We start from the raw sequence: 47026 nt of genomic DNA, 5'->3' as shown, positions 1-47026 counted from the left end.
TCGGTCTGCTGCGGCCGCCCGCTGATGCGCCGGTCGCCCGGGGCGGGGCCGCCATCCGCTTCCTCATGCCACCAGCCGGAACCGTCCGTCGTATCGTCGTCCCGGACACCGTTGGCACGACGGCGGACATTCACCTCAAGGTCGCCGTCGGCGATCACGTCCGCCAGGGTCAGACCACGGACGACCGCGCTGGATACGTCATGGTCGACGGCATGGACGCTGCCGACGCCGCAGCCGTCTGCGAGGATCTGGCCGCTCGGGTGCTGATCGAAACGGACGTGTGACAATGATGCTCTCCACCAAGCGGGTACTGCTTCTCAACTCGGATCGCCCAGAGGTCCTCCGAGTTCTGCGCGCTCGCGCCGATGTGGACCTACGTGTGATGACGCGCCGGGCGAACGCCGATGTGTACCATGGCCACCCGCTGGCGGTGGTCGACAACTTCTCGGACCTGACGCAGGTTCAAGCAGCAGCCTATGAGCTGGCCGCACACGGACCCGTCGACTGCGTGATCGCCGCCACGGAGAAGAGCGTGGTCGCCGCGGGCTTGGTCCGTTCCCTCCTCGGCGTCCCGGGGCCGGGATTCGAGCAGTCCCTCTGGAGCGCGCACAAGCGGGCGATGAAGGACATACTGCATTCCGCGGGTCTGCCCGTCACCAGCCATGCCCAGGTCGCCACCCTCGACGAGGTGCCTCACGGCGCCCTGCGGACCGGATGGCCCGTCGTCATCAAGCCCGTCCTCGGCACCGGCTCTAACTACACCTATCGCATCGACACACCCGACGAATTCACCGAGCGTCACCGCGGCGGCGCCTTCACCGATCTCGCGGACCTGCGGCTGCCGGTCCAGGTGGAGCGAGCAGTGCAGTTCACCCACGAGTACCACTGCGACGGTGTCGTGCAGGACGGTGAGGTGACGCGAGCGGCCGTGTCCCGCTACTTCACCCCACCACTGCAGTGCTCGCCCTACTTCGATGCCGGATACCTCGTGGACCAGTCCGAACCGTTCTCGATCGAGGTCCTCGACCTGCACCGGCGTGTGGTCGCGGCGCTCGGACTCGAGGCGGGGGTGACGCACCTGGAGGTGTTCCGCACCCAGTCGGGACCGGTGATCGGAGAGGTGGCCATCAGGCCCGGCGGCATGGGCATCGCCCGGATGGTTTGGCACGCCCTAGGGGTGGACCTGTGGGAGGAGTTGGTCCGGGTCTCGTTGAGGGAGCCTCCGGCACAGTCGGTCCGGGAGCCACTTGCGCAGACGATCGGACGCACCCGGCTACCGGCGCGCGACGGTCTGCTGGAGCGCGTGTCGGGTGTCCCCGGCATCATCGAGGTCCTGGATCCCGAGCAGTGCGCCAGCGCCGGATGCCTCGAGGCGTACTTCACAGTCGCCGATGAAGCGACCGCGGAGGCGCTCATCACCAGGCTCCACCTGTTGGCGGAGTCGTTTGGCGACGACGAACCCGGCACCTTGGTCGATCCAGCTCGCGCCGACGGCGCGCACCAGCCCGTCCCGTCCCGTAGGAGTTCACGGTGATCGCTGACTCGGACATCTCGGGTTTCGCCGAGACCCACCGGAACGAGGGTGAGACTCGCATCCCGGCGACAACCACCCAGACCAAACGACTGGCGGTCCTGCGCGGCCCGGACCGCTGGTGGAAGCACCCGATGGTCTACGCCTTCGCCTACCCCGGCCGCCTTGACGTGCCTCGGCTCGCGCAGGCCCTCCGCCTTGTCGCTCGCCGGCACAGCAGCCTTCGGACGTACTTCCTCGCCGACGGACCGATCGACACTGTCGGTTGCCTGCTCCCCGACGAGGCGGTCTGGCCGTTGCGTGAGATGACCGCCGGAGCCGACCCCGACAGTGCTGCCGCCGAGGCGTACGCGTGGCTGCAGCAGCCGTTCTCGCCGGACGAGCGGCCGCTCATCCGGGCGGTCGTCCTTCATCGTGCCGAAGCGGACATGTTCGGGTTGTCGATCGAGCACAGCATCATCGATCCCACAGGCGTGAGGGTTCTGTTCGGCGACCTGGCCATGGTGTACGAGGGATTGATCGAGCAGCCGCCCTCGGTATTCGACGAGCTGGTCAGCGATGCAACCGGGTTCGCCCGGGCTGAGCGCGCGTGGATCGCCTCTGCGGCAGGCGAGCGTGCGCTGTCATGGTGGGACGAGCAGAACGCCGGTCTCGGCGCCTATCCAGGCTTGGACCTGCATGAGTTGGGGCAGTGCGATTCTCTGGCTCCCTACATCAGTCACCAGGTCGACCTGTCGGTCGACGACGTCGACCGCTTGAGGAAGAACGCGGCAGCACTGCGTCTAACGCCTTCCATGCTGGCCTCCGCGGCCACGGCCGTGACACTGCGATCCCATGGACACTCCGCCGACGTCCGCTTCCACTTCGCGACCTCGCGACGCCTGTGGCCGCAGACGCAGGAGCTGGTCGCGTACTGCTCGAATCGGATGATGTTGCGCGTCCAGGTGGATGCGCACGATACCGTTTCGTCGCTGGCGCCGAAGGTTCGTGCCGGAATGCTGGACGCGGTCGAGCACAGCATGTTCAGCCACGAGGAGTACGTCCGCGCCCGATTCCCCGACGCCTACGTCAGGAAGCCGACCACCTACGGATACCTCAACGTCAACACCGAAGGCCCCGGGATCCAGCTTGACGGTGTGCCACTCACCAGGGAGTCGCTCCCCGTCGTCGCAGGGGACTACCACCAGCCCGGTCTGGCGATGCTGCTGTTCCTCTACAAGGACGGCACCGGCGTGCTCGACTGCTCGTGCGCGCAGGGAATGTACGAGATTGCCTTCGTCGACCAGTTCGCCAAGGACCTGGCACGGTGCTGTGTCGGTGGCTCCTGACGGGGGGCCGCCGCGGTCCGGCGATCCCCCCGTCTCGGCGGTCGTCTCAGGAAGCCTTGTCGGAACCCTGCCACGACTTCCACAGCTCGGCGGACTCGCGCCCCGCCTCGAGGAGCTCCTGATGTGAGCCCAGTTCGACGATCAGGCCGTCGCGGACAACCGCGATGCGGTCTGCGTCACGGCTCACCTGCAGGCGGTGCGCGACCGACACCACGGTCCTGCCGTCGAGCAGGGCCTTGAGCGACCTCTCCAGGTTTCTGACCGAGGTCGGGTCGAGCATCGACGTCGCCTCGTCGAGAACCAGGGTGTGCGGATCGGCCACTATCAGACGAGCGAGCGCGACCTGCTGCGCCTGCGCGGCGGTTATCCGGTGCTGCCCCGAGCCGACCATGGTGTCCAGGCCGGCAGGCAGCTGCTCGACCCATCTCCACGCGTCGACCGCCATAAGCGCGTCGCGCACCCGGGCATCGGTGGCGGCCGGATCGGCGAGTACGACGTTCTCCCGCAGCGTTCCCATGAAGACGTGGTGTTCCTGAGTCAGCAGCGCCACGTGGCCACGCAGGTCCCCGAGCGGCAGCTCGACCAGCGGCACGCCGCCCACGGTCACCGACCCGCCGCTCGGTGGGTGGATTCCGGCCAGGAGGCGGGCGAGGGTCGACTTGCCCGCACCGCTCGGCCCGACGATCGCCAGGCTCTGCCCCGGATGGAGTTCCAGATCGATCCCGCGGAGCACCTCGACGGATGAGTCGTAGGAGTAGCGCAGGGACGTGGCCACCACGCGCTCGTCCTGCACAGTGGCAGGGCGGGCCTCGCGATCCGGTCTCACCTGCGCCACTCCCAGCAGCCTGGCCAGGGAACCGGCCGCGACCTGCAACTCATCGACGTAGCTCAGGAGCTGGCCGAGTTGGTGGGACAGCATCTGTGCATATACCGTCGCGGCCACCAGGGATCCGATCGTGGCCCAACCGTGAAGGACGAACAGCCCACCGAGACCCAGCGTGGCGCCGAGCAGGATCACGAAGCTTCCGTCGACCTGGGGGAAGAAGAAGGTGCGCAGGCGCAACGTGGCCTTCTCGGCCCGCCACGCACGGCGCAGATCGTCGTCGGTCTGGTGCACTCGCTGTCGTGCCAGGTCGAACATCTCGACGGTGCGAGCGCCGTCGGCGCTCTGTGAGATGCCTTCGGCCAACTCGCCCCAGGACGCGTTCTCGGCTAGGTAGGCGTCGCCTGCCCGGCGTAGGTACCAGCGCCCTGCCCAGAGCAGGGTCGGGATGACGATCAGGATCGGCAGGGCGAGCAGCGGCCCGTTCACCACCGTGGCGACCACCAGCATTCCCGCAGTCACCATCGCGATGAGCACCTCGGGGACGGCCGATCTGATCGACTTCACCATGGCGTCGACGTCACGCGTGGTTCGTGTCGTGAGGTCGCCGTTGCCTGCCCGCTCGACGGTCGAGAGAGGCAAAAGCAGAACACTCCGCACGAAGTTCTCGCGGAGCTCGGCCAGCACCAGTTCGCCGAGGACCGCCGAAGCTCGTGCTGCGAAGGCCAGGAGCAGCGCCTGCGCCATGGCGAGGCCGGCGATCGCGAGCGCGAACCATGTCACCTGCTCCGGCGTGGCGCGATGGTCCGTCAGATCCTGCGCGATGGCACCGAGCAGCCGCGGTGGGATCAGCGCCGTGGCTACCGCGGATGCCTGCAGGCCCAGGACCCCGAGAAACCTCCACGGGAATCGCTTGGCGAGCATGCGCAGATAGTCGCGGATGTCGCTGCTTGTCGCGACGGGCAGGATCGGCCGATTCGTCTCGACGTTCACTGGCCGTCCCTCGCTACCGTGCGCGCGTACTCGGGATGTGTCTTCAGCAGCTCGGCGTGAGTGCCTTCAGCGACCACGCGCCCGGCGGAGACCATGACCACATGGTCGGCCCGGGAGAGCACGATCGGGCTCGACGTCACCACCATCGTGGTCTTGCCTGCCCGCGCGGGACCGAGGCGCGAAGCGATCTCGGCCTCCGTGTGCGCGTCCACCGCCGTGGTCGGCTCGACGAGCACCAACACCGGCACCTCGGTGATCAGCGCCCGTGCCAGCAGCAGCCGCTGGAGCTGCCCCCCGGACAACTCCTGGCCCGCCGCGTGAAGGTAGGAGTCGAGGCCTGCCGGAAGCTCGTTGACGACATTGGATGCCGACGCCACGTCGATGGCGTCCATGATCGCCGCGTCCCGGGACCTGCTCGCGGTCTCGCGCACGCCGGCGTGCGGATCGAGTTGTTCGCGGAGCGTGCCGGAGAACAAGCGGTCCTCGGGCGTGGTGACTATGATCGTCTTGCGAAGGACGCCGAGTGGCAGATCGGTGATTTTCTGCTCGCCGTAGAGGACCCTGCCGTCATCACTGAGCCGACCGATCCGATGGGCGATGGCGGCGGCGTCAGCAGGCTCTGTCGCCGTCACTGCCGTGAACCGTCCGGGCGCGAGAGTCAGGCCCGACTCGACATCGACGATCCGCTGAGGTGACGGCCCCCAAACGTGGACCGGGCCGGCTCCCGACATATCGGTGATCTCGGGCTCGATGTTCAGCAGTCGCACCAGTCGTTCGGCGGCGACGTGAGCCTTGGCCCACTTGCCGGCCATGGCGGTCAGCGTGCCGAACGGCGAGATGAGGTAAGCGGTGTAGCCGTAGGCGGCCACCAGCTCTCCCGGAGTGATCGCGCCGCTGATCGCCTGCCGGGCACCGACCCAGACGACGAGAGCCACGAGGAGTCCCGGCAGCAGAGCCTTGTAGCCGACGAGCAGCGCGTCGACCACGGCGACCCTGATTCCCGCCCTCATCGTCGCTTGTGACTGCGCGCGGTACCGGTCGAGGAAGACGTCCTCGCCCCCGATGCCGCGTAACGCCCGCAGGCCGGCGACGATGTCGGAGGCTCGGGTCGCGAGATCGGCCTGCGCCGCCCTCTGGTCCTGCTGCCTGCTGTGCAGCGGTCGCAGGAGCCGACCGATCCCGAAGGCGGCGAGTGGCACCGCTGCCACCGCGGCCCAACCTGCCTCGGGCACCGTCGAGATCAACATGCCGCCCGCCACGATCAGGCCGACCAGCGCACCGACGCCCCTCCCGGTGATCACCATGGCGTCTCCGATCCGGTCGGCATCGGACACTCCGATGCTCAAGACCTCGCCTGATGCCAGACGCTTGGGGAGGGTGTTCCCGAGCTGGACGATCTTCCGCACGGTCAGGATCACCGTCGCGAACGCTCCCACGAGGTAGTTGCGGGCGACTACTCGGTGACGCAACATCGCCGTCGCGGTATGGACGGCGCCGAGGGCGAGCACCACCCCGGTCCACGCCATCAGCGCACCGGGGTCGCGGGCATCCAATCCGGCGTCGATCGCCTGGCCGATGGCGGCCGGCACCAGAGCGGTCGCCACCATGGTGGTGACGCCGAAGACCGTGGCAGCCACGAGTCCACGAACCTGACCGCGCGCCAACCACAGCAGGAAGCGGGTGGCTGATCTGGAGTCGGGGTCACCGACTGGCTCTGGCAGATCCCGCATCCCAAGACACCCCCGAACGGATCCGGTGCTCGAAAGCTTTGTGGCGCGTCGATCCGCGGGCGCCGGCCGGTCCGAACGGATGCTATCGCGACCCGAGGTATCCCACGGTGCGCTGCGGGGGCACCGTTGTCGTCTTCGAACCCGGCCAGTGGAACCGTTGCACGTCAACGTCGACGTCCGGATGCGCGGCGATGACGGGGAGTGCGACGCGGCGGCCCATCGTCCGGCGAGGATGACAACCGGGATCCGCGAGCCGAGTGAGCCGGGAAGACTCGGAACCGATCACGGCTGGGCAGACAGCGGGTTCATTCGGACTTCGAGCCGGTCGACCCCGTTCAGGAAGGAGGAGGCACTTCGGGCGGCCTCACCGCACAGTTCGAGGCGCTCGATCCTGGCAAGCATCACCTGCAGAAGCACACGAATCTCGAGGCGTCCCACGGCCGCCCCGATGCAGTAGTGGGGACCCGCGCCGAGACTGAGGTGCGGGTTCGGTCGTCGCTCGATCCTGAACGAGTCCGGTTCGGTGAAAACCGCCTCGTCGCGGTTGCATGAGGGCAGCCAGACCACGACCCGGTCCCCGTTTGCGATCTTCTTACCCGCCAGCTCGACATCCGTCGTCGCCGTGCGCATCACGTGCATCGGTGGACAGGCCCACCGCAGGACCTCTTCGACAGCGCCGCTCAGGAGAGAGGGGTTCTCGCGAAGTTTCGCCCACTGGTCCGGGTGACGCGCGAACGCCTCGACGGTTCCCGACACCGCGTGCCGGGAAGTGCCCAGCCCTCCATTGACCAGCCCGTCGCAGTTGAGCAACAGCTCTTGACTCGTCAGGTGTGTGCCGTCGGCCAGAGGTCTCATGAGACGACTGACGACATCATCGCCTGGACTCGCCCGCCGCGCGCGCACCAACTTGTGAAAGTACGCAAACACCCGGGCGCTGGCGGCGGCGTGCTCGGCTGGATCCTGAGTGTCCGCAGGCCCAGACGACTCGTCGAAGCTGGTGCGCACCTGCCTGCTCAGCTCGTGCGTTTCGTCCAAATCGGTGCCGAGCATCTCGGCCATCACATAGGTGGGCACGGCGTCCGCCAACACGTCGACGATGTCGACCGGCTCCCCCGTGGTCAGAGGTCGCAGCAGGGCGTGCAGGTGGCCGGACAGGGCTTCGCCGACCAGCTTGACGTTCTTGCTGGTGAACCAGGGCGCGTGCGCGCCACGGATGCGCGCGTGAGCTTGTCCGTCGGCCACGACCAGCATGCGATCCGCAGCGGCGGCCACGCCCGCGGGGCGAGCGCCCAACCTCATGCCACGAGTCGATGTGAAGGTGCTCGGATCCTCCAGGATCCGCGTGGCCAGGGCATGCGTGGTGACGGACCAGAACGGCCCCTGTGTGTCCGACTCGACCCATTGCAGCGGATGCTCGCGGCGAGCGCGTTGCCACAGCTCGAGATGGGCGGTCTGGGTGAAGAACCGCGGATCGGCGAGATCGGGTGAGGGGAAGAGCTGCATGCCGAGCGGTTTCCTCTCCTGGTCCCTGCGCTGCTCGTCGCAGCGCGTACGCACTCTACTCGACAGAGCGCACCTATTCAGCCCGAGAACAGCGCGTATCCACCGACCGGAGATCCACTGTCGGAGTCTGCGCGGGCTGTCCGCCTCTCACGTCTGTTAACGTCGGTCATCTGATGAACTCTCACCCTCCGGCGGCTGGGGCGAGCCGCAACCCCGTTCCCGCCGTGGACCTGGTCCGTGGCATGCGTGACCTGAGTTTCGTGAGCAGAGTCGGAAGCCGGTCCTACTGGGTGGAGACCGATCGGGACTCCAGGACTGCGGGTCGTCTCATGTGCTCCGACGGCACAGGCGAAACGCGTCCCGCGCTGCCGGATGACATCCGGGTGAGGTCCAGCGTCTACGGCTACGGGTCTCGCCCCTACGTCGTCTCGGGGCGCACCATCTTCTTCGTCGGCGCCCGCGATCAGCTGTTGTACCGCTGGTCGCCGGGAGGTGAAGTCACCGTGCTCTCACCGCCGACCGACGAGGTGACCCACTACGCCGCCCCAGCGCCCAGCCCTGATGGCAGCCTTCTCTACGCGGTCCGCGAACGGGAGCTCGCGACGGGCGTGAGTCATGACATCGTCTCGGTCACGACGGACGGGCGTGGGCGGATAGAGGTGGTCGCATCGGGCCACGACTTCTACGGCGCGCCCGCGGTCAGCCCCGACGGCAGCAGGATCGCCTACGTGGCTTGGGACCATCCTTACATGCCCTGGGACCAGTCGGTGCTTCGTGAGGTCGGACCGGCGGGCGACGTCGTCATCGACGGGCGACCCGGGGTCTCCTTCACCCAACCCCGCTACAGCCCCGCCGGCGTCCTGCACGTGATTCACGACGAGAGCGGCTGGTGGAATCTGTACGCGGCCGACGGGGTCGACGGCGGCCTGCGCGCCTTGGCACCGATGCCGGCGGAGTTCGGCCGACCCGACTGGTCCTGCGGACTGGCCACCTACGCGTTCCTGGACGACGACAGCATCGTAGCCGCCGCTCGGAACGCTAGCGGGGACGTGGTCTGCCGGATCACTCGACGCGGGCCGCTCGAGATCCTGCCCGGCCCGGCGTGGGTGGTCGAGGGTGTGGCGGGCTCGGGCACCGACGTCACCATCCTCGGCGGATCCTCCGTCCAGCCGATCGAAGTGTCCGAGCTATCCGATGGGGACCTGCGGCTGCTGCGCGGCGCCTCGGCCAGACGTCCCGATGGCATCAGCATGCCCGAACGCCTGAGGTTCCCGACCCACGACGACTCGTTCGCCTACGCGATCTACTACGAGCCGCCAACGGGCGGCAGCCTGCCGCCGCTCATCGTCTCGTGCCACGGTGGACCGACGGTGAGCTTTACCGGGGTGCTCAACGGTTGGGTGCAGTTCTGGACCAGCAGAGGCTACGCGGTGGTGGAGGTCAACTATCGCGGAAGTGCGGGGCACGGTCGCGCTTATCGGCAGGCCATCCAGCACCAGTGGGGTCATCTCGACGTCGCCGATTCGGTCAGCGCCGCCCGCCACCTCGTCGCGCAGGGCAGGGTCGACCCTCGTCGGATCGCGATCCGCGGCCTCAGTTCCGGTGGCCTCACAGCTCTGCGGGCGGCGCAGAGCGTGCCCGACTTCGCGGCCGTGACCAGTGTGTGCGGCGTGGTCGATCCCAGTGCGCTGCCGGAGAACACCCATAAGATGGAGTCACGCTATCTGGACGGGCTGATCGCTCCCTGGCCCGCCGGTCGAGCGGAGTACGAGCGTCGCTCCGTACTGACCTACGTCGGCGACTTGCGTACCCCCACGCTTCTCATTCACGGACGCGACGACGCAATCGTTCCGCACTCCCAATCGGGCAGGCTGGCGGACGAGCTCCGACGCGTCGGCACTCCCGTCCAGCTCGTGACGTACGAGGGAGAAGGTCACGGGCTCAGCAACCCCGACAACGTGGTCGACGCCCTGCTCCGGGAACATGAGTTCGTCGAAAGACACCTCGGGCCGGGGCCACATCCCTGACGAGGATACAGAGGGCGAACGGCCGGCGACACGAGCAGCGGAGATCGACGTGCATGCCGCGAATACGGTCTGTACCTTCGGTGGGGCAGAGGCTAGAGTTCCCTTCGCGACCTCACACTGGCCAGCAACGTGAGCACTCGCGCAACTCGGGGGGTTCAAAAGGTGGTCTCGAGGAGTCTCCCTGCGCTCTCGTCAGCGCAGGGGCGAATGTGGTTTGCCTACAAGGTTGATTCCTCCAGCGCCGAGTTCACAGTGGTGTGGGCGGCCCGCTTGATCGGTGCCGTCGACACCGGGAAACTCGCCGCAGCCTGGCGGAGCGTGTTGGGCAACCATGATGAGTTGCGACTTCGCTTGTTGGACTCGTCAGCCGAGCCGAGTCGCGACTACTGGCCTGTCGACGACATGGACATGTCCATTCGCGTGGTCGCTCCCGAGCAACTCCAGCTGGAGTTGGAATCAGTTGTCGGTCGGGTGTTCATGCTGGACAAGGAGCCCTTGGCCGACCTGGCGCTCCTGCGGCTCGGGTCCCAGGAACACGTCCTGGTCCTCAGCGCCCACCACGCGGTGCTGGATGGCCGGTCGCTTGACATCGTCATCGACAACCTGTTCGCCGCCTACGACGGCCGGTCCGGCTCGCCGGCGGGTCCGTCCTATCGCGACTACATCGAGGAAGAGGCGGCCGGGTCTCCTGATCCTTCCCGCGTTGACCGCTGGGTCGAGGAGCTTCGTCTCGACGAGGAGGAGGACGAATCCACGCCTCTGGGGCTGCCATTGCAGAGCCTGTCGCAGGACAAGAATGCCGGCACCGTAAGGGAGAGGCTGTCCCCTGAGACGTGGTCGGCGATCCGCGATCTCGCGCGAAGTCGTCGCACCACTCCGCACGTGGTGGGACTGGCGGCATTCGCGCTGACACTGAGCCGATACCGCGACACGGGAAGCCTCCTGATCGGCGCGTCGATGGACACGCGCTCCGCTCGTTTCGCGGACACGACCGGCACGTTCGTCAACCCTGTGCCGGTGCGCCTGCGCGATCTCGCAGGTGCCTCTGTCGCCGATCTCGTGCGGGGAGCCCACGCCAGTCTGCTCAGGTCGTACGCCAATCGGGCGATCCCCTTCGACCAGCTGGTGCGCCGCGTTCATCGGGGCGCCGACGCCGGCACGACTCCGGTGTTCCAGGTGCTGTTCAACTTCGAGCCCACCCGGGCGATCCCGGACATCGCCGGCGTGACGGTGCAGCCCCTTGACCTGCCGGTACGGATCGCGCAGTACGAGCTCACGTTGACGCTGCGCGAAGGCGGCAACGCGGCCGAGCTCGTCGCGGTCTTCCGGCGGGAGCGTCACGCCGAGGAGGACATCCGCCGCCTGCTGAACAGCGTGCGATCGGTCCTGCAACGGTTCGCCGAGTCGGATGATGCTCGGAACGAGCTCGTCGTCTCGGCGGAGGAGCGCCGCCACCTCTTGGCACTGGGGCGGGGAGCCGGCGTGGTGGGCGACCTCCGACCCATCCACGAGCAGGTGGTCGACGTGGCCGGCCGGTGGCCGGACAGGACGGCCGTGGTGGCCGGAGCGAACTCGCTTACGTACTCCGAGCTGGCACGGCGCTCTCTGGCCCTGGCCCACGTCCTGCACGGACATGGTGTCGGTCGTCAGACCCGGGTCGGCGTGCACTTATCCCCGTCGGTGGATGCGGTGGTGGCGGTACTCGCCGTGCTGCGTGCGGGAGGTACGTATGTGCCCCTCCACCCGAACGATCCGCAGGCGCGCATCCGGGCGGTCCTTGACGACGCCGGGGTCGACCTGCTGGTCACCGAGTCGACGGACATCCCGGGTGTCACCGCCGTTCAGCCGCGGCACGACGCCGGCCACGACGCGTCTCACGTGACTCTGCCCGAGGCCCGGCCCGAGGACGCCGTGTATGTGATCTACACGTCGGGGACGACCGGGGAGCCCAAGGGCGTGGTGGTGGAGCATGCCTCACTGGCGAACTCGACGGCGGCGCGCCACATGACCTACCCCGGAACGCACACGTTCCTCCTGCTCTCACCGCTGTCGTTCGACTCCTCGATGGCTGGACTGTGGGGCACGCTGTCGGCTGGCGGATGCCTCGTCGTCGCCGAGGCCGACGAGATCAGGGATCCACGCCGGATCCTCGAGATCATTCGCCGTCACTCGGTGACGACCATGCTCAGTGTCCCGGCGCTCTACGCCTCCGTGCTGGACGCGGCCGAACGGGACGCCATCGATCCCGCGAAGTCGCTGTCCACCGTCATCCTCGCCGGCGAGTCGCTTCCCGGCGCAACATCGGCCCAGCACTTCGCCTGGCATCCCGACGCCGATCTGGTCAACGAGTACGGCCCGACGGAAACGACTGTCTGGAGCACGTTCCGCCGTCTGCGGCCCGGCGATCGCGTCGACATCGGCGGGCCCGCACCCGGCTCGCACCTCTACGTCCTCGATCGGCACGGCAACCTGATGCCGAGAGGCGCCGTGGGTGAGTTGTACGTCGGCGGTGAGCGCGTCGCTCGAGGCTATCTGGGCAAGCCGGAACTCACCGACCGGGTGTTCGTCCGCGATCCCTTCGCGCAGGAGCAGTCCCGAATGTATCGGACCGGGGACTGGGTCCGCTGGAATGACGACGGCGCGCTGAGCATCCTGGGGCGCCGCGACCAGATCGTCAAGCTGCGTGGACATCGCGTCGACCTCGGGGCGGTCGAGTCGTCGACGCGCTCGCTGCAGGGCGTGGTGGACACCGCGGTGCTCGTGGCACCGAACGGCGCCACGTTGGAGGCGTTCCTGGTCCTCGACGGCGAACGCGACGTCGAGTCGCTTCGTGCGCGGCTCGGGGAGCTGCTGCCACCGGCCATGGTGCCCAGCGTTCTTCACCGTGTCGACCGGCTGCCGCGGACGTCGCGCGGCAAGGTGGATCGAGATGCCCTCATGGCGCTCCGGAGCAGCTCGGCAGGCGATGCCGACCGCACCGCCGTGGCGTCGGAGGCACACGGCGACGCACTGGCCGCGATCCACGCCGCGTGGTGCGAGGTGCTGGAAGTCCCGACCGTCGCCCACGACGTGAACTTCTTCGACGCGGGAGGGCATTCACTGCTGGTTCCCCTCCTCCAAGCGGAAATCGAGGATCGTCTCGACATCACCATCGACATCGTCGAGCTCTTCTCGGCCACCACGGTGGCGGCGCAGAGCGCGGCGTTCGGTCGCCTCACCGGCACGGCCGAGGTCAGCCCCGTGGTCGATCCGCGACAGGCCAGACTCGCGGCTGCCGGTCGTGCCCGACGAGGGCGTGGCGAGGGCGCCCAGTGAGGGATCGGTCGCTCGACATCGCCGTGACGGGCGTCTCCGCGAGGCTTCCCGGGCCGGCGGACCTCGATGCCTGGTGGGCCGCCGTGTGCAGAGGGGAGGCACTCACCACTCGGCTCGACCCCGCGCAGCTGCTCGCGGCCGGCGTCGCACCGAGCGTTTCCGAGGCCCCGGACTATGTCCCCGTGCGCGGGTTGATCGCCGACATCGACCGCTTCGACGCCGAGCGTTTCGGCATGAGCGCTCGCGAGGCGCAGCTGACCGATCCCCAGCACCGACTCATGCTGGAGGCGACCTGGTCGGCGTTGGAGGACGCCGGACGCAATCCGCTGGAGGACCAGCTCCGCACCGCGGTCTTTGCCTCGTCGAGTCCCAGCCGCTACGCGGCACAGATGCTGCGCAGGCCGGATCTCGCTCCCGATGTCGTCGAACGGATCGACATCGGCACCGGGCGCGACTTCATGGCCACTCGGATCGCGTACCGGCTCGGCCTCCACGGGCCTGCGATGGCGGTCTCGACCGCCTGCTCCTCATCGCTGGTGGCGGTGCATCTCGCGATACAGGCGCTGACCAACGGCGACTGCGATCAAGCGGTGGTGGTGGCCGCTTCCCTGGGGTGGCCGGCGGCGGGCCACCGGTACAGCAGCGGCGGGATCATGTCGAAGGACGGGGAGTGCCGCCCGTTCGACGTGGACGCGACCGGCGTGGTCGGTGGTTCGGGTGTCCTGGCCGTCGTGCTGCGCCGCTTCGCCGACGTCGGCGACGAGATCGCGTTGCACGGCGTGCTCCTCGGCTCGGCCGTGAACAACGACGGAGCCGCCAAAGCGGGGTTCAGCGCGCCCGCCGCACGGGGACAGGCGGACGCGATCCGGTCGGCGCTCGTTTCCGCGGATGTGCGGGCGACCAGCCTCGGATACCTGGAAACCCACGGCACAGGGACGCGGGTGGGCGACTCGATCGAGTGGTCGGCCGCGACGACCGTCCTGAAGGAGGCGGGCGTCCCGGACGGACAAGTCGCGGTGGGCGCGGTCAAGGCCAACATCGGGCATCTCGACGCCGCCGCCGGTCTTGCCGGACTCGTCAAGGCCATGCTGGTGCTACGCCACGCGCGCATACCTCCCGTGGCGAACTTCCGCAGGCTCAACCCCCTACTCGGCACGGCCGCCTCGCCCCTGCGCGTCCCCTCGGAAGCGCAACCCTGGTCAGGTCCCGAACCACGCCGCGCGGGTGTCAGCTCGTTCGGCATCGGGGGAACGAACGCGCACGTCGTCGTTGAACAGCCCCCGTCCGTCCGGCCACCGGCACCGCACTCCGGCGACGAGCGGCTCAGGGTGATCGTCCAGTCGTCCGGTCGTCAGGACGCACTCGAGCGCGATGCCGAGCGCTTGGCCCGGCATCTGGAAGACAGCGACCAGGGGCTCGCCGACGTCGCCTTCACGCTGCGAGTCGGGCGGGCTCCGCAGATCGAGCGACTCGCCTTGGTCGCGCGCAGCGCGGCGCATGCGGCACAACAACTGCGCACCGGTCGCGGCGTCGCGCGAGGACAGTCGCGAACCGGAGCGATGCGCCCCCTGATCTTTCTCTTTCCTGGACAAGGAAGTCAGCGTCCCGGAATGGCCACGCCTTTCCGGCGGTCCCTGCCCGGGTTCGACGACTACCTCGAACAGTGTCTGCACTACTTCGACACGGCGCTGGCCGACCGGGTTCGCGCGGCCATGACGGATCATCACTTCCCCGATGACCAGATGCGTGACACCTCGCTGGCGCAGCCGTGCCTGTTCGCCCTCGAGTACGCCGCGACAAGGGCATTGGAACAGTTCGGACTGCGCCCCAGCGCATTGGCGGGCCACAGTGTGGGTGAGGTGACGGCGGCCTGCATAGCCGGAATGCTGGATCTGAAGCAGGCGGTGAGCCTGATCGCCCTGCGCGGCCGGTCGATGCAGGACTGTCCGCCGGGATCCATGCTGGCGGTCAGATGCTCGGTGGCCGAGGCCGAGGAGCTCATCGAGGCGTCGGGTGGCCGCGTGGAACTGGCGGCGGCGAATGGTCCGCGCGAACAGGTGTTGAGCGGCACCGACCTGGCGGTGGACGAGGTCGAGCGTCACCTTGGCGGGCTCACCGGAAAACGCCTGCGGACCTCCCACGCCTTCCATAGCCGGCTGATGGAGCCCGCAGTGAACGATCTCCTCGTGCACGCGGGTGATGACTGGGGCGACGAGATCGAGATCCCCTTTTTGAGCTGCTTGGACGGCGTGATGATCGAGCGGGGCTCGCGACGCCGGCTCGACATGTTCGCCAGGAGCGCCAGGGGCACGGTGCGGTTCGGCGACGGCTTGGCCACGATCGCCCGCACCTTCCCCGACGCGATGGCTGTCGAGATCGGGCCCGGGCGCGCCCTGTCCGGGCTGGCCGCGGCTGCCGGGATCGATTGCCTACCCTTGACGGCCACCGCGCACGAGGACGATGACGCCCCCGCACGAACGGTGGCAGCACTCTGGGCACAGGGACTGCCCGTCGATCTCGCTGCCCTCGCTCCGCCTGGTCGGCGGGTGCACCTTCCCGGCTCTACCTTCGCGGGCAGCCCGAGACACGTCGCACCCGAGGCAGAGCTAGCTGTCGAGACAGCGGCGCCTCTCGCCGAACAGCACCTGGCCGAGGGGCGCACCGCCGAACCCGCCGGGCGCACCCCCGCCGAGGAGGTGCGCGCGGCGTGGGCCGAGTTGCTCGGCACCCAGTCTCCGCGGCCGACCGATGACTTCACGGCCGAGGGCGGTGACTCGCTGACGCTGATCCGTCTCGCTCGCCGGCTGGAGAAGGTGTTGCCGGTGACCCTCGAGCTGGCGGACCTTGTCGACGCGCGGACCCTCGGCGATCAGATTACGTTGGTCGAGCGGCTGCTCGACCGTCGCGGCATGGGAGACGACTCGTAGTGGGAGAGCATTTCGAAGGCGTCGCGGCGGCGTTCGAGCGCCAGGTGCGCCTGCGCCCCGCCAAGATCGCGGTCCAAGACCCGCTGGGTAGCGCGACATTCGCCGAGGTCTGGTCCGGGAGCAACCGCGTGGCATCGGCCCTGCGGGCCAGAGGCATCGAGCAGGGATCGGCGGTCGGGATACTCGGCGTCGGCTCGCGGGACAGCATCGTCGCGATGCTCGGGTCGTGGATCGTGGGAGCCCACGTCGTGCCGTTGGCCCCCGAGCATCCGGTGGACCGGATCTCACGGACGGTGTCGGCGGCGTCCGTACAGCTTGTTGTGGAGACCGACGCGTACTCCCTTCCTTCCGGCGTCACGGCCCCGACACGCGGACACCTACGACAGCTGGTGGAAGAGGGGCAACCCCGGGGTCCGGAGGCCATCCCGGTCGACCGGGCCGATGCGACGGCCTACGTGCTGTTCACGTCGGGTTCGACCGGGGACCCCAAGGGGGTGTGCGTCCCTCAGGGTGCCCTGTGCGCCTTGGCTCTGCGAGACAGCCCGACGCGCTTGAGCGCCGACGACACCTTCCTGGTCCACACGACCCTCGCCTTCGACCCCTCGATGTTGGAGATCTGGTCGGCTCTCCTCGTGGGCGCGGGCGTGCTGTGCGCCCCGAGGAGCGGAATGTCGCTGCGCTCGACGGCCGACCTGCTCAGCGACGACCGCGTGACGGTGGCGGTGTTGACGCCTGCCGTGTTCGCCCTCATGGTCGAGCGATACCCGGAGTCTCTCGCCGGCCTCCGCCGGTTGATCGTCGGAGGCGACGTCATGCCCGTGGGGCAGGCGCGCGCGGCGAAGGCCCTGTGCCCGGACGTCGACATCATCAACTGCTACGGGCCGACCGAGAACACCGTCATCAGCACCGCCTTCCGGCTCCAGGAGTGGGACGGGACGGGTGATTCGGTGCCCATCGGTGTTCCCGTCGCCGGTGCCACGGCCTATGTCGTCGATGCCGAGTTCCAGCCGACCGCGCCCGGAGTCGTGGGCGACCTCGTCGTCGGCGGTGACCGCCTGGCCAGCGGCTACCTCCAGGACCCGGAGACGACCCACGCGCGGTTCACCGCGGACCACTTCAGCTCGCTTCCGGGAGCGCGCCTCTACCGCACCGGCGACAAGGCGTCGCGGCGTGCGGACGGCGTCCTCGAGTTCCACGGTCGTGCCGACCTCGAAGTCAAGATCAGAGGTGTCCGCGTCAACCTCACCGAGGTGGAATCCGCCGTCGGATCGGACCCCGCGGTCGCCGAGGTGGTCGCGGTCGCCGTCGGCTCGGGACACGAGCGCCGGGTCGTCGCCTTCGTTCGCGCCGCCGACGGTCTCGACGGAACGGACGCGAAGGGCATCCGTACGAGGGTCGCGGAGCGTGTTCCGACCTATCTGGTGCCCGATCACATCGAGCTCGTCGAGGAGTTCCCGCTCACCGGGTCCGCCAAGGTCGACCGCGACGCGCTCGCCGGCAGCGTCGGTGTCCTGGGGCACCACGACGGTGCCCCGCAGGAGCCGAGCAGTGCGGACCTCGCCGCCTTCTGGCTGCGTCGCACGGGTTCGGCCCCCCGCGCGGGAGAGAGCTTCTTCGACGCGGGAGGAAACTCGCTGGACCTGATCCGCTTCATCGACGACGTGGGCGCCGCCTACGGCGTCGAACTGGAGTTCGAAGACGTGTACGGTGTGGCGAGCTTCGAAGAACTGCGGCGTCTGGTGGTCGCGGCCGCGGGGGAGCGACGCGATGGGTGACGACCAGTGGCTCCGCACCCTCACGCCGAACGTGGCAGCTCGCCGTCGCCTGGTGTGCTTCCCGCACGCTGGAGGGTCGGCGAACTTCTTCCGCTCGTGGGTGCCCTTACTCTCCCCGGACGTAGCGCTGGTGGCCGTGCAGTACCCGGGGCGCGCTGACCGACTGCGCGAGCCCTGCGCCACTAGCCTTCTCGAGATGGCCGCCGAAGTGGCCGAGTCGTTGAGGGCGGCGCCGGCCCAACCCACGACGTTGTTCGGGCACAGCATGGGCGCGATCGTGGCTTACGAGGTCGCGCGCCTGTTGGAGTCGTTCGGACACTCCGTCGAGCGCATGGTCGTCTCCGCCTCGCGAGCGCCGCACGAACGCGACGGTGTCGCCAGCCTCGACGTGTGGAACGACGACGCGGCGCTACGCGCGCTGGTCTCACTCGGCGGAACCGTGGATGATCCTGAGCTGCTCGCAGACCCACGGGTTCGTGCCCTCGTTCTTCCCTACCTGCGCGCCGACTACACGATGCTCCAGCGCTATCGACACCCGTCGGGCGCCGGCCTGGGATGCGAGCTGCTGGTGGTCAGCGGGGAATCGGACACCCATGTGACCCCTGATCATTGCGCTCGGTGGGCGGATCTGACACATGGACGGTTCGCGCACGTCGTCCGTCCTGGCGGGCACTTCTATCTGGCGCCCGATCCGCCCACGGACCTGTTTCTGGGCCCCCTGCCCGACGGACTGGGCCGCTCCTCGTCGAGTTGCGACCCGCTAGATGTTGCGCCAGGTCGGTTCGATGCCCCGACAGGCGACGACGCCGAGATCGGTGTCCACGGTCCTCGAAGGGTCGGCTGAAGCGTGCTCACGGAACTGTTGGTGGCGCCGGTTCGTGCAGTCGCCGCGCACACTCCCTCGGCACCGGCCATCGTCGATCCTGATCGGACGACCTCCTACGGTGAGCTCGTGTCGATGATCGACGCGACCGCCGACTCCCTGCGTCGGGCGGGCGTCAGGGCGGGGGAGACGCTCTCGTTGCACGCGGAGCGTCATCGGGATCTGCCGATCATGCTGCTCGCCGCCTGGACGGTCGGAGCGAGCGTGCAACTCATCGACACGACGTTGCCTCGCATGCGGATCGAGCAGAACGAGCGAGCCGTCAGGCCGAGGTGGCGTCTGCGGCGCGATGGCCTGTCTCGGCTCGACGATGCGCTTCCCGCCCACCCCGAGTGCAGTCACATCCTCATGACCTCGGGAAGCGCCGGCGTCCCGGCAGCGGTCGCCGTGTCGGCCGCGGGTCTGGCCGGTCCGATGCGGTGGTACTTGTCCGAGTTCACTCCGCGTCCCGATGACCGTGTCGCACTCGTGTCCGGTTTGGGGCATGATCCGCTGCTGCGTGACATCCTGGTTCCACTGCACAGCGGTGGAACGCTGGTGATTCCACCGGCCGACGTTCTGCGCGACCCGAGGGCCGTCGCCGAATTCATCGACTCGACCGGCATCAGCATCCTCCATTCGACGCCTGCTCTCCTGGAGTTGGCGATGGCCGGTCGACCCCTGCGACTGGACCAGCTGCGCCTGGTGGTCTCCGGCGGCGCACCTCTTCCGGTCGGACTGGTGCGGCGACTTCGGGGGATCACGGACTCGGTCGTGGTCAACGCCTACGGTGCTACCGAGACACCTCAAATCGCGTCGTGCTTCATCCTCGGCCGCGGGGTCGTGCCGGATCCGGCGTTGTCGGACGCAACGACGCTCGGAGTGGGCGAGGGGGTCGCCGGCGCCCAACTGTTCCTCATGGACGGCGAGGTGGTCGTACGCAGCCGGTACCTTGCTCTGGGTTATGTGAGCCCGGGCGGTCGCGCCGATCGGTTCATCGACGATCCGCTCGCGGAGCCCGGGTATCGCGCGTACCGCACCGGTGACCGTGCTGTCGCGGGCGACCGGGCTGACGGCCCGAGGATCACGGGCCGACTCGATAGGCAGATCTCCGTCAACGGCCTCCGGATCGCACCCGAGGAAGTCGAGGCCGCGGCGCTCGGGCATCCGGCTGTGCAGCAGGCGCACGTCGCGCCGTACGACGGCCCGGCAGGGACGCTGGTCGGCCTGTCGGTGGTGTTGAGCGAGCCGGTCGAGCCGGAGGTGTTGCGCGCGTTCTTGAGGGCGCGACTGCCCAGCCGCGCTGTCCCGGTCACGATCTCGATCCTGCAGAGTCTCGCGCTCAACCACAATCACAAGGTCGTCGGGGTGCCGAACGTAGGGGTGGCGGAATGAGTATCGAGGTCTCCCATGTCCTGCAGGTCGTCCTCGACGCGTGGGAACGCACCCTGGGCATCGAGGGGATTCACCGAGACGACAACTTCTTCGAGCTGGGGGGAGACTCGATCACAGCGATCAGGATGGTTCCCCTCATCAGCGATGCGACCGGAGCCGATCTTGGCCCGATGGCCGTCTTCGACTACCCGACGCCGCAGGGAATGGCTGAAGGAGTCGTCAGCCTTCTAGAGTCTGAGTAGCCCGCGTTCCGGCCTCGTGCGGCTGGACCGGGGAACCTCAGATACGGGTCACGTCGCTCCGCTGGCCGTGCCTGGGCCACCGCCGAGTGCCGGCACGATCTCAGCTTGCGGTTCCTCACCTCGTTTCTGGCGATTCGCCCATCTGACCATGGGGCGGGCGACTGTGGCAGCGGCAACAAATCCGCCGGCCAGAACAAGCCAGCCAGCCGGTCCGCCGGCCACCACGAGAAACGACAGCACGGCAGGACCAGCGATCCAGCTCACCAGCCCACCGAGCCGGAATACTGCGATGTACTCGCCACGCCGGCTTTCCGGTGACAGGCCGTAGCGGACAGCCCAGGAGGCCGCCGCGCTGAAGAGCTCACCGGCAGTAAGCGCCACAAGACCCATGGCAAGACTGACGACGGTGGCCCAACCACCGGTTGTGCCGGATACGGCAAAACTGACGCAGGCGACAGCAAGGGCTATGCCAGACCGCGCCCAGGCTCGCGCTCCATCGCTCGGCGTTTCCACGCCGCGGCTAGCCGGGATCTGAAGCACCACGACGAGGATCATGTTTGCCAGCAACGTGCCGGCAATAAGCCACGCCGGTCCATCGGTGTTCGACAGAATCCACAACGGCAGCACAACTGAAAGAACCGGCCCATTCAGAAGGAAAGCGGCATTCAACAAGGACACCGCTACGAACGACCGGTCACGTATCGCTATCGGCTTGCGGGGGGTCGCGGACTTGGTCGGGCGGTGGCGTCGATCCACATTGGGCACCGCCCACATGATGAGTGCCGCCTCTACCGCGGTGCCGCCGGCAGTGATAAGAACAATCGCCAGGTAGCCGGGGCGAGTGCCGAACGAAATGGCGACACCGGCAATGGCTGCGCCTAACGCCATGCCGACGTTGGAGGTAGTTCGAAGGAAGGCGCTGCCGCGAACCCGGCTGCCTTCGGGAAGGAGGTCGCCAAGATAGCGATCGTAACCGCAACTGCCGAGGCCGGCGAAGAGCAGTGCGAGGCCGACGATCAGCTGGAACTGCCAATAGCCTTCGGCGAATGGGTACAAGCAGAAAACCGCCGCGCTGGCGATCGTGCCAATCGACCAGATGGTTCGACCGCCGAAGTGATCCGCCAACATGCCAAATGGAACCATCGTTGCTGTGCTGATGAGCCAGGCGACTGAGAGTCCAAGTCCGACTTGCTGCGGCGTGAGACCGATATACTTGATGAAGAAGACTGAACTGCCGGCCATGTATAGGCCGACCGAGATCCCATTGAACAGGGAGCGCAGCATTATGATCGGCGAAATGCCAGGTGGTAAGCTCATCCGGGCGTTGCCACGCTCAGTAGTCGAAGACAAATCCGCTCCTGGTGTGATTGTTGCCGCCTGCAGCATCCGATTGTGACTGCCATGCAGCCGCGTACGAAGTCTCCGCTACATTCGGCCACCCTTGGCGACCGGCTCGACGGGAAGGTCGGCCTACTGCGGGAACTGCGCTTCGATGAGGCGACGCAAGTGCTCTGTCTCGACGGTGACGCGTTCCGGCGCGCGCCCAGACCCGGCGGGTTACTCACCAAAGCATCCTGTTCGCCATGCAAACACCCGCTTGAGTAAAGTCCATTGGCGTTGCGGGGTCAAGGTCGGACGGGCACTGCGGTGGCGGCAACCTAGCTTTCTCGCAGGCAACTGGACAGGGGCGTCCGGCGGTTGAGGTGTCTGTTCCGGACGCACGCGGGCTGATGGGTTGTGTCCGCACGATAGACGCCGGGTTTGGCGATCCGGTGGCGCTCAACGTGGGTTGACCGACGGGCCGGGCAGCCCGCGCATCGGTGGCGATGGGCAAGCAACGCCTCGGTGCGCTCGACGCCATCATCATCACCGCCGGCTCCGCGAGCTCCACAGGGACGACCGGGAACTCGATCACGCTTGCGACCCGTGATCTACCATGCGACCCTTCTTTTATGCCAGACGGTGAAGACGAAGAGCGGTTTTGGGCGGTGCGTGTCGCAGCCGCTGGCCTGTGGGCCTCACCGCAGGCACCGCGAGAGCTGGATATGGCAGTGCTCCAATGTCCGGTCCTCCTTCGCGACTGGCTCGACGAACAAGACCAACCGACACGCAAGGAGCTCCAGGGTCGGATCGAGTCTCAGCTTTTGCTGGGCGAGACAGTGCGAGTGGACGCTCAGGTCGACGGCTGGGCCAAGGTGGTGGCGTTATCGCAGCCGTCCCACAAGGACGCAAGTGGTTATCCGGGCTGGGTTCGCTCAGCACAACTGGCGACGCCTGCTGTTGAAACAGGCGTGCGTGTCGTGGTTACCGCCCGCGCAGTGGATGTGCTGTCCGCTCCTGACGGGGAGGTCCTGATCCCGGATGTCAGCTTCGCCACCGTCCTGCCAGAGGTTCACCGGGCCTCGGGATGGGTGCATGTCAACCTGCCTGGCAATGGGCGAGGGTGCCTGCCGGAGGCCAAGGTCGCCACCTATCGGCAGTCCGGTCCATTGCCGACGGGGGATGATTTTGTTGCGATCGCACGCCAGTTCATAGGCGTCGGCTTCCTGCCCGGTGGCATTCACGGGCTCGGATTCGACTGTTCGGGTCTGATACACATGCTGTACCGCCGTTTCGGACATGCATTCCCCCGAGATGCCGAAGATGCCTTCGAGTTCGGCCAGGACATTCAGATCGATGATCTCCAGCCGGGGGACATCGTCTACTTCACGCGACCGCACGCGACGAAGCCCTATCACTGCGGGATCAACACCGGCCCGCTAACGATACTGCACACCACCTATAGCGACGGCCGTTGCGTCGACGGTGGGCTCATCGATCAACGGCGAGGGTATCTTGTCAACGGCCGGAGGTTCCTGTCGCCTGTCGATCGCCCTTGACCTGAACCTCAACGCCATTCAGCGGCAGTCCGGAGAGCCGCGGCTGCCTTCCAGGCCTTCGGCTGGCCAGCTTTCCCGTGCGGTTGACGCGGGCCCGACCGTGGCGAGACGGAACGCCGTCGACCTGCGGTGTCTTTGCTACACCATCGACGACGACCGCCATTCGCGCCCGTTGTGCCTTGCACCCGATCGGCTTGCGGCTCGAGGCTCCCCAAGTCCATCGTTCGTGGCAAGAGTCTCGCCGGCGCGAATGGCGGGCCGCGTGCACCCCGGGGGAGACAGAACCATCCGAAATGACGCCTCAGATCTTCGGCGAGTCGGACCTGCCAACCGCCGTCGGCCGCCGGTGCTCCGCCGGACGCCCACCCACCCGCCTACGGCGCGTGGCTCGGCGGCGAGGGTCTGCGCGACCTTGCTGCGAAGACCTGGCCGTCGTCGGGTCGGCGCCAGCGCGCGCGGTGGGCGGTTGGAAGCCCATGTAGTCCTTGGGCGGTGCCGAAACCTGTAGCGGACGGCAGAAACCGCTGCGCCAATGCCAGTCTTTCGGGGGGAGAAGCCAAGCATGACCGTGGTCGAGACTTTCGTCCGCAGCGCCGATCGCCATCCGGACAACATCGCCGTCAGTTCGTCCGGTGAGTCGTTGTCGTACTCCAAACTGAACGAGCGGGCCAACCGCTTGGCACATCACCTGCTGGACCGCGGTCTAACCGCAGGCACCCCCGTCGGATTGTGCGTGCGGCGTGGGATTGACATGATCGTGGCCCTGCTCGGGGTGCTGAAGGCGGGTGGTGCCTGCGTCCCGCTCGACCCGCAGTATCCGACCGAGCGCCTGATCTACATGATCAAAGACACGCAGGCGACCCTACTGATCACGCACGCCGACTTCGATATCCGGTTCAACGAACTGCCGATTGGCCGGGTGCTCCTCGATGCGCATGGCGACCAACTCGCGGCCTATCCGTCGACCAACCTGACGGTCACGCCGGAGCCCTCGCACCTGGCCTACGTGCTGTACACGTCGGGATCGAGCGGCGAGCCCAAGGGCGTGGAGATCGAGCACGGCGCGCTTCGCGACAATGCGACGAAGACGGCCCAGCTCCTCGGGCTGACGGCGGATGACGCGTTGCTGCAGTTCGCATCGTTGTCCTTCGCATCAGCCATGGGCCAGATCTTCGCGCCGCTGGCGGTGGGCGCCCGGATGGAAGTGCGAGGCCGGCAATACAGCGCCACCGACCTGCTGGCCTACATTCGCAACAGTGGCGTGACCGTACTATGGCTCACACCGTCTGTCATCAACCACCTCACGCAGCGCCCAGAGATCTCCACACGGGTCCTCACCGCGCCGCTGCGGCTGCTGCGCAGCGGCGGTGAGGCACTAACGAAGACGTTGGTGCAACGCTGGTTCGAGCAGACCTCAGTTCCGTTGCTGAATGTCTACGGGCCGACAGAGGCCGTGCAGGACATCACGGCCTGCCTGCTCACCGAGCCGCCGCCCGTCGTGACCATCGGCGCCCCCATCTTCGATTGCAAGGTCTTCGTTCTGGACGAGTCCGGAGTGCCGGCCGACCACGGGGTGGCCGGAGAGCTCTACTTCAGCACGCCGGGCATGGCTCGTGGATACCTCAACCAGCCGGCGCTGACCGAGGAGCGTTTCGTCACTCGCGTCCTAGGCGGGCAGGAGCTGAGGCTCTACCGGACGGGCGACATGGCACGGATGCTCGCCAATGGCGAGTTGGAGTACCTCGGGCGGCAGGACAATCAGGTCAAGGTTCATGGACACCGCGCCGAGCTGGGCGAGGTCGAAGAGCGACTTATGTCGCATCCCGCCGTCCACGCCGCTGCGGTCGTCCTCGGCGGGGACCGGCTCGTCGCGTACTACGTCTCGTCGGGTGTGGATGAGCCGGACGCGCTCGGGCTGATGAACTGGTGTGCGAAGACGCTCCCCCCGGTGATGGTGCCCACGCGGTACTTGCGAGTCGACGCGTTGCCGCTAACGATCAACGGCAAGCTCGACCGGCGGGCGCTCGACGATTTGAGTCCACGGCGTTGAGGTGCTGCTCGCCGTGGCGCGAGCCCGGGAACCGAGTCGCCACGACGCATTGACGCGCCCGAGGCGCGGCTTGTCCACGGCCGTCGTCGCTGCCACCACGCGAGCTGGTGGCGCTCCTAATCCGGTGCCCACGGATCGATCGGAAAGGTCATCACAGGATGTCGCAGCAGATAGCCAACATCGTGACGGAAGAGTGGAAGGAGGTGCTTGGCATCTCGGACGCCGTCCCCGGCGGCGACTTCTTCGCCCTCGGTGGCGACTCGCTGATGGCCGCTACGTTGTTGATGCGGATCGAGCACCGCCTCGGCGTCGTGCTCCACATCGACACGCTGTTTGTGGACGGCACTCTCGAAGGGGTGATCGCCGCCTGCGCGTCGGCGGGCGCACGGGACGCGACCTCATCGGTGCAGCGGGGCTAGGCTGGTGTCAACGCGGCCTGAATCCTGGATCTGGCCCACTTTCCGTGATCGCGAGCGACCCTGTCAGGCCGGCAGGATTCGTTTGCGGACCAGGTCGAGGTTTGCCCAGCCATACGTCTGTTGTTTGAACCCTTGATTCGGTTGGCGTGGCCTTCGACGACGGGTAGTGCGACAGGATCGCCGGGGGGATGCCACCCAGGCCGTGCGCCGAGCCCGGCAGTGCCGGTAAGGCCCACACGAGCCGGCCGGCGGTGTCGGCGAAGACCTGCACGTTCACGCCATGCCTCTTGTGCTTGCGGGAGTGTTACGGCTCCTGGTCTGCCACGCTGTCGATCGGAATCAGCGTGCCCAGGTTCGCGTACGCCAGTTGCCGGATACGCCGACTTGCCGTGGAGACCGCTGCGAGCAGCGTGATCGCTTTCTGCACGTAGCGCCAGGCGGTGGCGACAACGACGACGAACCGGGTATAGGTGTCACCGTTGCGCAGGTGGTCCAGTGTGGGCAGGTGCTTGTCGGCCCGGATCGAGACGCCGCCACCGGGATCGATGCTGGTTACGGTGCGCTCGGATGAGGTCGGCGAGGTGGTTCAGGGTTCGGCTAGACAGCGGGATCGTGGAGGCGTAAAACAGCACAGGCGAGGCTCCCGGTCGGGCACCGATCTTGGTCGACTGCTGTCTTATTGAGAGCTCCTAACTCTTTAAGCGTTGGAGTCGTCGCCAGCAGATGATGGCGCAGGCGAGGGTGAGGAAGGCTTCGCGATGTCGTCGCGGATCTCCCAGCGGACGCGTAGCCGGCGGAACCAGTGCAGCAGGGCGATGGTCTGCTCGACTACCCACCGTCGGGCGCCGAGGCCGGAGCCGTGGGCGACGCCGCGTCGGGCGATGACCGGGGTGATGCCCCTGCGGCGGAGCTGGCGGCGGTAGTCGTCGTTGTCATAACCTCAGTCGGCGTAGATCCGCTCGGGTCGCTGCCGGGGTCGACCGCGGATGCCCTTGATCAGGGGAACCTAGTCGACCGGGGGCAGCAGTTGGGTGACGTCGTGACGGTTGCCGCTGGTCAGGGCCGCGGCGAGGGGGATGCCGCCGGCGTCGGTGATGACGTGGTGTTTCGAGCCCGGTCGGCGGCGGTCGACGGGCTCGGATCGGTTTTGGGCCCCTTTTGAGCGCCCGGACGTGGGAGCCGTCGATCACCGCCCGGGACATGTCCAGTTGACCGACGGCCCGGAGCTTGCCCAGTAGGACCTCGTGCAGACGTTGCCACACGCCAGCGTCGTTCCGGTCCCGTAACCGTCGCGAGCAGGTCATCCCTGACCCGAACCCGAGTTCCTGCGGCAGGAACTCCCACGGGATCCCGGTGTAGAGCACGATCAGGACCCCGCACAACACCCGTCGGTCATCGAGCGGTTTGCGACCGGGATAGCGCCGCCGGCGAGGCGGACGGGGAGGTAGCAACGGCTCGATCTCGGCCCACAGGTCGTCCGAGACGATCCACCGCAGCTGCTCACCTCGCCTCACGGCCGATCACTGTTGTTGATCGTCCACGAGGGATAGATCCACACGTCCGTTTAGATCATTCTATTAGGAGTTCTTAGAGGTCCAAACAGAGCGATCTTTGGGTGTCGTGTCCCTTGTCGACGGCGGTCTATGATGCCGTACCGTGAGGCCTGGTGAGCAGCCGCCGTGGATCGTGTCGGACGGGCTGTGGCAGTGCATCGAGGCGTTGCTGCCCAAACCTGAGCGCAACCCACGGCACCCGGGACGGAAGCGGATCCCGGACCTGCAGGTGCTGTGCGGGATCTTGTTCGTGCTGCACGCCATCAGCCAGTGGGAGTTCCTGCCCCAGGAGCTGGGGTTCGGCTCCGGGATGACCTGCTGGAGGTGATTGGAGGAGTGGAACCGGGCCGGGGTGTGGCAGCGGCTGCACGAGCCGCTGCTGGCTGAACGTCAGGCAGCCGGGAAGCAGGACTGGTCCCGTCCGGTGATCGACTCCTCGCAGGTGCGGGCCGCCCGACGTGGCCCAAAACGGCCCGAGCCCGGTCGACCGCGCCCGCCCGGGCTCAGAACACCACGTCCTGACCAAGGGCGCCGGCATCCCCTTGGCCGTGTTGCTGACCGGCGACAGCAACCGCCTCACCCAACTGCTCCCGCTGATCGACAAGATCCCGCCGGTGCGTGGCCGCCGTAGCCGGCCACCCGAGTGCCCCAACCAGCTCTCGCCGATCGTGCCTACGACCACGGCACGCATGGCTTGGATCTCGCCGGCGGTGCCGTGGTGGACCGAGGCGGGGCTGTGTAGCCCGATACCGCTGTGGCGGTGTTCGTGGTTGTAGTAGCTGAAGAACCGGCCGCAGAATGCGCGGGCGTCGTCGATTGAGCCGAAGCGGTCGGGAAAGGCTGGGCAGTACGTCAACGTCTTGAACGCGGCCTCGCTGTAGGGGTTGTCGTTGCTGACCTTCGGCCGGCTGTGGCTGCGCACGACGCCGAGATCGGCCAGCAGCAGCGCGACCGGCTTGGATGTCATCGAGGTGCCTCGGTCAGCGTCAATCAATCCTGGACGGCACGCTGATTCCGATAGACCGCGTGGCAGACCAGAAGCCGTACTACTCCGGCAAGCACAAGAGGCATGGCGTGAACGTGCATGTCATCGCCGATACCGCCGGCCGGCTCGTGTGGGCCTCACCGGCACTGCCGGGCTCGGCGCACGACCTCACCGCCGCCCGCATCCACGGCATCATCGACGCGCTGACCAGCGCGGACGTGATGACCTTCGCCGACAAGGGCTACCAGGGCGCTCGGGGGCGGCGTGCGCACGCCGTTCAAGCGGCGCCGATTCCGGCCGAAGCTGTCGCGCCGGCAGAAGGCGGTCAACCGGACGCACGCGAGAATCCGCGCTCGTGGCGAACGAGCCATCGCCACCCTCAAGACCTGGAAGGTCCTGGCCAAGCTGCGGTGCTGCCCGCGCCGCGCGACCGGGATCGTGCAAGCCATCCTCGTCCTGCACCACGTCGAAGCCAACGGCTACGCAGGATGAAAATGGCTCAATGATGTGCGAGGAATCAGCCCCTCCCGGCGCAGCAACGGGCCCTTGGCACCCGGCTCGCTCGCCGCGTCGTACTCGGCGACCATCACCAGCCTGTACTCAGCGGTGAACGTGCGGCGCTTCGGCTGGTTCGACCTCGGACCCATCAACCCATCATCGGTCACGCCAACCCCGAGGTCAGCAACTGTCATCGCCAACGGAGATCGTCCTGCTTCTCGCCCTATTCAGATCACGGAGTAGATCAGGCGTCTCACGCCAGCCTGACAGAGAGGGGCTCGCCGGACCTGCCCTAATCTGCAAGATCAGCTTGAAGAAGGCTCATTGATGTGGGAAGTCAACGTGAAGCCTCCAGGATGGGGATGCGGCGGGGTGGAGTTGCTCAACGCACAGCCTCCGCGACGACTCGAGCAACTGACTGGTCGGCGAGGAAAGCCGAGCGGGACACGGGGATGCGATGGCTCGCCACGCCGAAGCCCTCGTGCAGTTCGTGATGCTCAGACACCACGACCGTGGGAGTGACACTGCATTTTGTCGGGTCCGCGCCGGCTCGTCCGGCGGTCACCATGTAGCTCAGGAAGGCAGCGAAACGGTATGAGATGCCTGTGCCGACTTCCTCGCCGGCATCGAAGGATTCGCACACCGCCCGGACGAGGTCGTCGTACAAACCTTGCAAGTCAAGCAGGGCATCCGCACGCATCCAGGCATCCCAGTCAGCGATACCGGCTCCAAGGGGGCTGCTGATCCGGGCCGCGGCGGTCACGGCGGCCTTGATGCGTTCAGGTGGGAGCACCTCGGCGTAACTCTCGGCGGAGGCGACGAAATGCGCTTGAATCACCGAGCTGTCGACGCGCTCGGGTTCGAGCAGGACAACCGGGGGTGCCTCGTCACCGCCCGCCAGGATCTGATCCGCCATGCGTAAGGCCAGAGCGGCACCCGCGCAGTAGCCCAGGACACCAGAAACCCTCAGCCCTGCGCCGCGTAGCTCGTGGAGCCACTCTCTGACGAGGCGATCAGGATCCGTGCCGCTGATGGGATCGTCGGTTTGCGGATGAAATACGGGCTGCCATACCACCGCGTCCGCTGTCAGGTTGGCCACGAGATCGGACATGCCTGCGTCGCGGCTGCCTGGCCCGAAATCCATCGCCACCACAGCGCGGTCGCTCGTTCCCGAGGCGAGAATCCGCCAGTTGTTCTGCATCGTCTCGATTCCTTCGTTCGTGATTCGCTCAGGAATGCTTGCTGGGAACCACGTATGCCACCAATTGGCGGTCGCCGGATCCGTCGTCCCTGGCCACGACCACGGCATCCTTCACCTGGGGATGCCGGCGCAGCAGTGTGGCAATCTCGTCGACCTCGATCCGATAGCCGCGGATCTTGACCTGCGTGTCTGCCCTGCCGATGAAATCGAAGCAACCGTCCGGGCGCAGTCGGACTAGGTCGCCGGTTCGATACAGCCTTTCGCCACCGATCTCCGGCGGGCCGACCACAAAACGTTGATCGGTGAGGTCCGGACGGCCGTGATACCCCAGGGCCAAGCCTGTTCCGCCAAGATACAACTCGCCGATCACCCCGATCGGCAAGACATTGAGGTTGGCGTCGAGCACCCAGGCCGAGGTGTTGTGAATGGGGCGGCCGATGGACACGGGCTCGTCCGCCGGGGCCGAGCCGATCGCGGCGATCAATGACCACACAGTCGTCTCGGTCGGGCCGTACATGTTCCAGACCTCGGTTGCCATCCCCGCCAGTTCATTGGCCAGCGGGCGAGTGAGCGCCTCTCCACCACACATCGCCAGGCGGAGACGGAAATCCGCTGGGGCGAGGGCGACAAGCCCGTCCCAGGTCACCGGCGTCGCCTGCATCGCCGTAACGTGCTCGTGCATGATCAGGTCGAGCAGGCGCTGCGGATCCCGGGCGTCCTCGGCAGAGGCCATCACCATCCGCGCACCGACGGCGAGCGGCAGGAACAGCTCCGGCACCGACATGTCGAACGAAGGGCTGGCCAGCGAGAGCGTTACGTCGTCGCGGGTGACACCGGGCAGCTGGGCCATCGAGTGAAGGAGATTCACCACCGCGCGATGCTGCACGTTGACACCCTTGGGCTGACCCGTGGAACCGGACGTGTAGATTACGTACGCCGTGTCCTCGCCGGTCCCTTCGCGGCGTGCCGCCAGCCGCGGCCCGTCTGCGGCATCATCATCATCGGCGGTGGCCATCACGAGCACCGGCGCTTCGAAATCGGCGAACGCATCGACGGGCGTGGCCGGACCGGTGACGATCACCTGCGCCATGGCGTCCTGAAGCACGAACTCGACCCGCCGACGGGGATACGTCGGATCGATCGGGACGTACGCGGCACCAAGCTGCCAGCTCGCCAACATAGCGATCAGGAACTCGACGGACCGGTTCAAATGGATGGCAACCACATCACCCCGCGATACGCCGTGGTGTGCCAGCCGCTCGGCGAACCGGCCCGCGTGCCTGCCGAGTTCTGCGTAGGTGAACACGCGCGCGCCACAATGTACCGCTGACCGGTCGGGATTCCGTTCTATCGTCGCGACCACCAGATCGAGGACGCTTCGAACGTCGGGTACTGGGGTCTGCACGCGAGCACACATCTCGACCAGTTCCCGGCGCCGCTCCTCGCTGACGAGGCTGAGTTGTTCGACCGGCGTGTCTGGAGCAGCCAGAGCATTCGTGAGCAGTGTCAACGTCTGTTCGAGCAGTAACGTGTCCGTGTTGCCGGGCAACGGCAGCCGTTGGCAGCTCAACTCGGATGTCCCGTCGAACGCCTGTGGTGTCGGCGGTGGGACGTTGAACTGGAACTGGTAGACGTGCTGGAGGCTGTGCTCACCAAGTTCCGCTGCCACCGCAGCGAAAGGCGCTCGACGGTGGGAATGTGCCGACAGCGCCTGTTCATGTACCTCCGCCACAAGGTCGCTGAAGGTCGCACCCTCCCGAAGCCGCACGCGCACGGGTGCTATGTCCGAGACGGGACCGATCACGCTGTCGGACTCAGGGCGATGTCGTTCCGGGCTCGTGGTGCCGACCACGATGTCTCGCTCGCCGCTGTGCCGACTTAGCGTGGCTATCCAGGCAGCAAGCAGCACGGTCGCGGGTGAAACCCGATGCCGGTGAGCGAACGCTGACAACGACGCTGTCCTGTCGGCGGCCGTAGGAAGGTTCGCTGCCTGTTCGAACATGGCCGGCCAGTTCGGAGGTGATCCGATGCCAGGCATGGTGAACAGCCGCGGGGCATCACTCAGGTACGTGCGCCAATGGGCGAAATCCTCATCCCAGGCACCGTCGGCAGCAGCCGCCCGCTCCTGCTCGACATGGCGACGATACGTCATCGGCAGGCCCGGCAGCCACAAGTCACTGCCGGCCCGGACCGCGCGGTAAGCGCTCGCGAGCTCGTTGAGCAGTATGCTCAGGCTGGCCTCGTCGGCAATAAGGCGATGCATGACGACCGTGAGTACGTGGTGGTCATCGGCAACTGCGAACAGCGTCAGCCGCAACAACGACGAGTCGGAGAGGTCAAACCGGCCTTGGATCTCGGCCTCGGCCAGCCGCGCCCAGTCGTCCACGCGAGCTACCTGAACGACGCGAAGCACCGACCGCCCCGCCTCATGCACGACTCCGAACGGCCGTCCGTCCTGCTCGTGAAACGTGGTCCGCAGCGGCTCGTGACGCTGCACGACAGCGCAAGCCGCGCGGTCGAGGGCCGTCGGATCGAGCGGGCCGCGAATCTCGTAGGCCATCGTGATGGGCGCCGCCACGGCGTCCGGCCGCAGCTTTTCGCTGGACCAGATCTGCTGCTGCCCGAACGACAATTCGATGTTTGACGTCATGCGCTTTCCCCGTCTGCGTTTGCGGCATCACGCACTAATGACGCGACCGCCGAAACGGTCGGTTGCTCGAACACGTGCTGCGCGGAAAGCCTGACACCATAGGCCTCGCGGACGTGGGCGACCAGCCGAATCACATGGAGTGAGTTGCCACCTAACTGAATGAAGTCGTTGGCGATGCCCATATCCTCGCGATGAAGCAGCTTTCCCAGGAAGTCGGCCAGCTCCCGTTCAAGGTCGCCGCACAGCGCACCGTCCATAGGTGCCCCGTCCATGGCGGACGCAATTGCTACCGGTGGAAGGGCATTGAGGTCCACCTTGTGGTTGGGTGTCAGTGGCAGCCTCTCCAGCAGAACGATCGCCGACGGAACCATATATTCAGGCAGTACCTCACGCAGATAACTAATCAGTTCCGTTTCGAGCACGTACCGTTCCTCGTTCCGTGGGATTGGCGCTGCATTTGAATCGCTGTGGTCACCGCTCAGCGGTTGTCACAGTGAGGCACAGGGAAAGTGAAGCCATGTCCTCCTGCTCGAAGAGGTCATCGACATCGAGCTTCAAACCGTGGTGTGACATGAGTGCGACGAGCCGCAGGGCAGAAAGTGAGTCGCCGCCAAGCTCGAGAAAGTGGTCGGTGGGGGCCACCGAGCTGCGTAGCACTTCGGCGGCACACTGCAGCAAGGTGGTCAGAGCGGGCGAGTCGATGTCCGAATAACTCTGTTGCATGGTTGCCTATTCTCCCTGTGTAGTGCCTACGCACGACCGTGCAAAGTCTTGGGCGAAACGTTCGACGAAGTCCCGCGTGTACATGCCGTCCGCGCAAGACGCATTGACGACCGCTCGGCCATCGCCGTAGAGAAAAAGCCCCAGCGCCAGGCCCGGCTGGTGAAAGTCCCGCTCGGGCAGGGGCAGGGACTCCCGTGTGAGGGAAAGTCCACCGAGCTGCGGCGCAGATTCATAGACGGCCGTGTTGAGATAGCCATAGCTGGTCGGCTGGCGGCTGTACGCGTCCGGAAACCGTGCCCGGACATATTCCTCGTGGCTGAACATGCTCTGCCGTACCGCTTCCAGAACGCTGGTCCGCACTTTGGGCGCCACAGACGAAACCGTATCGTGCGCAGCGACCGGTACTCGCACCATCATGCGGTTCGAGCAGTACCCGATCAGCCTCTCCAGGTTCGGCCAAATGCGCCGGGACGTGGCGAACAGGAACCGAACGTCGGCGGAGTGTCCGTGGGCGCGAAGGGTCACCGCGGTTGCGGCTGAGGCAAGCATGGTGGGCGTGAGCCGCAGCTTGGCGGCATGCCGCTTCAACTGGATGGTGTCCTCAGCGGACAGCATCACATCGTAGTTGATGATGGGGGAGAAGGGTTCGAACTTTCCCAACTCCGGTAGGTCCAGTCCTGGATAGGCGCCGAGCCCCTCGTTGTACTCGTCCCACCATGCCAATGCCTTCGATGCCGCATCGCTGGCGAGCCAGGCACGCTCTTCGTACGCGAAACCTGCTGCGTCGGAGATCAGCTCATCGAATGCGGATGCCGGATGGTCGACCAGCCCGTCGTACACCGTGGCGAGGTCTTCGAAGAGCGCCATGGCGGCAGTGTGATCGAGAATGCTGTGCTCAAGAGACACCCCGAACATGTCGCCGTCCGCGCGGTGCAGCACGACCGCCCGGAGTAGCGGCCGGTCGTCCGGAGAAAACATCCGCTGCAGCCACGCATAGGCCTCGGCATCGGCGGCCGCTGGATCTGGCCCGGCAGTCATTTCCTTCAACGGCCACAGGGCTTCGTCCGGAGCCAGGCACCCGACCATGTCGATCGACTGGTCGGGCAGAAAGTACATCCGCAGGCTACTGTGGCGTCGCGCAACCAGGCGCAGGGCTTCCTGCAACCGCGGCACGTCGAGCCTGCCAGGGTAGGCAAACGCCCAGACGAAGGGATGCTTCCACCAGCGGTCGGGACCGTGTAGCAGCGCGAGACGCTTCATCTGTGTGGTGGTCGCCGGGACCAACTTCCCATCTACGCCCGGTTCAGTCCGGCCGGCGCTCACAGCCCGGGATGTGGCGTCCTCGTTCATCGCCCTTCGCCCTTTCTGGTTTAGACCGGGGGAACTGTAGCCGTTGGGTGGGTGGTCCGTGTGTCCCGAAAGTCTGAGTGAGCGTCCGGGAACTCGGCAGGGCGCATGGTCACAAGGCGATGAAGCACGGCGTGTAGTGGACCGATATGGAGCGAGCTCCTGGTAGATCGGCGGTTGTCTAGGCCAACCGTTCGCCAGGATCTCGATGTGTCATTGTCGCCTGCGTGTGTCTGCTCGTCATGCCCAGCCCACCCGGTGGGCGTGTCAGCACCGCCAACCTGCGGGTTGTCAAGCCCCGGGTTTGATGGAGAGTTTGTTATGGCCGCTTACGACAACGGTCGGTCCGGCCATCCGGTGCTGCTTGCACGCGATCATTGGGCGGCCGTGGCAGCCCTAGCCGTGGGTGACATCGGCGCCCGGCCGTACCTGCGGGTGCACGCCGACGCCGTCCGGGGTGCTGCCCTGTGCCGGCGTGGCTGACGACAAGGATCTGGATCTGGCTCCCCAAGCATGATGTGCTGATGTCCTGCCACGCATGGGGTTGGTCGCAGGCGGCGAACCAGTAACCCGGCCACGACCAGGTCGGCGACGTCACCGACGTTCGGGCGGTGCTGACGCCCGGCCGGGCGTCAGCACCGCGAGCATCTCCTCCTCGTACCTCCGAAGGCGATCCCACGGATAGGCGGCGAGCAGTCGGCGGTAGCGGCGCTCCAGGCCTCTGCCGGTCGTCCGGCGCCTTCCTCGGTGGTCAGGCCACTGCGGCGCAGTCGTATGCTAGCGGCGTTGGCGTGCCTCTGGAGTCGGGTGGCCTCCTCAGCGAGGCGCTGCGTGCCGCCCGCAGCGAGGCGGTAATGGCGGCGCAGCCGCGCCTGCACCAAGTCTTCGCGGTCCACTTCGATCAGGCCGTCGACCCCGAGCCGGTCGAAATCGCGGCGAGCGGCCTGCGCCAACACGTCAGCGTCTGTATCGGACAGCAGTCGCCACGCGTTCAGGTCCGAGGCGACCGTGCCGAAGAGGTCCACCTGGTGGCGCAGCACGGCGAGATCGCTGATCGCCCCACCCCCGTCAGCGATCACCACGGCCACGTCTACTGCGACGCGGCGAGGGTCGTGCACGCCCTGCCGTTTGCCGCAACCGGGCAAGAGCCTGGCCGAACAGCCCGGGTCAACCCGGTCGCGCCCAGCAACATCAGCCAGCAGACGCGCGCCCGGGCCGACACACCCGCGTGTTCCGGTAGCCTTCACCTGGCAGACGCCTTCCATCGGCGATCGATGAGATCGTCAGCAAGTCCAATCTTCCCAGGTCAGAGGGGCGAGGCCGCCCGCGGATGCCTCGGATCGGTGGTTAGCCGACCTTCCGTTGTTCTTCCCCCTCGCCTGTTGGAAATTCTTCCGTTCGGACAAGGTAATGACATGCCGCACCAGTCAATAAGCAGCCGCCTAGCCATGAAACTGCCGCGACGACCAAGAGGTCAAAAAGTCCGATATCCGTGAGGCGTCCGAGGATCCACGAAACCGCGGCGATTACCGCCGCGGGCCATGTGAGCCATTGCGGCCGAACCTCGTGAACGTCGGTACGCACGCGCACCTCTCAACGTCGTCCGCCTACCCATGTCTTGCAGGAACCACAACCATATTGGTTGAAGTCGCTGGGCGGCAACCTGGTATGCCAGCCACGGCATACTGGCTCATCGAACTTGATCGGGCAGGCCGGCGTACTGGCGTGAGGGGTTTAGGCGCACGACTAGAAGGTGGTCGGTGCATTCCTCGCGCATGGTGCGGCCCCAGCGCTCCATGAAGCAGTTGGCCTTGGGGGGGTGCGAGGTGGCGTCGTGGCGCCGCACCGCCTGGCCGGCTCCCTGTTCCGGGCCGCCGCCGACCCCTGCTCCGACCAGGTCTTCTGGTGGTACGACGGCGAATTCCACCCGGTCCGGGTCGTGCCGGGGGAGCCGGGCGCGGCCGTGCAGGTGCGGATGCCCGAGGCGCTGGCCCTGGTCGTGGCACGGCTGGACCGGCCTACGGGGTGACCGCCGGAACGAGCTTCCGCGCGGCCAGCGCCTCGTCCCGTCGCGCGGTCAGGAAGCGGAGCGCCGCGTCGCGCGCCCCGTCGTGCCAGGCGCCCACGAGCCCCTCGTAGAACGCCGCCTGATCCGCGAGCTGCCGCGCGCCCGTGCCGGAGGCCCCGGCGGCCCGGTCGCGGCTCAGCTCGACGAGCTGGATCGCCGGCTCCTCGGGGGATCCCGTGCCGGTCACCACCCGCCAACCGGGCAGCTGGTGCCAGTGCGTACGGCGCCGGCGTGGGTCCTGGGCAAAGTCGCGCTCGGCCACGTCGGCGAGGCGCTCGGCCGGCCAGGCGTCGATCTTCTCCAGCATCCTGCCCGGCCGGGGGCCCCACTACCTGCGAAGTGACAACAATTGTGCAGACTCCGTGCTTACCAACGCCGCGGCGCGGGCGGCGGCGGCTGGACGCCATTCCTGCAAGCACGCCTTCAACAGTCGTCTGAGTCCTGAACCCCAGTAGGGGGCAGCCGCTAGTAGCCAAGAACAGTGTGTTCGATCAATGACTGGCGGTCGGCTTAGAGAGACCGTCAATAGGCGTTATCTGAGGCGGCGGGTGGTGGGGCGGTTGTCCCAGCGGTAGTGGGTGGGGCTTCTCGGATGAGGGCACGCACGGTAACGAGCGCGGCGGCGAGGTACAGGTAGAAGTCGACGATGGCGGCTTGCCGGTCGGTGCAGCGGCGGAGTTTGCCGTACCCGTTCATCCAGGCGTGGGTACGTTCGACCGGCCAGCGGTTGCCGGCCTGCACTGGGGCGGGCACGCCCCGTTTGGCGATCTTGGCGTCGAAGCCGTGGTCGGTGAGTACCTGGCGGGTGGGCTTGTTGTCGTAGCCGCGGTCCAGGTGCACGGTGACCTGTTCGGGCAGTGCTCCGATCTGGTCGAGGGTGGCCAGGGTGGGCGCCAGCAGCGGCGAGTCGTGGCGGTCGGCTGGGGCGCTGACCAGGCCGAGTGGGATGCCGGTGGCCTCGGTGAGGGTGGAGCGTTTCAGGCCGCCTTTGCGGCGGTCCACAGGTGACGGGCCGGCCTTGTCACCGCCGTACGGGGCTTTCGTGATCGCGCCGTCGACGGCAAGGTCGGACAGTTCCAAGCCGATCATCATGTCGTACGCGGCCGCCGCCAGCTCGTGCAGCCGGTGAGCGACCCGCAGGTGTGCCCACTCGGTCAGCCGGCGGCGGATCGTGGCTGCTGCCGCCCCCCTCTTGATGGCATGAAGGAGCGGGGCCTCGCTCCTCGTGGGTCCCGGGGGGCGCGCGGCGCGGGAGTGCTATGGCTGGACAATCTCGAGCGATACCTCGGCTCCGACGGGTTGACCGCGGCGCGGTTGCAACGGATCAGGACGAAGTTTGGTCATTGGCTGCCGCAGATCGGCACGGTTCGACGGACCGAGTACGAACGGTTGACATCCGATCAGCCGGCGGTGGAGCAGGGTCCCGCGCATGACGTGGATCGCGCCGGCTGGGACGACCGGCGACGGGTGCACCTTGTGCGGCGCCGACGGGGTGCCCTCGGCAGCCAGCTTGGCGGCCGGCTCGTCCGCGGCCGCCGTGATCTGCTCGAGCTCGTCGAGGTGGCAGAAGATATGCACGGTGTGGGCCTCGATGAACCGGCGCATCTCGGCGAGGATGTCCGCCCCGTCCGGCGCCTGGGCGGTGAGGTCCTGCAGGACATGGCCAGCGCGGCGAGGAGCAGCGTGTTCTGCCCGGCGGGGAAGGCGTTCGCGATCGGCGCGGCGAGGGTGCTCACGCCAACGACACTGAGGGCCAAGCTTGTGGCTACGCGGAGGCCGTTGCGGGTCTGCAGTCGCATCGGGGTCTCCAGGGTCAGGTCGCGGCGGGTGCCGGCGGCTCGTACCGGACCGGCTGTGCGGTCTTGGGCAGGTACAGCGGGTGGCCGGGGTTGCCGACCTTGCGACGCTATGTGGTCGTCGAGAGGACGTCTGCAAGAGGGCGGTTTCTGGTTCACGGCCATTCCGCATCGCGAGACGGTCCGGCGCAGTAATCTCGGACCACCTCCGTGGAAAGGCAGGCGCACATGCCCGGCGAGGGTGGCGGATCGGCTCATGTGCCGCTGGAAGTGCACGTTGGGGACCCGGGGCAGATGACAGTCGACATGGCTGGCGGGGGGCAGTCCCTGGGGTCGCCCGCCTCTTCCATCCGCAACCACGCGCATGTAAGGCGCGGCCTGGGCTATGTACCGGAATCCAGCCTTCCGTTCGGTCTCTACGGCCGGATGTTCCGGCGTCTCGCCCCCTACATCCCGGACGACGCGCGTATCGACACCATCGTACGGCTCATGAGGGAGCCCTCGGGGGCCGCGCTGGACGGCAAGATCCCGGCCGGATACACCTACCTCGGCCAGTTCATCGACCACGACCTCACGTTCGACCCGACGTCCAGCCTCCAGCGGCGGAACGATCCGGACGCGCTGGTCAACTTCCGCACTCCGCGCTTCGACCTGGACTCCGTCTATGGGCGTGGACCGGCGGACCAGCCCTACCTGTACGAGATGGCGCACGGCGCCGAGGGACACCGTTTTGTGATCGGGAAGGCGAAGGGTGAAGCCAGGGGAGAGCTGGACCTGCCGCGGGACTCCCGTGGGGTGGCGCTGATCGGCGATCCCCGCAACGACGAGAACGTCATCGTCAGTCAGTTGCAACTCACCTTCATGCTGTTCCACAACAAGGTCTGTGAGTGGCTGACGGCCGATGACGCAGCTGCGTACGAGGCGCACCGCAGCGCCGGTGAAGGGATCTTCGACTGCGCGCAGCGACTCGTGCGATGGCACTACCAGTGGATCGTGGTCCACGACTTCCTCAAACGGATCGTCGACGCGACCACGTACAAGGACGTGCTGCGCCACGAGTCGCTCATCCCGCAGGGCGAAGCCGTCGAACAGGTCACACTCCGCTTCTTCGCGTGGCGGCACCAGATCTTCATGCCGGTCGAGTTCGCCGTCGCGGCGTACCGCTTCGGCCACTCCATGGTCCGACCGGCATACACGCTGAACTCCAGAGTGGGCCCGCTTCCCATCTTCGCGCCGGAGTCGGTGAGACACCTCGGCGGGTTCCGTCGGCTGCCGGTGAACTGGCAGGTCGAGTGGAGTCGGTTTTTCCATCTGGGCGACTCGGCCGACCTCCAGCATGCCCGCAGGATCGACCGGTACCTGGCGCCGCCGCTGCTGGACCTGCCGCCCGAACTCGCCGGCGCCGCGAGTGCCGACCTCGCACGGCGTAACCTCACCCGCGGGGCACGGCTGGGGCTGCCCTCCGGGCAGCAGGTCGCGCTGGCCATCGGTGCCGAACCGCTCGACGACGAGGACCTGGACCTTCCCGGCAAGGGGCCGGCGCCGTTGTGGTACTACGTGCTGCGTGAGGCCGAGTTGCACAATAGCGGTCGCACACTGGGTACCGTCGGTTCCCGAATCGTCTCGGAGGTCTTTCTCGGCATGCTGTCCGCGGACCCGTTCTCATACCTGTCCGCCGCGCCCGGTTGGAAACCGGTTCTGTGCAGTGCCAAGCCGGGTGAGTTCACCATGGCGGACCTGATCAACTTCACCGGTTTCGGCGTCGCGGCGCAGCCGTCCCCCCGCTGACTTCGGCCGCCGGACGCCGGGTGGGCGGGTCGTACCTAACGATAACGCGTCCGCCGATACGGGCAGTGCAGTGCTGCCCAGCCCAACGGCAGACGTCGTCCGCCCAGTCCGTGATCCGCCGATCCCCTTCCACACGAGCGTCGCGGTCGTCGGCGGGGTCGGCTCGGCCGATGACGAGGCTTGCGGCATGCGCGTACGCGGCGCCGAGCCGTTCGTCGCGCTGGCGAAGCGACAGCCTTCCCGAGGTCGTGAGCGCACGGTTGTTCACGGCGAGGCGGCGGCGCAGTGACGCGTCGTCGATCAGGCGTGACGCCGCTTCCGTGAACGCGGCGGTTCGTGGGGCCGCTGGCTCGGCGTTTGAGACGAACAGGGCGTGGTCGCCGGGCGTGAACAGCTCGCCGATGTGCTCCATGCCCGGTCCGGTCGAACAGACGACGGCCAGACCGGCGGCGGCTGCTTCGACCAGGCCCATGCCAAAGCTTTCGAATGAGGTGGGGGAGAGGAAGATGTCCGCACGGCGGAGCTGCTCCAAGTAAGCCGGCCTGGGTAGAGTCGCCACGAGTTCTACGCCCGCCGCGAGCAGCCGGTGGGCGTCAGGCTCCGGGCAGGGGCCGAGAAAGACCAGCCGCACTGCTTCGCCGTGGCGTGCACGCAGGCGGCCGAAGACCTCGACCGCGGTGGAAGCGCCCTTGTCCTGCGCGGTCCTGCCCATGTAGAGCACGGTCACCGGGCGTTCGGAGCGCCTGACCGCGTGCAGAGCCGGAATGGCTGGGTACACCACCTCAGACTTGGCGCTCAGCTTCTCGATGACCTCTGGTCGGTGCCCGTGGGCGGCGAGGTGCTCCAGGCACGCCCGCCGCGCGTACTCCGTACGGAAGAGGATCCGGGCGCAGCGCCCGCTCGCGTACCGGGCCGCCATGGCGGCCTCCCGGCGGGCCAGCGCCGCGGAGTTGGGAACGAGCGGGGTACCACGGGACGCCGCGCCCAGGGTGTAGAAGCGTCCGGCCTGGAGCGGCATCAGCAGGCAGTCCGCGTCGACGACCCAGGGCCGCGCCGTCTCGACCGGCAAGCGGGACGAATGCACGACGTCGACATCCGCCAGGAGGTCGTCGAACCGCACCCACTCGGCGACTGCCGCGTCGTGCAGCGGGGAGAACGCCCGGCACGCGCTGCGGTCGGGGCGAAAGCGCAGCGTGTACCCCGCCTGCATGTACGTTGTCCCGGTGGGCGGGGAGTCCAGCAGCGAGCCGTGGACTCCGTCGTGCAGTTCGTGCGCCGGCCCGAGCAGGACCTTCACAACGCCGCCGCGACAGCCACGCCGAGACGGTGCCGCATGTGGCCGATGAGGTCCCGCAGTCCGCAGCAGTCGCCCGTGTGCTGGGGGTCGTGCCGGGAGGCGGTGTACCGCTCGTGCGGGCACCATCCGTTGCAGACGCCGAAGTCGGGGCATGCGCGCATGGCGCTGAGCGCCTGCTTGTTCGAAGTCCGCAGGGGGACGAGGGCCGGCCCGTTGCGAAACGAGGCGAACGAGTCGGTGAGGACGTTGCCGACCGTGTAGGCGGGGTCCCCGTCGAACAGGTCGCAGTGCGCCACCTGCCCGTCCGGGTCCACAAGGTAGTACCGGCCGTAGCAGTCACCGGCAAAGGTGCACACGCTGCTGTCCCGGCCCGAGAGCCGCTTCAGCAGGCCGTCGAACTCCCTGACCCAGATGGACGGATCGCCGTGGGCGAGCCACCGGTCGAAGTAGGCCCGCAGGAAGCGGTTCATCTCGGCCGGTGTCACATAGTGCGACGTCGGCGTTCCGGGCGGCGCGTCGGGCTGGTTCGTCGGTTTGGCGGCGAGCAGGCCGTAGTGGGTGATTCCCTCTTCGACGAAGAAGTCGAAGATTGCGTCCGGTCCCAGTTCGAGCGCTCCCCGGTCGATGACCATGAGCACGCTGATCGGTACGCCGTTCTCCCTCAGGACGTCAAGTCCGCGGCGTACGTCCTCGAAGGAGGGGCGTCCCGAGACGTAGCGGCGGTAGCGGTCGTGCACGGCGGGCGGACCGTCCAGACTGACGCTCACCCTGAACCGGAACTCACGGAAGAACTGCGCCCAGGCGCCGTCAATCCGTGTGCCGTTGGTCTGCAAGGTGTTGTGGACCGTCTGTCCGGGTCGGCGCAAGCGGGCCTGCAAGTAGAGCGCACGCTCGTAAAACTTGCGGGGCAGGACGGTCGGCTCGCCGCCGTGCCACATGAACTCGACCGTGTCGTGCGTCGGGTCGGATAGGGCCCGGGCGGTCATCTGTGCCAGAACGGGGAAACTCATCGTCTGGTCGGGCCCGCTCCGCCAGTCGTGGCAGTACGTGCAGCGCAGGTTGCACAACCGTGTCGCCTTGACGATCAGCCCGAGATAACGGCCCACTAACGCTCCTTGACGGGGGGCCGCTTCACCAGATGATCGAGCAGCTGCGCTTCTGCGGGCTCCAGCAGCTCCTCCACCGGCTGTGCGGCCATGCGCTTCCACGGCTCCGTCGCGACGTTGAGCGCCGCGACGAGGATGGCCTGCTCGGACGGGGAGAGTACGGAGGCGAATCGCTCCAGCGAAACTGCGAAGCCGTCGCCTGCGGACGCGTCGTCCACCGCGCGGACACTGAGGTCGTCATGCATAGGGCGGGGTCCACCTCTCGGGACGGACGTAGCTCCACTGGACGATCTCGTACTCCTCGACGACTCCTCCGCCCACGCGCGGGTTGGCCTTCTCCCAACTCGGCTCGGTTCGTACCCATGCGATGGGCCCGCGGGCCGTTTTCTTCCACTGCTCGCGGACGGATTCAATGGCGGACCGGGTCGCCTCGTCGAGACTGGCGATCAGCTGTCTGCGGCGGACGTCGCCCGGCTGAAGGTCCCGGGTGTACTGCAGCAGCACCTCTGCGAGGGACTGCTCGGCTGCGGGGAGGGATCGGCTCCACTCCGACAGACGTTCGGCAAACGCCGTGATGTCCTCGCTTTCGACCCCTACGACCTCGTCCGACTGGCCGGTCCGTTCGTACATTGCTTTGCCTCCCGCTTCGCTGGAGTCACCTTCAGCGAAGGTAGCACAAAGTAACCCTTCCAGTACTAATAGTGTTCACACGTGCCGTGCCGATGCAACTCGGGCATTGCGTCAGCGGCAGACGGCACTCGTTGCGCTACCAGGGCACCCCGCGCGCCGCGCCCTTCGGGGCCGTTCGAGGATCCGTTGGCCTACACGGAAGATTGGTGGGGGAAGCAGCACGTCGAACGATGCTGCCGCCTTGCGATACGGCCGCTGGTGTGAAGTTTCGCCCTTCCGAGCCGTTACGACGCCCAGGGAACGAGGTCCAGCACCGCTACACAGCGCGTCCGCCGTAGCTAGACGAGGCCGGGGCCTGCCAGATCCGACAGAGATCGACCTCGGCGGCTTCGACGGGCTTGGTAGCGCCGCGCAGCGGCATCTGGTCGGGGCTGAGGAAGGGAAGCAGGGCGAGGTCGTTGCCGGTGATGCGGGTGAGGTAGTCGACGATCACCTAGTCGTTTGGCCCCACCGCCGCCCAGGAACTGATCGCCGAGGTGGGCGTGGACAGGCATCGTTGCGTTACTGGATCGTTGGACGCGTTGAACCTGTATGGGGTCCCCGGTCAGATCGCTTGGGCGAGTTCGGTGAGCGCAACGGCGGCCCGCGTTGTCGGCGGGGCGTCGACGGCGAGTTCGTAGTGTCCGCGTCGTAGGTTCTGTATGAATGCGTGTCCGGCGATGATCACTTGTGCTGTCTTGTCGGTTCGTAGCCCGCGCATTGACCGCACCCCGTGTTTGAGCCGGCTGTGATCGGCCTCGATCGGATTGTTGGCGTACTGCTCGACGTGGTGCTATGCCTGCGGAATCAGTTCGTCGAGCACGCCGGGGTAGACCGGCGCCGCATCGGTGATGACCTCGCTGGGTGTCACCTTCAACGTCGACAGGGCCCTGCGGAAGAATCTGCAGGCCGCATCGGCGTCCCGGCGGGTCGAGACGAGCACGTCGATGACCTGCCCGTACTGGTCGATTGCCCGGTACACATACCGCCAGACCCCGTTGACCTTGACATACGTCTCGTCGACGAACCACCTGTCGCCGGGTGAGTGGCGGCTGAAGCGGGCGGCGTCGGCCAGCAGCGGGGTGAACCGCTGTACCCATCGGTAGACGGTGACGTGGTCGACCTCGACACCACGTTCGACCAGCAGCTCTTCAACGTCACGGTAGGACAGGTTGAACCGCAGATACCACCGCACCGCGAGGACGATCACCTCGGTCGGGAACCGGAACCCGGCGAACGCCGACTTCGGAGGCAGCCACGGGCGAGAACGGGTCGGCGACTTCACCGCTCAAGTCTGCCTCGACCCTGCCAACGCTCAACGCAACGGAGCCGTCGAAGCTAGCTGCGCCTTCCGGGTCGCCGGCAAGGAGCGGTCAAGGCCCGCACCGCCGCGATCAATTGCCCTGAGGGCGTCTGCCCGCCACTGGCGGTGGTGAAAGCCGCCGTTAAGGGCGGTTTAAGCCAGCTGCAAAAAGCCTGGGGCGTCGCGATGGGAGTGTCCAGTCTATCGGCATCCTATGCTTGATTTTAATTGCAGCCCTCGCAGCCCGGCCTGCAGCTTAATCTCGTATCGGGGCCACGCCCGGGGAGCTTCGCCGAAGCAAATGGGTCATATTTCCCAGCGGCCCATCCCGAATATCGGACCAGGGCACGGAAGTGATAAGCGTGGCGTGCTAGTCATGGCCGGATGTCGAGACGATAGGAAAAGGATCATGACCGCTCCAGGGGTAAACCATTGCCCTCGCGGTCGAGAGTGAACCGCCCAGACTCCACAAACCAGGACCGAAGGCTGGCAGAGGAGTCCGTTAGAGCGATGGCGATGTATGCCGTCGAAGCGCGGGATCGTGAACGCAAAGGTTTCCTCGGTCTCTTGCCTGGCGGACGCAGCTTCTCGAGAGGCAAGGGCGAGCCCCGGCTCAGCTTAGATTCAGGCACCGTGCTCGACTTCGCCAACCGACTTGGCGAGGACACCATACAAGAGGCAATGAACAAATGCTGCCCTCCGAACGGCAGATGGCGTTCGGTGCGACACATGGAGATATTTCGGCCGCCTCACCGGCTCCTCACAAGGTTCGTTCGGTTGGGGCGACGACTGATGCAAGTGCTGGATGGTACGACGGCAGACCGCGTTCCAGTTCGTCTTCGCACCACTTGGCGCTGACAACCGGCCGCATCATAAGCGAAAACGTCCAGGTGCAGCCGTCACGCGCATGCGCGTTCGATTGGCGAAGCTCCCCGTGGAAGCAATCAGCAATGTGTGCAAATGGTTGACGGTCGATCGGAACGAAGACTAGGTCTCTGTCTCGCACGGATTCCAGCCGGGACACCCCGTCCAGGGAGAGGCCGGCCGCGGCGATGCGATTGAACTTCCTATCAGCCTGAGTGCTCACAAGGAGGTAGAACCGGCTATGAAAGAGCCCGAGAGGTTTCGTCTGCCCATGACGGTCCATGCCCCGTTGCAGTTGGAGCCGGGGCGCGGTTTCCAGTTCATCGAGTTCGCGCCCGGCGTGACCGGCGTTATCGAATCTGGTCGCGTGATGGAGGATGTTCCGGCGGTGCGAAAGTCCGGCAACCCGCCACCCGAGTTAGGATATGATCGCGCCGGAGAAAACCCCGGAGGAGACAATCAATTTGTGACGCGCGACGCGGGCGAGCAGGCCTGGTTCCGAGAGACGTTCTGTAATGGCGCTCAGCACTGCGTTCAAGGCTGGGATTGGGCATTTGCGACGTCCACGCACAAGCTGGGCAACGGTACCGGAATCGCCATGGTCGGAAGAGAAGGAACTGTCAATGGCAGGTTTTTAGCGCACTACTGGGAGTGCGTGTGTTCTGGGCCATTTTGCGTCGGCGGCACCGACTGCTTCTGGATCGAATTCTGGAGCGGCCTAATTCTGCCGGGCCACTGGGTATCGATCGACACTTCGGGGGGCGCCCATTACATCAAGTGGAGCCTCGAAGGTGCCGGTCCCAACACTCAGGTGAGCCTCGCGGCCCGCTACTGATTGTCAACTCGTTCAGCGGCAACGTTCGCCCTGGTGACTACGTAGGCGTTCGTCGGCGGCGTTCTTGCGCGCCGCGCCGGCCAAGCGGCCCCACCGCGGCGGGGATGGTGCGTGCTGATGGTCTGTTCGTTACCCGGTCAATCGGTGAGCCAGGGCGGTGTGGCGGCGTCCGGCGCCGACGGTGCGGACGGCGGCGGCGAGGGCCCGGCGGGAGCCGACGAGGACGACGAGTTGTTTGGCGCGGGTGATGGCGGTGTAGAGCAGGTTGCGTTGCAGCATCATCCAGGCGCTGGTGGTCAGCGGGATGACGAGGGCGGGGTATTCGGAGCCCTGGGAGCGGTGGATGGTCATGGCGTAGGCGTGGGCGAGTTCGTCGAGTTCGTCGAAGTCGTAGTCGATGCTCTCGTCTTCGTCGGTGCGCACTGTGAGGGTCTGCTCTTCGTGGGAGAGGTGGGTGACGATGCCGAGGGTGCCGTTGAAGACGCCGGCTTGGCCTTTGTCGTAGTTGTTGCGGATCTGGGTGACCTTGTCGCCGATCCGGAAT

General features: G+C 67.0%; 35 protein-coding genes and 7 pseudogenes. 18 read left to right on the top strand and 24 right to left on the bottom strand.

The annotated features are described in order from the left end of the window. From FXF52_RS41860 to FXF52_RS27295, 3 genes and pseudogenes are all read left to right on the top strand, one after another. Positions 1-284: pseudogene (locus FXF52_RS41860) on the top strand (hypothetical protein); the annotation flags it as partial. Positions 285-286: 2 nt separating this feature from the next. Beyond that, on the top strand, positions 287-1534 hold the full coding sequence (locus tag FXF52_RS27300) for an acetyl-CoA carboxylase biotin carboxylase subunit family protein (protein ID WP_148801194.1): 1248 nt from the start codon (positions 287-289) through the stop codon (positions 1532-1534). Beyond that, positions 1531-2859 carry a condensation domain-containing protein gene (locus tag FXF52_RS27295; protein ID WP_222870704.1) on the top strand — a complete coding sequence of 443 codons (1329 nt, stop codon included), beginning with the start codon at positions 1531-1533 and terminating at the stop codon, positions 2857-2859. Before FXF52_RS27300 ends, FXF52_RS27295 begins: the two co-directional genes overlap by 4 nt. A gap of 46 nt (positions 2860-2905) precedes the next feature. On the opposite strand, the gene FXF52_RS27290 is transcribed toward FXF52_RS27295, so the two are convergent. The 3 genes from FXF52_RS27290 to FXF52_RS27280 form a co-directional block, all read right to left on the bottom strand. Continuing rightward, a complete protein-coding gene (locus tag FXF52_RS27290; protein ID WP_255472400.1) occupies positions 2906-4675 on the bottom strand; it encodes an ABC transporter ATP-binding protein in 1770 nt (589 codons plus the stop codon). After that, positions 4672-6405, bottom strand: coding sequence for an ABC transporter ATP-binding protein (locus FXF52_RS27285; RefSeq protein ID WP_148801193.1), 1734 nt, complete (start codon positions 6403-6405; stop codon positions 4672-4674). Before FXF52_RS27285 ends, FXF52_RS27290 begins: the two co-directional genes overlap by 4 nt. Before the next feature lie 282 nt (positions 6406-6687). Then, entirely contained in the window at positions 6688-7908 is a 1221-nt protein-coding gene (locus FXF52_RS27280; RefSeq protein ID WP_148801192.1) for a cytochrome P450, read from the bottom strand. A gap of 329 nt (positions 7909-8237) precedes the next feature. On the opposite strand from FXF52_RS27280, the gene FXF52_RS27275 reads away from it, so the two are divergent. The 7 genes from FXF52_RS27275 (at position 8238) to FXF52_RS27245 (ending at position 20451) form a co-directional block, all read left to right on the top strand. Then, entirely contained in the window at positions 8238-9935 is a 1698-nt protein-coding gene (locus tag FXF52_RS27275; protein WP_187413728.1) for a prolyl oligopeptidase family serine peptidase, read from the top strand. 129 nt (positions 9936-10064) lie between these two features. Continuing rightward, positions 10065-13250 carry an amino acid adenylation domain-containing protein gene (locus tag FXF52_RS27270; RefSeq protein ID WP_370518028.1) on the top strand — a complete coding sequence of 1062 codons (3186 nt, stop codon included), beginning with the start codon at positions 10065-10067 and terminating at the stop codon, positions 13248-13250. Continuing rightward, positions 13247-16177: a type I polyketide synthase gene (locus FXF52_RS27265; protein ID WP_148801189.1), complete on the top strand. Its 2931-nt coding sequence runs from the start codon at positions 13247-13249 to the stop codon at positions 16175-16177. Before FXF52_RS27270 ends, FXF52_RS27265 begins: the two co-directional genes overlap by 4 nt. Continuing rightward, on the top strand, positions 16177-17952 hold the full coding sequence (locus FXF52_RS27260; protein ID WP_148801188.1) for a non-ribosomal peptide synthetase: 1776 nt from the start codon (positions 16177-16179) through the stop codon (positions 17950-17952). Before FXF52_RS27265 ends, FXF52_RS27260 begins: the two co-directional genes overlap by 1 nt. Further along, positions 17945-18796: a thioesterase II family protein gene (locus FXF52_RS27255; protein ID WP_148801187.1), complete on the top strand. Its 852-nt coding sequence runs from the start codon at positions 17945-17947 to the stop codon at positions 18794-18796. Before FXF52_RS27260 ends, FXF52_RS27255 begins: the two co-directional genes overlap by 8 nt. Positions 18797-18799: 3 nt before the next feature. Beyond that, complete coding sequence (locus FXF52_RS27250) at positions 18800-20209, top strand: AMP-binding protein (RefSeq protein ID WP_148801186.1); 1410 nt, start codon at positions 18800-18802, stop codon at positions 20207-20209. Beyond that, positions 20206-20451, top strand: a complete 246-nt coding sequence (locus FXF52_RS27245; protein ID WP_148801185.1) for an acyl carrier protein — start codon at positions 20206-20208, stop codon at positions 20449-20451. Before FXF52_RS27250 ends, FXF52_RS27245 begins: the two co-directional genes overlap by 4 nt. Positions 20452-20499: 48 nt before the next feature. On the opposite strand, the gene FXF52_RS27240 is transcribed toward FXF52_RS27245, so the two are convergent. After that, positions 20500-21837: an MFS transporter gene (locus FXF52_RS27240; RefSeq protein ID WP_148801184.1), complete on the bottom strand. Its 1338-nt coding sequence runs from the start codon at positions 21835-21837 to the stop codon at positions 20500-20502. Between the two features lie 440 nt (positions 21838-22277). Here FXF52_RS27240 and FXF52_RS27235 point away from each other — a divergent pair, with 440 nt between their 5' ends. The 3 genes from FXF52_RS27235 to FXF52_RS27225 all read left to right on the top strand — a co-directional run bounded on the left by FXF52_RS27235 (position 22278) and on the right by FXF52_RS27225 (position 25799). Then, positions 22278-23330, top strand: a complete 1053-nt coding sequence (locus FXF52_RS27235; protein ID WP_148801183.1) for an NlpC/P60 family protein — start codon at positions 22278-22280, stop codon at positions 23328-23330. Between the two features lie 562 nt (positions 23331-23892). Next, a complete protein-coding gene (locus FXF52_RS27230) occupies positions 23893-25380 on the top strand; it encodes an amino acid adenylation domain-containing protein (protein WP_187413726.1) in 1488 nt (495 codons plus the stop codon). A gap of 158 nt (positions 25381-25538) precedes the next feature. After that, the gene (locus FXF52_RS27225; protein WP_148801181.1) at positions 25539-25799 is read left to right on the top strand and encodes an acyl carrier protein; all 261 of its coding nucleotides are present in this window, start codon (positions 25539-25541) and stop codon (positions 25797-25799) included. A gap of 196 nt (positions 25800-25995) precedes the next feature. Here FXF52_RS27225 and FXF52_RS27220 read toward each other — a convergent pair. Together FXF52_RS27220 and FXF52_RS27215 are read right to left on the bottom strand one after the other, a co-directional pair. Continuing rightward, a pseudogene (locus FXF52_RS27220) lies at positions 25996-26431 on the bottom strand (IS5/IS1182 family transposase); the annotation flags it as partial. A gap of 57 nt (positions 26432-26488) precedes the next feature. Beyond that, positions 26489-27295, bottom strand: a pseudogene (locus FXF52_RS27215) (IS5 family transposase). 160 nt (positions 27296-27455) lie between these two features. Between FXF52_RS27215 and FXF52_RS27210 the strand changes: the two are divergent. Next, positions 27456-27680: a transposase gene (locus FXF52_RS27210; RefSeq protein WP_148801180.1), complete on the top strand. Its 225-nt coding sequence runs from the start codon at positions 27456-27458 to the stop codon at positions 27678-27680. Between the two features lie 354 nt (positions 27681-28034). Here the strand turns inward: FXF52_RS27210 and FXF52_RS27205 are convergent. After that, positions 28035-28352: pseudogene (locus FXF52_RS27205) on the bottom strand (integrase core domain-containing protein); the annotation flags it as partial. On the opposite strand from FXF52_RS27205, the pseudogene FXF52_RS27200 reads away from it, so the two are divergent. Then, positions 28346-28829: pseudogene (locus FXF52_RS27200) on the top strand (transposase family protein); the annotation flags it as partial. The pseudogenes FXF52_RS27205 and FXF52_RS27200 sit on opposite strands and share 7 nt — an antisense overlap. Here FXF52_RS27200 and FXF52_RS27195 read toward each other — a convergent pair. The 7 genes from FXF52_RS27195 to FXF52_RS44165 all read right to left on the bottom strand — a co-directional run bounded on the left by FXF52_RS27195 (position 28817) and on the right by FXF52_RS44165 (position 35844). After that, positions 28817-29035, bottom strand: coding sequence for a hypothetical protein (locus FXF52_RS27195; protein WP_187413725.1), 219 nt, complete (start codon positions 29033-29035; stop codon positions 28817-28819). The pseudogene FXF52_RS27200 and the gene FXF52_RS27195 sit on opposite strands and share 13 nt — an antisense overlap. 182 nt (positions 29036-29217) lie before the next feature. Beyond that, positions 29218-30036 carry a hypothetical protein gene (locus FXF52_RS27190; protein ID WP_148801179.1) on the bottom strand — a complete coding sequence of 273 codons (819 nt, stop codon included), beginning with the start codon at positions 30034-30036 and terminating at the stop codon, positions 29218-29220. A gap of 28 nt (positions 30037-30064) precedes the next feature. Next, complete coding sequence (locus FXF52_RS27185) at positions 30065-32686, bottom strand: amino acid adenylation domain-containing protein (protein ID WP_148801178.1); 2622 nt, start codon at positions 32684-32686, stop codon at positions 30065-30067. Further along, on the bottom strand, positions 32683-33108 hold the full coding sequence (locus FXF52_RS27180) for a phosphopantetheine-binding protein (RefSeq protein ID WP_222870703.1): 426 nt from the start codon (positions 33106-33108) through the stop codon (positions 32683-32685). Before FXF52_RS27180 ends, FXF52_RS27185 begins: the two co-directional genes overlap by 4 nt. 49 nt (positions 33109-33157) lie before the next feature. Beyond that, positions 33158-33409 (bottom strand): acyl carrier protein, encoded by a 252-nt coding sequence (locus FXF52_RS27175; protein WP_148801176.1) that lies wholly within the window; start codon positions 33407-33409, stop codon positions 33158-33160. Positions 33410-33415: 6 nt separating this feature from the next. After that, entirely contained in the window at positions 33416-34759 is a 1344-nt protein-coding gene (locus FXF52_RS27170; RefSeq protein WP_148801175.1) for a condensation domain-containing protein, read from the bottom strand. Between the two features lie 629 nt (positions 34760-35388). Beyond that, on the bottom strand, positions 35389-35844 hold the full coding sequence (locus tag FXF52_RS44165) for a hypothetical protein (RefSeq protein ID WP_148801174.1): 456 nt from the start codon (positions 35842-35844) through the stop codon (positions 35389-35391). A gap of 746 nt (positions 35845-36590) precedes the next feature. On the opposite strand from FXF52_RS44165, the gene FXF52_RS27160 reads away from it, so the two are divergent. Then, the gene (locus tag FXF52_RS27160; RefSeq protein ID WP_148801173.1) at positions 36591-36785 is read left to right on the top strand and encodes a hypothetical protein; all 195 of its coding nucleotides are present in this window, start codon (positions 36591-36593) and stop codon (positions 36783-36785) included. Here FXF52_RS27160 and FXF52_RS27155 read toward each other — a convergent pair. The 3 genes and pseudogenes from FXF52_RS27155 to FXF52_RS27145 all read right to left on the bottom strand — a co-directional run bounded on the left by FXF52_RS27155 (position 36775) and on the right by FXF52_RS27145 (position 38429). Continuing rightward, entirely contained in the window at positions 36775-37131 is a 357-nt protein-coding gene (locus tag FXF52_RS27155; RefSeq protein WP_148801172.1) for a hypothetical protein, read from the bottom strand. The genes FXF52_RS27160 and FXF52_RS27155 overlap by 11 nt on opposite strands. A 225-nt stretch (positions 37132-37356) precedes the next feature. After that, positions 37357-38012, bottom strand: a pseudogene (locus FXF52_RS27150) (transposase); the annotation flags it as partial. A 69-nt stretch (positions 38013-38081) separates the two neighbouring features. Further along, positions 38082-38429 (bottom strand): hypothetical protein, encoded by a 348-nt coding sequence (locus FXF52_RS27145; RefSeq protein WP_148801170.1) that lies wholly within the window; start codon positions 38427-38429, stop codon positions 38082-38084. 419 nt (positions 38430-38848) lie between these two features. Between FXF52_RS27145 and FXF52_RS27140 the strand changes: the two genes are divergently transcribed. Then, positions 38849-40408: a heme peroxidase family protein gene (locus FXF52_RS27140; protein ID WP_148801169.1), complete on the top strand. Its 1560-nt coding sequence runs from the start codon at positions 38849-38851 to the stop codon at positions 40406-40408. On the opposite strand, the gene FXF52_RS27135 is transcribed toward FXF52_RS27140, so the two are convergent. The 6 genes and pseudogenes from FXF52_RS27135 to FXF52_RS27115 all read right to left on the bottom strand — a co-directional run bounded on the left by FXF52_RS27135 (position 40368) and on the right by FXF52_RS27115 (position 44735). After that, positions 40368-41705 (bottom strand): glycosyltransferase family 4 protein, encoded by a 1338-nt coding sequence (locus FXF52_RS27135; RefSeq protein ID WP_148801168.1) that lies wholly within the window; start codon positions 41703-41705, stop codon positions 40368-40370. The genes FXF52_RS27140 and FXF52_RS27135 overlap by 41 nt on opposite strands. Then, positions 41702-42811 carry a radical SAM/SPASM domain-containing protein gene (locus FXF52_RS27130; RefSeq protein WP_148801167.1) on the bottom strand — a complete coding sequence of 370 codons (1110 nt, stop codon included), beginning with the start codon at positions 42809-42811 and terminating at the stop codon, positions 41702-41704. Before FXF52_RS27130 ends, FXF52_RS27135 begins: the two co-directional genes overlap by 4 nt. Further along, the gene (locus FXF52_RS27125) at positions 42811-43056 is read right to left on the bottom strand and encodes a hypothetical protein (protein ID WP_148801166.1); all 246 of its coding nucleotides are present in this window, start codon (positions 43054-43056) and stop codon (positions 42811-42813) included. Before FXF52_RS27125 ends, FXF52_RS27130 begins: the two co-directional genes overlap by 1 nt. Next, positions 43049-43441: a hypothetical protein gene (locus tag FXF52_RS27120; RefSeq protein WP_148801165.1), complete on the bottom strand. Its 393-nt coding sequence runs from the start codon at positions 43439-43441 to the stop codon at positions 43049-43051. Before FXF52_RS27120 ends, FXF52_RS27125 begins: the two co-directional genes overlap by 8 nt. A 316-nt stretch (positions 43442-43757) precedes the next feature. Beyond that, the gene (locus tag FXF52_RS41855; RefSeq protein WP_187413723.1) at positions 43758-43934 is read right to left on the bottom strand and encodes a hypothetical protein; all 177 of its coding nucleotides are present in this window, start codon (positions 43932-43934) and stop codon (positions 43758-43760) included. A gap of 111 nt (positions 43935-44045) precedes the next feature. Beyond that, positions 44046-44735 (bottom strand): annotated as a pseudogene (locus tag FXF52_RS27115) (IS6 family transposase). 1183 nt (positions 44736-45918) lie between these two features. Between FXF52_RS27115 and FXF52_RS27110 the strand changes: the two are divergent. Beyond that, positions 45919-46482: a hypothetical protein gene (locus FXF52_RS27110; protein WP_148801164.1), complete on the top strand. Its 564-nt coding sequence runs from the start codon at positions 45919-45921 to the stop codon at positions 46480-46482. Positions 46483-46611: 129 nt separating this feature from the next. On the opposite strand, the gene FXF52_RS27105 is transcribed toward FXF52_RS27110, so the two are convergent. Next, the coding region (locus FXF52_RS27105; RefSeq protein WP_187413722.1) for an ATP-dependent RecD-like DNA helicase at positions 46612-47026 on the bottom strand (415 nt) is incomplete at its 5' end.

Source organism: Micromonospora sp. MP36, assembly GCF_008119785.1.
Lineage (GTDB): Bacteria > Actinomycetota > Actinomycetes > Mycobacteriales > Micromonosporaceae > Micromonospora.
The sequence above is the reverse complement of the archived record's forward strand: the minus strand, read 5'-3'. Positions and strand labels throughout refer to the sequence as shown.

Excerpts from the sequence above, each read along its gene's own strand:
- FXF52_RS27120 (WP_148801165.1), bottom strand. The coding sequence starts at position 43,441 with ATGTACGAACGGACCGGCCAGTCGGACGAGGTCGTAGGGGTCGAAAGC.
- FXF52_RS27155 (WP_148801172.1), bottom strand. The coding sequence starts at position 37,131 with ATGCTGGAGAAGATCGACGCCTGGCCGGCCGAGCGCCTCGCCGACGTG.
- FXF52_RS27185 (WP_148801178.1), bottom strand. The coding sequence starts at position 32,686 with ATGACGTCAAACATCGAATTGTCGTTCGGGCAGCAGCAGATCTGGTCC.
- FXF52_RS27170 (WP_148801175.1), bottom strand. The coding sequence starts at position 34,759 with ATGAACGAGGACGCCACATCCCGGGCTGTGAGCGCCGGCCGGACTGAA.
- FXF52_RS27110 (WP_148801164.1), top strand. The coding sequence starts at position 45,919 with ATGACGGTCCATGCCCCGTTGCAGTTGGAGCCGGGGCGCGGTTTCCAG.
- FXF52_RS27240 (WP_148801184.1), bottom strand. The coding sequence starts at position 21,837 with ATGCTGCAGGCGGCAACAATCACACCAGGAGCGGATTTGTCTTCGACT.
- FXF52_RS27175 (WP_148801176.1), bottom strand. The coding sequence starts at position 33,409 with ATGCAACAGAGTTATTCGGACATCGACTCGCCCGCTCTGACCACCTTG.
- FXF52_RS27145 (WP_148801170.1), bottom strand. The coding sequence starts at position 38,429 with ATGCGCCGGTTCATCGAGGCCCACACCGTGCATATCTTCTGCCACCTC.
- FXF52_RS27125 (WP_148801166.1), bottom strand. The coding sequence starts at position 43,056 with ATGCATGACGACCTCAGTGTCCGCGCGGTGGACGACGCGTCCGCAGGC.
- FXF52_RS27275 (WP_187413728.1), top strand. The coding sequence starts at position 8,238 with ATGTGCTCCGACGGCACAGGCGAAACGCGTCCCGCGCTGCCGGATGAC.
- FXF52_RS27225 (WP_148801181.1), top strand. The coding sequence starts at position 25,539 with ATGTCGCAGCAGATAGCCAACATCGTGACGGAAGAGTGGAAGGAGGTG.
- FXF52_RS27280 (WP_148801192.1), bottom strand. The coding sequence starts at position 7,908 with ATGCAGCTCTTCCCCTCACCCGATCTCGCCGATCCGCGGTTCTTCACC.
- FXF52_RS27300 (WP_148801194.1), top strand. The coding sequence starts at position 287 with ATGATGCTCTCCACCAAGCGGGTACTGCTTCTCAACTCGGATCGCCCA.
- FXF52_RS27255 (WP_148801187.1), top strand. The coding sequence starts at position 17,945 with ATGGGTGACGACCAGTGGCTCCGCACCCTCACGCCGAACGTGGCAGCT.
- FXF52_RS27190 (WP_148801179.1), bottom strand. The coding sequence starts at position 30,036 with ATGCAGAACAACTGGCGGATTCTCGCCTCGGGAACGAGCGACCGCGCT.
- FXF52_RS27235 (WP_148801183.1), top strand. The coding sequence starts at position 22,278 with ATGGGCAAGCAACGCCTCGGTGCGCTCGACGCCATCATCATCACCGCC.
- FXF52_RS27140 (WP_148801169.1), top strand. The coding sequence starts at position 38,849 with ATGCCCGGCGAGGGTGGCGGATCGGCTCATGTGCCGCTGGAAGTGCAC.
- FXF52_RS27230 (WP_187413726.1), top strand. The coding sequence starts at position 23,893 with ATGACCGTGGTCGAGACTTTCGTCCGCAGCGCCGATCGCCATCCGGAC.
- FXF52_RS27285 (WP_148801193.1), bottom strand. The coding sequence starts at position 6,405 with ATGCGGGATCTGCCAGAGCCAGTCGGTGACCCCGACTCCAGATCAGCC.
- FXF52_RS27245 (WP_148801185.1), top strand. The coding sequence starts at position 20,206 with ATGAGTATCGAGGTCTCCCATGTCCTGCAGGTCGTCCTCGACGCGTGG.